Below are 57,671 nucleotides of genomic sequence, written 5' to 3'. Positions count from 1 at the left end.
GACGGGCGCAATGGCTTTAGGCCTTGCTCTACCGTCGTTGGCACAGCAACCTGCACAGGTGAAGTATGCCAACACAATCACCGCTGGAGACCTTAAAGAACGTCTTACCTACCTCGCTTCTGACGAAATGAAAGGCAGAGACACAGGTTCTGAAGAGCAAAAAGTTGCTGCTAATTACTTGGCAGATTTCTACAAAAAAATTGGTTTGAGTGGCCCAGTAGCTGGAAGTTACCTTCAGGCTGTTGAGTTAGTTAGCACATCTTTCGGGGAAGTTTCTTTGAAAGTTGGCAAAAACAAACTTGTTAACAATAAAGATTTTGTTTTCATCGGTGATGGAGATATGAAGAAAGCGTCTAAAACTGACCTTGTATTCCTAGGATTAGTTTCTGACGAAAACTTGGCTAAAGTTGACGTAAAAGGGAAGTTGGTTGGTATCTGGGCTGTAGGCGTAAGATCTAATGACCTTCTGACTAAAGTAATGGAAGCTGGAGCAGCGGGTATTGTAATCGTAAGCATGGAAGGTCAAGCAAACTTTGATCGAATTGCTGGCCGTTACCAAAGCTTAGCTGGAAAAGGTAGAGTTGGTTTCGCAAAGGAGATTGAGCAAAAACCAGTATTCATGGTTAGCTCTGATAAAATGGCTGAATTGTTCGGAACTCCTTTGGAGGCTTTGAAAGAAGCAGCGAAAACAAATCCTGAATCTATCAAGTCTCAAAAGGCGACTTACCAGATCGAAAAGAAAGTCGAAGACGTAGAAAGCTCAAATGTAATGGGCTACTTAGAAGGAACTGACAAGAAGGAGGAGCTAGTAGTAATCTCTTCTCACTACGATCACGTAGGTGTGAGCAGCACAGGCGAAGTTTTCAACGGAGCTGATGATGATGGATCAGGAACTGTTTCTGTTACGGAAATTGCTGAGGCATTTGCTGCAGCTGCAAAAGACGGTATCAAGCCAAGAAGATCAATTCTTTTTCTAAATGTAACAGGTGAAGAAAAAGGCCTTTTGGGTTCTGAGTACTACTCTGATCATCCTATCTTCCCATTGGAAAACACAGTAGTGAATTTCAATATTGACATGGTGGGTAGAATTGACTACGAATACCAAGATGCTGAAAACACTGACTTCGTGTATGTAATCGGTTCTGAAATGCTATCTACAGATTTGAAAAAAATCTTAGAATACAACAACATCACTTACTCTGATTTAATCTTGGATTACAGATATGATGCTGAGGACGATCCAAATAGATTCTATTACAGATCAGATCATTACAATTTTGCAAAGCATAATATCCCAGTTGCGTTTTTCTTCAACGGTGTACATGATGATTACCATCAAGTAACTGATACGGTGGACAAAATTGAATTTCCGCTAATGGAAAAGAGAGCAAGACTTATTTTCCACACAGTTTGGGATGTAGCCAACAGAGAAAACAAACCAAGAGTTGATGGGACAAACAATAGACCAGCTAGATAATTAAGCTGGATTCTAAGAATTCAAAAGGCTATTGGAGAAATCCAGTAGCCTTTTTTTGGTATGAGGTGCAAGGCTCAAAGGAATTGTAAATTCAAAAGTGCTGAGATTTACTCGTCTAGATGTCAAGCGGTCAGTATTACAGCTATTTATCGTGCAAGGCTGCAGACTTGAAACAGTTAAGGTGACATAGGCTCGCTGTGCCATCCTCTGTAGACTTTGCTGTAAAACTCTCTTTTCTAAGAATTGATTTCACTTTTCCAATCTTCAAATTTTATAAAAAGGTATCTTTGCCTTCCGAACGCAATCCAAATCTACGTGTACAAATCACTACTCAAACCCCTCTTTTTCCTTAAAAAACCAGAAGACGCTCATCACTTCACGGTGGATCTAACTCGGTTAACTTTCAATCTTCCAGTAATAGGGTCGATAGTTGAATCAACTTTTCATCTGGAAGACAAAAGCTTGGAACGAGAGGTTTTTGGGTTGAAATTCAAAAATCCTGTTGGATTGGCAGCTGGTTTTGACAAAGACGCCAAGGTGATCGACGAAATGGCGATGTTAGGTTTTGGCTTTATTGAGATAGGAACGTTGACTCCCAAACCTCAAGAAGGAAACCCACAACCTAGACTATTTAGATTGCCGCAAGACGAATCTCTGATCAATCGCATGGGGTTCAATAATGGTGGCGTGTTCGAAGCTGTGGAGCGATTGAAAAAGCGAAAGTCAAACGTACTGGTAGGAGGGAATATTGGTAAAAATAAAGTCACTCCAAACGAGAATGCGGTGGACGATTATTTGATTTGTCTGGAGGCGTTACATGATCACGTAGATTATTTCGTAGTAAATGTGAGTTCGCCGAATACACCCAATCTTCGCGACCTTCAGGAAAAGGAACCTCTTAAAGCTCTGCTCCAAGCGGTGAAAAATGCGAATGACCTCAAGCCAACTCCTAAGCCTATACTTCTGAAAATTGCTCCTGATTTGACAGATGGACAACTGGACGATATCATCGAAATCGTGCAGGAAACCAAAATTGATGGTGTAATAGCGACCAACACCACTATAGATCGTTCACAATTGAGCACTTCCAAGGAAGAAGTTGAGTCCATAGGAGCAGGTGGTGTGAGTGGGAAAATTTTAGGAAAAAGAAGTACAGAAGTTATCCGATATCTATCTGAAAAGTCTAACAAGGCTTTCCCAATCATTGGAGTAGGCGGAATCTTTTCTGCTGAAGACGCCATAGAAAAACTCGAAGCTGGAGCCAGCTTGGTTCAAGTCTACTCGGGCATGATTTATGAGGGACCTGGGCTGATCAAAAAGATTAAAAAAGGATTATTGGCTCATTTTTCGCAATAATTTGTCAATCTAAATTCATTAATCTTATCTTAAATCGGATTTGAATCGCATACATGGCCACCAATTCACCTAGGACCAATACTTTTAGAAAAAAAGCAGAACCCACCAAAAAGAAAGGAGTTGGCTTCAAAGCGCCGAGTTTTTCTTTTGGGAAGTTTAATACGACCAAGCTAGTCTTGACATTTGGCATTTTGTTGATGTCAATCGCTTTCTTTTTAATGATCGCTTTTATCAGCTACCTATTGAATGGTCCTGCAGATCAGAGTTTGGTCATGAACAATAGTAGTGAAGCGATTCGGGAAACGGCTCGTGAATCAACCAACTGGCTGGGTTATCTGGGAGCACAGGCTGGAAACTGGATGATCTATCGTTGGTTTGGAGTTGCGGCATTCTTATTTCCTCCATTTCTGTTTTTATTGGGATTCAAGTGGGCGTTCAAAATCTCGCTGGTTTCTCTCACACGTTATACTACTTTCGCGCTTTTCTTCACGTTCTGGCTCGGTTTATTGACTGGCTACATTGTGATTTTGATTCAGGGATATTCCTACTGGAGCTTCCTTTCAGGAGGATTTGGGTATGAATTGGCTAAGCTTTCAGCAGATTTTCTGAGTTGGGGAACATTCATATTATTGGGTGGATCCATGCTTATTTTCGTGATTTTCTTCTTTGATATTGACAAATTAGATTGGTTCAGTAGCAAATCTTCAGATTCAGACATGGACGATGATGAGTTGGAAGTAGACGCGGCCTCTCCAGTGAAAAACCCTTTCAAAGATGAGGATGAGTTGGATGAGGAAGAAGAAATCGATGACGATGGGAGCTCTTGGACGATTAAGGAAGATAATCTCAATGCTCCAATTGAACTCAAACCAGAGTCCAAACCAAAGCCTAAAAAAGAAGAAATTGCATTCGATGTTCCACAATTAAATATCCTCGATCCTGTAGTGGAGCGAGCGCATGAAAAAGTTGTGGAGAGTAATAATTTCTCTGTAGTTAAGCCAATCGGTGAAGAGAAAACTGCGGAAGAGGTTGAGAATTTGGATGCTTATGATCCTACACTCGACCTTCCACATTACAAATACCCTACGCTTGATTTGCTCAATGAATATGACGTTCAGAAAGTAACGGTAAGCCGTCAGGAACTTGAAGACAATAAAAACAAGATTGTAGAGACGCTTGAAAACTTCAAGATCGGAATTCAGGAGATCAAAGCGACCATTGGGCCGACAGTTACACTTTATGAAATCGTCCCTGAACCGGGTGTGAAAATCTCCAAAATCAAAAATTTGGAGGATGATATCGCCTTGAGCTTGGCAGCTTTGGGAATTAGGATTATTGCTCCGATACCAGGAAAAGGAACTATCGGTATAGAGGTTCCTAACAAAAATAGAGAGCTAGTGCCTGCCCGGGCAGTTTTGGGTACAGAGAAATTTATGCGTTCGGACAAGGATTTACCAATTGCATTGGGAAAGACTATTTCCAACGAAGTGTTTGTGGTGGACTTGGCAAAAATGCCTCACTTACTTATGGCAGGTGCTACTGGTCAAGGTAAGTCTGTAGGATTGAATATGATCTTGGCTTCTTTGATTTACAAGAAGCATCCATCTCAATTGAAGTTTGTCCTAATAGATCCAAAAAAGGTAGAATTAACACTTTTCAATAAGATCGAAAGACACTTTTTGGCTAAGCTTCCAGGCGCTGAAGAAGCTATTATTACCGATACCAAAAAGGTGATTTACACGCTGAATTCTCTTTGTATCGAGATGGATAATCGATATAATTTATTGAAAGACGCAGGTACAAGAAACCTGAAAGAATACAACGCGAAATTCGTCGCGCGCAAGCTTAATCCAGACAATGGCCATCGCTTCATGCCATACATTGTATTGGTAATTGACGAATTAGCAGATTTGATGATGACTGCTGGCAAGGAGATCGAAGGTCCAATCGCCCGTCTGGCACAGCTTGCCAGAGCAATTGGTATTCACTTGGTTGTCGCCACCCAAAGACCATCTGTAAATGTAATTACCGGTATTATCAAGGCGAACTTCCCCGCACGTCTTTCTTTCCGTGTGACTTCCAAAATCGATAGCCGAACTATCCTCGATACGGGCGGAGCAGATCAGCTTATTGGTATGGGAGATATGCTCTTATCCCACGGATCAGAGATAACGCGTATCCAATGTGCATTCTTAGATACGCCTGAAGTAGATGCTATTTGTGATTGGGTTGGAGAGCAAAAAGGTTATTCAGATGCTTATTTACTTCCTGAGTTTGAAGGAGAAGATTCTGATAATTCTATCGGAAGTGTTGATTTTTCGGATCTCGATCCACTTTTCAATGATGCAGCAAGACTTCTTGTAATGCATCAGCAAGGAAGTACTTCTTTGATTCAGCGAAAACTTAAGTTGGGCTACAATCGTGCGGGAAGAATCATCGATCAATTGGAAGCTGCTGGTATAGTGGGAGCATTCGAAGGATCAAAAGCTCGGGAAGTGCTCGTTCAAGATGAAGCTAGTTTGGAACGGTTATTGAATAGTTTGTAAAAGCTGTTCAAGTAGTTCAAGCAGCTCCTTTACATGAAAAAATTCGCCCTAGTTTATACTCTTTTTCTAGCCTTACTATTATCATTCGAAGCCAACGCTCAAAAAGATCCAAAAGCAAAAACTGTTTTGGATGCCATGAGCAAAAAGTTTCAAGCAATGAATGGTTTCACGGCTAATTTTGACTTCACTTTCCAAGATGCCTCTGGACCTGGTGATCGCCAAACAGGAGATATCGCGGTGAAAGGTGAGCAGTATAGACTCAAGCTGCCAGATCAGGAAATTTATAATGATGGCAAAACGGTTTGGACTTTTATCCAATCGGATAATTACAAGGAAGTTACCGTAAACGACGCCAATCAAATGGAAGGAGAGCTTACGCCTTCTAATATCTACCGACTTTATGAATCAGGCTATAGCTATAAATTGATAGGAGAAAAGCAATTTCAAGGCAAAATAGCTCATGTTGTCGAATTACTTGCTGAAAAGAACAATGCGCCTTTCGAGCAAGTAAAATTGATGATTGATAAAAGCAGCTCAAATCTTCTAGGCTGGGAAATGTTTGATGGTCAAGGAGGGGTTTTTTCTTACACCTTTAAAAATCTACAGCTTAATGCGAATCTTCCGTCATCCTATTTTGTATTTGATGCTAAGCAATATCCTGGAATTGAAATTATTGATTTAAGATAAGAGATAGATTTTATGAAGTGACCTTAATTTCACAATAAACATGAACCACCTTGAAAGAGGTGGTTTTTTTGGTTTAAGGCCTTAAAAGAATTTGATAACTTGAGCCTAACTAATAGAATTCAAGGGGTTTCTTATCTTTAGGCGATCCTTCAACCGGCCACAATTATGCGAACATTCTTACTTTATTTATCCATTTTTTCGATTGGCATTTTTTCATGTGCCACAAAAGAACAGTTAAAATCTACCAAACAATGGTATAAAGGCAATCTGCACACGCATTCTTACTGGAGCGATGGGGACGATTATCCTGAGATGATTATGGATTGGTATAAGTCACATGACTACGATTTTGTAGTGCTTTCTGATCATAATACATTGGCGGAAGGCGAGAAATGGAAGCTTCTGCCTAAATCTCCTTCGCATGAAGCTGGCTTCGAAAAATACCTAGCCAAATATGGGGAAAGTGGAGTTGAATACAGAAAAGACTCTGTAGGGAGAATTGAAGTAAAGCTGAAAACACTGGCTGAATATGCGCCGATGTTTGAAGAAGAGGGTGAGTTTTTGATTATAAAATCACAGGAGTTGACAGATTCATATGATAAGAAACCTCTTCATATGAACGTCACCAATATCCGAGAAAAAATAGAGCCTCAAGGTGGTAATTCAGTTTCAGAAGTAATGCAGCGGAGTCTTGATAAAGTAAAAGCACAGCGGGACTCTACCGGAGTGCCTATGTTTCTGCATATCAATCATCCGAACTTTATCTGGGCGATAACTCCTGAGGACATTATTGCTTTGGACGGAGAAAGATTCTTCGAAGTGTTTAATGGTCATCCACAGGTTCATAACTACGGGGATTCACTCCGACCAAGCATGGAAGTGTTATGGGACAAAGTTCAGTCGGCTTACCTTCAAGCAAACAAGCCACTGCTTTATGGTCTGGCTGTAGATGATGCTCATAATTACCATGTGTTTGATGAGAACAGTAGCAATCCAGGTAGAGGTTGGGTAATGGTTTTGTCCGAAAGTTTGGAGCCAGCATCTCTGGTGGAGGCTATGGAGCGTGGGGATTTCTATTCCAGCACCGGAGTGACTTTAGAGTCTGTAGATTTCGATGGGAAAACACTCAGTGTCGGGGTACAACCTGAACAAGGAGTTACCTATACAATTCAGTTTTTTGGAACAAAGAAATCAAATCCTGAAGCTAGTGGAGTATTACTGAAAGATGAGCAGGGTCAAAAAGCATCTTATACTTTAGATGCAGATGATATGTATGTACGTGCAAAAATAATTTCTTCCAAACTAAAAGAGAATCCTTATCAGTTGGGCGATACAGAAGTTGCATGGACGCAGCCTGTTTTGAGGGATTAATTTTGCCTAAAAATATTGAACTAACGTTTTTTAGAAGGCTTCTTAAAACCATTTAATTCTTTCAAAATGGACATTTCACTTTTTCTATTTTTTTTTCTCCTTCCTAATTTTCAACCAAAAATAAAAGATGGTGATCAAGAGTAAGGTTAGGAATATTAAGTAAACAATTAGTGGTACACCTTCGATTCTATGTAATCTCCCAGCCCATCCTTTTCCAGGGTTTAATGAATCCATCTCATTGGTTATCCTTCATCAATTTTTCAACGGAAAGGTCTTCATCGATTAACGGCCAGTGAATGCCATAACCAGAAGGAGAGATTTTATAAATTGATCGCTCCATGTCTGAAGCGGCCAAAAGTTTATCGGAAATATCTGCTAATTCAACTGTTATTTCGCGCTCATCTACAGAGAGAACCATCCTGTCTTCGATAAAACTTATATCAGATATGTGATAGCTAACTTTCATATAGTTACTTATTGAAATATGTGTTCCAGGAATCTATAATTAAGTCAAAATTCTTGAAAATTAATTTTCTGATTTCTTTTCTTCCTGTAGTACTCAGATTATACGAGAAGGCTTCCTTAATGTCCACCTTTTCAACAAATACCCAAAATTTACATTCCATGTCTCCTTTTTGAGCATGGATATGAATAGGTTCTGCTCCTTCATTCGAATAGAAGAATAGTCTCCATCCTGAAATGTAAAGAACAGTTGGCATAATCTTATTTAGCAATTCAAGTTTAAATTTCATCCGGCTGCAGATTATTATCTTTGTCAATTATAAACATTATCTCTCTTGCAATCCCGGCCATATTCTTACCTCTTTTCCATTTCGTATTTCGGTGCCCGTTATAAAGGCTGGGCGCCACAACCGAATCAGCAGACTGTCCAGCGGAGGTTGGAGCGAGTCCTTCGGCACGTAATGGGGCATGAGGACTTTTCTCTGATCGGAGCAAGCAGGACTGACGCTGGCGTTTCTTGTATCGGTGGATATGTGCAGGTTTTCCTTCGGGAAAAAGTAGATATGAGCACACTTCTGCCTCAATTCAATGCCCATCTGCCTCAGGATATTCGACTTAATTCCGTGCTGGAGGTTGCCACAGACTTTAATTTGATCCACTCTGTAACTGAAAAAACCTATCGGTACTACTTCACTAATTCTCAGTCTTTTCATCCTTTTGCTTCGGCTTTTATGGTCAATCTGCCTGGTGAATTGAATTGGGAAGCAATGAAGGAAGCTTGTAAACTGTTCACAGGAAGCCATGATTTTAAGGGTTTTTGCAAACCTTCAGAAAATAAGACGGACTATAAGCGTGAAGTTTTATCTGCTGATATTTTTACTTCAAAGGAGTTCTTGGGTCAATTTTTCCCAGAAGAAATCTTTTACTTCGAAATCACGGGAACAGGTTTTCTTCATCATCAAGTACGCATGATGATGTCAGTCGTTTGGCAAATTGGTAGCCAAGAAATGGAGTTAGCTGAGATTACTAGTCGATTTGATTTTCCGGAAAGATTCGAGAAACTACCTCCAGCACCGTCAAATGGGTTGGTGCTTTGGGAGACCTTGTTGACAAACCTTTGAGGGTTTTAAAAGGCTGAAGAACTAAAAAAGAACCTTCTAAATGGCCATTTGAGAGAAGCTGATAACTAAAGGTGAAGCATAAAACTTAAAATATTCTAACGTTGCATCGCTGCGACGTAGCGAGAAAAAAAATCAAAGTTTCAGTTCAAATACATAATCATCCATCACATAGCCATTTCCGATGTCGATGATTTCACTTTTAATGTTGACAAAACCTAGGTATTCGTAGAAGTCTATCGCTCCCTGATTGTACTTATTTACGTTTAGCAGGAGGCTAGATTGTTCATTTCTCAAAGCAATTTCCTTGATCGCGTTGATCAATTTCTTACCAACTCCTTTTCCTTGAGCTGTAGGAAGAATGTAGATTTTATGAATCTTCGTTCTCCCCGGTTCCTGATTGATTTCAATACCTGTAAAGCCCAACTTTTCTCCATCCTCATCTGCGAGAAGAAAAGTATGTCCCAGTTCAACTTGCTCTTTTAGATGAGCAATGTCGTAAAACCAGTTTAGCATGTAATCGATTTGCTCGGAACTAAGGATTGTTCCAAAAGTATCAGGCCAGGTGCGCTTTGCGATGGATTGGACTATTTTCAAGTCTTCTTTCGTTGCTGGGTTTATTTGAATCATAGGCAGTAAAAATAAAACGCCAATTTATCTCGATTGTAGTTAAAAATAGAAGCCGAGCCCCTTTTTATGAGACTCGGCTTCCATGTTTTTTATGAAGTAATTAGACTTTGGTTGGCTCAGGGTGAGTGTATCCCTTTCTATATGGTCTTCTTAATCGCCCTGTCGCCTCTTTGTCACCAATCACTGTCATTGTCTTTGGATCGTATTTCAGCGCTCTACCTCCCAAATCCATGGAGATATTTGCCAAGATGCAGGAGGCGGTAGAAATATGCCCTTCTTCTATGTCAGCAATTGGAAGTGTATCGTTTCCGATAGCTTTCAACCAGTCCTGCATGTGTAGTCGGGTAGCAGGTGCTGCATTAAGTTCTATATCTGGCTCAGTAACATCTTCCGGATATTTTTCACGCTCGAAAAGACAATCAAAATGAATTGGCTTTTCATCCTTATCTAAAGGAGTGTAATCTGCCTGCATGGTGCTCCCTGCCAGCATTCCCTTATCTCCAAAAATCTTAAATGCCCAAGGATAATTTGCATCGTCTGGATTACCCCATGTTCTATGTTGCCAAACAACGTTTAATTCAGGATACTCAAAAATTGCCGATTGGGTGTCTGAAATATTTGACTTGCCGTCTTTTTGCACGTAAATACCTCCTGTGGATGTGATCTGAGTAGGCCATCCCAAATCAAGCATCCAGCGAACGGTGTCAAGCATGTGCACACACATGTCTCCAGTGATGCCATTTCCATATTCTATAAATGTTCTCCACCATCGTCTGTGAGGGATTCCATCATATGGTCTCAAAGGGGCTGGGCCTGTCCACAGATCGTAATTGAAGAATTCAGGCACTGGTTCTACTGGAGGGTTTCCGTTGGCACGCATGTGGAAATAACAGCAAATTTCCACATGAGATATTTTCCCCAACTTTCCTGTATCAATGATCTGCTCTTTTGCATCGATCAGATGTGGGGTACTTTTACGTTGAGTTCCCACTTGTACTTTCTTATTATATTTCCTGGCAGCAGCAATCATGGCTTCTCCTTCAATGACGTCCACCGAAATAGGCTTTTGTACATAGACGTGAGCTCCTGCTTTCAGTGCATCGATGCACATTAGTGCATGCCAGTGATCAGGTGAGCCGATGATTACATACTCTGGCTTTTCTTTGGCCAAAAGTTCCTTGTAATCTTCATAGAGTGCGGGGACTTTTCCAGATTTTTGTCGAGTAGCCACCATATCTCCTGCGGCTTTCAGCATATTTTTATCTGGATCACAAAGACCGACTACTTCTACATCTGCTACTTGGATGAGTCGAAAAAGATCCGATTTTCCATACCAGCCTGCTCCGATTAGAGCCACCTGTAAGGGGCCTTCTCGATCTTTGAAGTCCATGCCTAAAAGGCCGAAACTTGCTAGTGTTGCTAACGCGGAAGAGCCTTTGAGAAAATCTCTTCTATTGAGTGTATTCATTTAGATTGGGTTTGAGGTTTATTGCATCTCTTAAGATACAAAAACAGAAATCCTTAGCAAATGAAATTAGATGAATGGAGCTTGTAGGTAGTCTTTTGAACTATTCAAAATAAATTTTTCAATACAATAGGCTATTGGCTTCGAACAATTTACAAAGAGACGAAATTCTCTTAAAATGAAGTTTGGTTTTTATTCCTTATTTTCAAGCTAACAATGACCATTAAACCTACCTTTTCATGAAATCCAGAAGAATTTTTCTCCAAAAAGCTGGGCTTTCAGCCTTAGCATTAAATATTTCAACATTTAACCCAATTTCTGCAATGCCTAATTTTCTCGATGCTAAAAAAATGGACGAAAAGCCATTACGAGTAGCTATCATGGGTTTAGGGAGCTATGGCACAAGAGTAGCCGAGGCTATTCAAGAAACTAAAAGAACCAAGTTGGTGGGAGTAATCAGTGGCACTCCTTCAAAAGTGGAAGCATGGAAAACCAAGTATGGTATTCCTGCTAAAAACTGCTACAATTATGAAAACTTCGATGCGATCAAGGATAATCCAGACATCGATGCTGTCTATGTAATCACACCAAATGGCTTACACAAGGATCAGGTGATTCGAGTAGCGAAAGCAGGTAAGCATGCGATCTGTGAAAAGCCTATGGCGGTCAATGCGGCAGATGGGCAAGCGATGATAGATGCTTGCAAAGCTGCGGGGGTCCATTTACTAATCGGGTATAGAATGCACTTCGAAGCAAATACATTGGAAGTGATTAAAATGCGAAAGGCTGGTGAGTTTGGAACTCCTTTGTTTTTTCAAGGACTAAGTGGATTTATTATTGGTGATCCTAGTCAATGGAGATTACAAAAGTCACTTTCGGGTGGTGGAGCGATGATGGATATAGGTATTTACTCCATCAATGGAGCTAGATATATGTTGGGAGAAGACCCAATCTGGGTGACTGCTCAAGAGACAAAGAATAATCCTGAGAAATTCAAAGAGGGAATCGATGAGACAATACAGTTTCAAATGGGATTTCCAAGTGGGGCTGTTGCATCCTGTCTTTCTACCTATAGTATGAATAATTTAGATCGTTTTTTCCTCAATGGAACAAAAGGCTGGGCAGAAATGCAGCCATCTACAGGTTATGGGCCTATCAAAGGAAAAACTAATCAAGGCCCATTAGATAAGCCCCACACTACCCATCAAGCTGTGCAGATGGATGAGATGGCAGCGATTATTTTTGACGGAAAAAAGCCCGAAGTTCCAGTGAATGGAGAAGAGGGAGTGAAGGATATGAAGATTATCGATGCTATTTTCAAAGCTGTAAAGACAGGGGAGAAAGTAACATTGAAACTTGCCTAATCCTTAAAGACATACTGGCCTATCTTGCAAATTCATTGATAATACCTCAATTCCTGCAGGATAGGCTATACCTAGCTACTTGATTATCAAGCTCAGGTAGTAATAAAAAAGATTCTATTTTTTGAAAAAAAAGCTGCTTAAAAACTCGCTTTTCTTAAGCGTAGAGATGGTGAGTAGCTTTCACCTGTGCCAGGAAACTGTCAAGGGCCTCATCCAAAATCTGATATATTTCCTCAAATCCTTCTTCTCCGCCATAATAGGGATCAGGAACGGGCATGCCCTGTGTTTCCGTCACAAAATCTCGCATCAAGTAGATTTCTTTGTCAGCGAAGCCGTATCTGGCTTTTAGGTTGTTTAAATTTCTAAGGTTATTGTCATCCATAGCCAGGATATACTCGAAATCTCTAAAATCCGTACGGTTAACTTGTCTGCCACGGTGCTTCAGAGGCAGGTTGTATTTAGCAGCACACTTTATAGTTCGCTCGTCTGGTAATTCTCCAATATGGAAATCAGATGTACCTGCACTGTCACTCTTAAATTGTGCCTGCATTCCTGCAGCCTGCACCTTATGAGTAAAAATAGCTTCAGCTAAAGGTGAACGGCAAATATTACCTAGACAAACAAATAAAACTCTAATCATATTATTTAAACTCTAACTGAACACGCTACTTAAAAAACGAAGGTTTTGAAAGTACTTATTTTTAGGGGAAAATGCACGGCTGAATTTGTCTTTTTTTTCATGAAAATCTCAAAATCAGTGTATTAACGATCTTCCCTAGGTGAATTTTTTGCGAATAAAACTATTTCCCGTCAAATGGCTACTTTTGACAAATGAAATGGATTTATAGAATCGGGATATTTTTTGCCAGGATACTTTTGCTCCTTGGCGGACTGTTCATTCCCAAAATTAGACATTTCTCTTCTAGTAGAAAAAATCTATTTCTGAGACTTGTAGAGTTTAGGTCTAACAATCCTGGTGCTTTGGCGTGGTTTCATGTGGCTTCATTAGGTGAGTATGAGCAAGCTAAGCCTGTGATTGTCGAATTAAAACGTGTGCAACCTAACCAACTAATCGTAGTAAGTTTTTTTAGTCCATCAGGTTTTGATAATGTGATCAAAAAGAGTCAACCCTTTGTGGACTTCATTACTTATTTGCCTCTGGATAGTAAAACTATGGCAGAGAAGTTTTTAAATGTATTGCAGCCAAGTATTGTATTTTTTGTGAAATACGATCTCTGGCATCATCATATAGATGCTATAAAATCAAGAGGAATTCCACTTTTCCTTTTTTCTGCATCCTTTAGACCTGATCAGATTTATTTTAAGCGAGATGGGTTCTTTAGAAAGATTCTTTTTCAATTCGATTATATTTTCACTCAAAATCAAAATACGCTCGACTTACTCCAGGCGATTGACTATTCTACTGCAAGTATAGCTGGGGATACGCGATTTGATAGAGTGGCAGAGACCGCCAGAAATCGTAAAGATTTCCCTGAGCTACTTGATTGGGTAGGTAACTTCCCGACTGTGGTTGCAGGTTCGGTTTGGCAGGAAGATATGGATTTGCTTATTCCGTTGATGAATGCTAATCCTGGGTATCGATGGATTATTGCTCCACATGATTTGAATCCGGAACCGATGAAGCGATGGGCAGACCAGCTATCTTTAACCACAGCTAGGTATTCGAAATGGGATAAGAAGGAGGCAGCTGACGTACTTTTCATAGATAATATTGGAATGCTAAGTTCATTGTATCAATTTGCCAAGGTCGCTTATGTAGGCGGAGCATTTGGCAAAGGGCTACATAATATTTTGGAACCGCTTGGGTTCGGCATACCTGTGATTTTTGGGAAGTTGAAAAACACCTCTAAATTTCCAGAATCGGCAGAAAGTCAGGCGAATGGTTGTGGGTTTGAGGTCAGTGATGTGGAGAGTTTAAAGTTAGTTTTTGAGAAAATGGAGCAGCCAGATTTCTATCTAGACAGTGCGGATTCAGCTCGAAAATGGGTGGAAATGAATATGGGAGCTGCGGCAAAAATCATTAACAAGGTAGAGAAACTAGTGTCAAGAGCATGAATTCGATCATGACGCAAGAGATACATATTAGGATAAGTATAAGCCTTGCTAGATTTCGCCAGATAGCTATCGGTATGATCGCTAAAAAACAATAATTAACAGATGAAAGGAAGAGTTATAAAATCTACCGGAAGTTGGTATTTGGTGCAATCCGACGACGAAGTCGTTGCTTGCCGATTGAAGGGGAAGTTTAAGCAAGATGACCTTAAGCTGACCAATCCTATTGCGGTGGGTGATTGGGTGGAGATGGATAGGGAAGAAAATCAGGAGACGGCAGTGATTTTTGATATTTTGCCTAGAGAAAACTATGTGATACGAAAGTCTACGCGAAAGCAACATTTTTCACATATCATTGCCAGCAATCTTGATCAAGCGATACTGGTTATTACCATGAAAAGCCCAAGAACATCCTTAGGCTTTATTGATAGATTTCTTGTCAGTACAGAGAGTTTTAGGATTCCTGCAATTTTGGTGGTGAACAAAATGGATCAGATGTCTGGTGAGAAGGCGGATGACTGGCTGTTGGATATTCATGAGATCTACGAGCCATTGGGGTATCAGGTGATTGAAGTTTCAGCCTTGAAAGAGGAGAATTTGAAAGATAAATTCAAATCAGTTCTGGCAGGTAAGTCCACGTTAATATCTGGACATTCTGGAGTTGGCAAGTCCACTTTGTTGAATGCTTTAGTTCCTGCTGCCACTCAGCATACCAAGGAGGTTTCGGGCTTTACAGCTAAAGGTGTTCACACGACTACTTTTGCAGAGCTTTTTGCCTTAGAATACGGAGGTGATTTGATAGATACTCCTGGGATTAAGGAGTTTGGGATACTTGATATTGAGGATAATGAGCTTTCACATTATTTTCCTGAAATGAGAAAATACCTAGGACAATGCAAATACAATAATTGTCAACATGTGAATGAGCCAGGCTGTGTCGTGCTGGAGAAAGTGGAGGCCGGATATATTCATCCTTACCGATATGAAAGCTATTTGAATATACTAAATGAGGAAGACGACTATAGATAAGCTGTTCTCTTAATTTTGAATCCAAGTAGAATTGGCCTAATTTTCATTTTTGAAAAACACCATGAGCGAAGTACTCAATCACCAGCAGATAAAGAAGAAAATCACGAGAATGGCCTATGAGATCTACGAAAGGAATCTCAATTCAAAAGCCGTTGTGTTAGCAGGGATTTCTGGAATGGGAGAAATTCTGGCTAATCTTTTAGCAACAGAACTGAAAGCGATTTCCCCTTTAGAAATAGAGCAAGTCAAAATTATTTTGGATAAAGCGCATGTTGCTTCTGAGGAAGTTCAGCTTTCTAATGAAATTGATCTACAAGGGAAAACATTGATCCTTGTGGACGATGTGCTCAATACTGGCAAAACGTTGGTATATGCCATGAAGCCATTTTTGGATGAGGAGCTTTATAAAATGGAAATAGCCGTGCTGGTAAACCGTAGTCATGGACTTTTTCCAATTCGTCCCGATTACACGGGCTTCGAACTTTCTACTACTCTTAATGAACATATCAAAGTAGATTTCTCAGGAGATAATTTCTGCGTTCATCTCCACTAATATTATGTCTGTACACTCATCTGCTAACGTCAAGCGAATTACCACGCACATTCTTCAGGAAATGAAAGATCGTGGTGAGAAGATCTCCATGCTCACAGCCTATGATTATTCTATGGCCAAAATCGTTGATGCGGCTGGGATCGATATCATCTTGGTAGGCGATTCGGCATCCAATGTCATGGCTGGTCATGAGACTACTCTGCCTATCACATTGGATCAAATGATCTACCATGCTTCAGCTGTAGTCCGTGCTGTAAGTAGGTCTTTTGTGGTCGTGGATATTCCTTTTGGGAGTTACCAAGGAAATAGCTCGGAGGCATTGCGCTCCACTATTCGGATCATGAAAGAATCTGGTGCACATGCTGTCAAAGTAGAGGGTGGATCTGAGATTAAAGAATCAGTTGCTAGAATATTAAGTGCGGGTGTTCCGGTAATGGGGCATTTGGGGTTGACTCCTCAGTCAATATATAAGTTTGGAACATATACTGTAAGAGCCAAAGAAGATACAGAAGCCAATAAGCTTTTGGAGGATGCAAAGCTTTTGGAAGAGCTAGGCTGTTTTGCGATAGTGGTGGAGAAAATCCCTGCTGATCTAGCCAAGAAAGTAGCTGAGTCTGTATCCATTCCCATTATAGGTATTGGAGCAGGAGGAGGAGTGGATGGTCAGGTATTAGTGATGCACGATATGCTGGGAATCACTCAAGAATTCAAACCAAGGTTCTTAAGGCAATACGCCGATCTACAAGGAATAATGATGGAGGCCTTCGGCCAATATATCAAAGATGTGAAGAGCAAGGATTTTCCGAATGAGGGAGAGAGTTATTGATCAAATGAATCCAGAGCCTTTCGAGGCTCTTTTTTTTGCCTAAGATATAGGGCAGATGGCGTATGGATTGAGTAGGAGCTACCTCATAGCTTTGAGTAAAATCTTTTTACTATGAAAAATTCCTACTCATTAAAATCAAAAATCTGCTTAAGCCTAGCCCTAATCCTAGCGGCAGTGACTTCAAGTTTTGCTCAAGAACCAGCCTGGAAAGTGACGCTGGACAAAGGTGTAGAATGGACCAGATACACACCAAATAAAATTCTACTCATTGGTAGTTCTGACTGGGGGTTGCATGGTGTAGATGCTACCAATGGAAAGTTATTGTGGTCAAATGAGGATCTCTACAATTCTGCTAAGGCAATAAAAGGTGCGGATGGGAAAAACCAGAAATATACCGAGGCATTGATTCAGGTATTGACCGATGATTCAGATCCTAAAGTGTCAGATTTTGCTGTTATAAAATATACTGACTGGGTATCTGTAAAAAACTTTGTTGTGCTGAATCTTCGTACGGGTGAAGTAGTGACATCTCCAGCCAAAGCAGGTTTTCCAACACAGAAGGTTCTTACTTCCCTTAAGGCAATGGGTTCTGAGACCGCTACTTTTAATTATGAAGGGAGTGCCTACATACCTGAATTGAAGGCTGTGATGGTGTCAGGCACATGGATTGATATCAAAGCTCAAGGAACCCCTTCTTATCAACTCACCAAATTGATTGACTTGGAGTCTGGAAAGGAGTTGTGGGCTAATGACCAGGTGAATGCTAATTTTGAACCTTTGATCACAGAGGATGGTAATCTCTTTTTGCTTGGGGATAATATTGCGTCAAAGGTAGATGCGAAAACAGGAAAGGTGTTATGGTCATATGCTGTAGCAGAAAAGAAAAATACATTCCAGTCATTTGGAGCTAATTTGAATGTGACAGACGGCTATATCTATCAGAAAAAAGGAAGTAATGGATTGCTTACCGCCTTGGATCTTAACTCAGGAAATGTGAAGTGGGAAAAGGAACTTTCCTCAAAAGATGCCCCCATGCTTAGTGCTGAGCATTATGGTGTGATCGCAGCAGATGAGAAGAATTTCACCTTATTTGATTCAGAGTCTGGAGAAGTGAAATGGACGGCTAAAAAGCTAGATGGAGTAGTCGTGGATATGGGAGGAGAACACGGTATAGCTGTTGGTGAGAAGGGGAAATACCTGACCGTATTGGATAAGCACACGGGTGAGGAAAAGTGGTCTGAGAAAATCAAAGGGATTGAAATTGACCAGTTAACAGGTGCGGGGATTATGTATAGAAATGAGGATGGCTCAATTGGATTGTTTGATTTTGATGGGAAACCGATTTGGGACGGTAAAAACATGATTAAAGGCGAGACTGTTTTAAGAGCAAAACCTTCTATGATTGAAGAGATTTTCTATGCAAATGGTAAGATATATAATGTGGATTTGATTACAGGGGAGAAGCGCGTGATCATAGATGATATCAAATTCAAGGAAAAGGAGACTCCAGATCAATTGGAATATACTGGAACTAATTTCGTGTTATCCTCAAGCCAAAATATGTTGGGTTTCGATGATTCAGGCAGAGTGTTGTATCAAGGTCACTGGCCTTCTCCTAAGATATCGCTTGCCGGTAGGATTGCATTGCGTACAGTACAAGTAGCAGCTTTGGCCATGACGGTGGCCTCTTCTGCGGCAGCTGGAGCAAACCACAATACCTACTCTAATGTGAGTTACAACAAGTATGGCGAAGATTATAAGCGTCAAGCGGACTTCTACTCAGGTATCGCAGATGGTATGGCGGCAGCAGCAGGAAAGAGGTTCAAGGCAACAATATCAAGAGGGACAAACTCTTTTATTTTAACCGATGTAGGAGATGGGAATGGATTGGTGAGAGTTGATAAAGTTAGTGGGAAATCAACTGGCGAAATCAAGTTGAATGACAAAGAACCTACTTTTGATTCTGACCCAGAAAACGGAATGATATTCTACAAACCTTCCAAAAAAGAGGTCCATGGATATGTGTTCTAGGTTAGAATAATTTGAGCCATATAAAAGCAAAAAGACCGATCGTGATCGGTCTTTTTGCTTTTATAGATAATAACTAGTTCAATTGGCTAGCTTTATTTTCGCTAATCTTTTCTTTCACTCTTATCATGAAGTCACTTAGCACATTCATGTAATTGATAAAAGCTTCGTAAGGTGATTCATAAGGACTGAAATACGCGTGAATATCTCCGTCAGAGAAGAACTTGGTACACATGTAGTAGAAGTGATCACTGGTCTGTAAGTAGGTCCAATCTCGCTGAATATCATCGTCATCAATACTTTTGACCAATTCTTCCATTTCAAACAACCTGTCAAAGGCTTCATCCTGAAGATCATTTCCTAGCCACGCTGTTAAATCTCGCTCTTCATCTGCCCAAGAAATAGGGATAGGAACATGGATTTTTCCAACTGGCGGGATCTTAGCCGCCACCTCAGATGGAGTGGAAAAAGTGAAGTTAGTCTTGCTGAATACAGCTTCAGGAAGAGCCTTCATGAATTCAAAAATCCCCGTCTCTGCCCACTGATGCTCGCCGAAGGTCTCATAATCCATAAATAGATTAATTGTCTCTTCATCTTCAGGAACATCATTTATCCATTTAACAAACTTGTCTGTAGTAAGCGGATAATCTTCCCAGCCTTTATTTCCAAATCTAAATGCGATATCATCAGAGAGCTGGAAGTTTTTGAGTAATACTTTTAGTTTAGGATCTATGCTATTGCAGTACACATAATTAGGGCTTTTCCATCCCAGAATGTGCTTTGCGCCTTCTGTTAGAATGGCATCAAATCCCATTTCCGCAACCATAGCTCCAATCTGATCTGAATAGATTAGCTCTGTGTTTCTAAATACTTTTGGCTGATACCCATTGAAAAGTTTCTTGATTTTTTCCTGATGTTTTTTCACCATGCTTTGAAACTCATCTTTGCTTTTCAAAGCTGCTAAAGTGTGTGCATAGGTCTCGTTGAGCAATTCGCAATGACCTGTGGCAACAAGTTTCTGAAAGCTTTCCAGAACATCTGGAGCATAAGCTTCAAGTTGGTCCAGATATACACCCGACATGGAGAAACTTACTTTAAAGGCACCATCATACTTGTGTATCATCTCCAACAGCAAAGCATTCATAGGTAGGTAGCATTTTTGAGCTACTTTTCTCATGATACTGCGATTGGAAAAATCGTCCCAATAATGATGATCGTCTCCGATGTCAAAAAAACGATAAGGCTTCAGACGGTATGGCTGATGAACCTGGAAGTAAAAGCATATGGTTCTCATGGTTTCTGCGATAATGTTTTTTGGTACACATTGACAAGTTTTTCAGCCACATGCTCCCATTTTAATTTTTTCAATTCTTCAGTTCCCAGTTCTTTGAACATTTTGGCAATACCATCATAATGTAGCAGTGCGAAAATGGCATCTGCAGTAGAGTCTATGTCCCAAAAGTCAACCTTGATAGCGTTATTTAGGACCTCAGCTACGCCAGACTGCTTAGAGATAATCACTGGTGTGTTGTGTCTTACAGCTTCTAAAGGAGAAATCCCAAAGGGCTCAGATACGGAAGGCATCACGTATACATCTGAGATAGCATACATGTGATCTACATCATCACCTTTTAGAAAGCCGGTGAAATGGAATTTGGTACCCATTCGAAGCTCGGCTACGCGGTCGATCATTCGATTCAATAAATCTCCGTTACCAGCCATTACAAAGCGCACATTAGGATCTCGCTCGATAACTTTTTTGGCTGCTTCCACAAAATATTCAGGGCCTTTCTGAAAGGTGATTCTTCCTAAGAAGGTTACTATTTTTTCTGGAACCTTCTTTTTGTAGCTAGACTTAATTATGCTTGCGTCCAATACTGCATTGTGAAGCACCGTTACCTTGCTAGCAGGTATTCCATATTTCTTGATGATAATATTCTTGGTCAGTTGACTTACTGCGACTATATGGTCTGCAGCATGCATTCCAGCTCTTTCAATGTCATAAACTACCTGATTAACAGATTCGCCTGAGCGATCAAATTCAGTTGCGTGCACGTGAGCAACCAGTGGCTTGCCACTGATTTCTTTTGCTGCTATTCCGGCAGGGAAAGAAAGCCAATCGTGTGCGTGAATGATGTCGTGTTCTTTGGATTTGGCAATGTGTGCTGCTACTAGTGCATAGCGAGAAACTTCCATCATCAAGTCTTTGCCATACTTGCCACTGAATTCAAATTTATTTGAAAATACACTTTCATCTACATCAGTCCTGTCGTGGATAGCGTAGTCTGTGTATTTTTTAAATTCATCTGGACCCAGATATGGGACTAGAAAGCTACTTACTTCTAGGTAAGTGAGGTTTTTCCAGAATTTTTTAAACCGTTTTTCACGGTAATCAATGGTGACGTCACTCGCATTGACAAAATCTGCCAGCGGTTCCTCGTCTCCCCAGAGTTTAGGTACTACAAATATTATGTCTTGATTGTGATGGGCCATTCCTTTGACCAAACCATAGCACGCTGTCCCAAGACCTCCTGAAATATGTGGTGGGAATTCCCACCCAAACATTAGCACCTTCATAAAAAGTCTTTTATATCTTTTTGACCAAATCCATCATTCTAAGCAATTCTGATACGCTCCACGCCTGTGAAATCGCGCCTTTCGGGCGATGCGGTGGATCCCCATCATATATCTCTGCTACTGCTCCCACGCCATATTGCGTCATCACGCCGTCAAAACCTTTTACGATTTTTTGTATAAAATTCGCTCCTGATTTACCATGAAGCCTAATATATCCCTCTACAAAATGCCCAAGCGGCCAAACCCACACTGTACCATTATGGTAAGCTTGATCTCTACTTATTTGATCTCCGAAATAATAGCCTTTGTATGCCGGGTCATCAGGTGATAGCGAACGCATTCCCCTAGTAGTAAGAAGTTTTGCTTTTGCTGTTTCTAGCACCTGATCACATTTATCATCGCTGAGCATCACATAGGGTAGTGATGTGGCAAAAATCATATTTGGACGTATAGACCAATCCTTTTCCTCACCATTTATAAAATCTGCCAAATAGCCATGTTCTTCTGACCAGAATTCCTTTTCGAACGTTGAGCTGATTTTTGCCGCGTGACTTGCGATTTCTTCATCGCCCGTCAATTCATGATAGAAGCATAGGGCATTATACCAAAGTGCCTGAATTTCTACAGGACATCCAGTTCTCGGAGTTACAGGCCCATCTGGGGTGACTGCATCCATCCAAGTAAGTGCTTTGCCTTCTTCGCCGCCGTATACTAGACCATTTTCCTGAACATGGATATTGAAATCGGTGCCTTTTAGGTAGCCATCAATAATCCCTTTCATTTTGCCTAGGTAGCGGTCTTTGATGGTCTTACTGTCTCCTGTGTATTTAATGTATTGCTGCAATGCCCAGAAATACCAGAGGGGTGCATCAATAGAATTCATATTGGTCGTCACACCGCTGCCTACATTAGGGAAAAGTGGGCCTTTAAGATCACGAGACATAGTGTCCATAATGTCTAAAAAGGTCTTAGGATTCCCTGTAGAAAGTGTTAGCCCAGGAGCTGCTACAAACGTATCTCTTCCCCACCACCCAAACCAAGGGTATCCGGCTATAACTCTAGTATCTCCGTCTCGCTGCCGGATAAATTGTCCGGCCGAGTTTTTAAGACAGTTTTCAAAATTATTTCTTGGAGTTCTTCTGGCGATTTCTTTGTCAAAGGCATTTTGACGTGTTTTTGGATCAGCCTCTGTCAGCCCTGCAGAAAAAATGACAGATTCGCCTTTTTCTATATCAAATTCGAAATATCCAGGAACGTACAAGTCTTCCTGATAATCATATCCTCGCTCTCGTTCGATGATATACTCAATATTATAATACCAGTCAGGAGCTGGAACGAAGTCTACTTTCTTGGAAACTTGCAGAAAAAGCGGATCGTAAGCATCGTAAAGGTGGAATACCGCCCCGTTTGATGCTTTCTTATATTTTTTGTTGATGTAAGTATTTGCTTTGGAGAGGTCATGAAATCCTCTAAAAGCTAGGAATGGTGCTATCCTGATTTTTGTAGGAGAATGCGCATCTAAGAGCGTGTAGCGAATCATCAAACGATCACGGTTGGTGTCCAAGATCAATTCCTTCTGCAAGAGCACTCCACCCACCCGATATGTCAATTTTGGAATAGGCTCAGAATCAAAGTCTTCCAGGTATTTGTGGCCTCTTGGAGAGTAATTTCCTGGGAATTTACTAATACCCAAATTGAAGCTCGCCCCGTGCTGAATGACCGTCTCATGGACAGTAGAAAGCATAACGTGGCTTTGAGAGTCGATTTGAGGCTGAGGGACTACTAGCAGTCCATGGTACTTTCTAGTATTACAACCAATAATCGAAGTGCTGGTATAAGCACCAGAGCGGTTAGATCTGATAGTCTCTCTTTCGAGTGAGTAATTCAGATTGATTAGTTGTGTTTTATCGAAATGGATATAACTCATGGGGGAAAAATTCTATGTTGCTAAAAATAGAGTTTTGCACCGACAAGAAAAATGAAATGGAAAAAAATTAAGGTTATGTTTCCATAACCTTTTGTTTTTGTAGAGAAAATCAGGAATGAATCGCTTCTTTTTGGATTTCTTCGAAATTTCTTAGCGATTCTTCAAATTTCATCAAATAGCTTTTTGCCATCCTGATATTGATGGGTTTCACTTGAGGGAATTTTGGCGAAGTTTTGAACAAAGTAAACATCTGAAGTTGGTTTAGTTCTGGCACGATTTATCAAATGCTATGCCAACAGAGGCCTAATAACAGTAAAGCCCCTCGATTGAGGGGCTTTACTTAGGGTGAAAGACCGGGTTCGAACCGGCGACCTCTGGATCCACAAACCAGCGCTCTAACCAACTGAGCTACAATCACCATTTATACGTTTGAACTGGTTTCTTCCAAACGGTCTGCAAAAGTAATAATTTACCTATATCAGCGCAAGATGATTTCTAAAATTTTCTTGAAAATTTAAGTCGCTCACCTTTCTTTTCTTCGTGGAATGCTCCGTTTTCGAACGCTAAATGTCCAGAAACGACTGTGTGTGTGACTTTTGACTGAAAAGTATGACCTTCAAAAGGTGACCATCCACACTTAGATAAAATATTTTCTTTTTCTACTTTCCATGGATTATTTAAGTCTACGAGTACCAAATCAGCATAATATCCTTCTTTTATAAATCCTCGATCCTTGATATGGAACAAAGTTGCTACGTTATGACTCATTTTTAGTGCGATTTTCTCTAAGCTGATTTTGCCTTGATGATAGAAGTCAAGCATGGCAACTAAGCTGTGTTGATTCAGTGGTCCGCCAGAAGGGGCTTTAGTATAAACTTGGGCTTTTTCCTCCAGCGTATGCGGAGCATGATCTGTGGCAACCACGTCAATGGTGCCGTCCAGCATAGCATTGAAAATAGCTTCTCGGTCTTTGGCTGTTTTTACAGCTGGATTCCATTTGATCAGATTTCCTTTGGTGTCATAATCTTCCTCAGAGAACCACATATGGTGGATGCAGGCTTCTGCTGTCACTTTTTTCTCTTCTAGCGGAATAGTATTGGTGAAAAGCTCCAATTCCTTCGCTGTACTGATATGGAGAATGTGGAGGCGCGTTCCATGTTTTTTGGCCATAGCTACAGCACGACTCGAAGCATCATAACAAGCTTCTTCTGACCTGATCTTTGGGTGAAACTTCACAGGGATGTCATCACCATAGATAGCTTTATATTCATCGAAATTTGCTTTGATGATGCTGTCATTTTCGCTGTGTATTGCTATGATTGCTTTACATTCTTTGAAAATTCCTTCCAAAGACTCAATATTATCCACCACCATATTTCCGGTGGAAGAACCTTGGAAAATCTTCAATCCGCACACTTCTTCGAAATTGACCTTCATGATCTCATCCAGATTGCTATTAGTCGCTCCCATGAAAAAGGAATAATTAGCCATCGAAACTTCAGCTGCTCGGGAATATTTCTGCTCGAGTAATTCTAGAGTTGTTGCTTGAGGGATTGTATTCGGCATTTCCATATAGGAAGTAGTACCGCCGGCTACGCCAGCTTTTGCCTCGGTATAGATCTCTGCTTTATGCGTAAGCCCAGGCTCTCTGAAGTGTACTTGATCATCAATTAGGCCAGGGAAAAGATGTTTTCCAGTTCCGTCAATGTGGATATCTGCCTGCTCAGTACTGAGATCTTCCCCCAGTTTTGAAATTCTTCCATTTTCTACTAACACATCGCCAAGACTTATCCGGCCTTCATTGACTATATTTGCACCGGTGATCAGAATACTTTTCATCTTTTCTCCTTTTAGGATTTTACTATTTCAATCAAAATTAACGAATCATGAGCAATGAGGCCTCAACTTTTGAAGCATTTAAGCTAAATCGACAGCTATTAAATGCCGTGGCGGATGCTGGATATGTTCATCCTACGCCTATTCAGGAAAAAGCAATTCCACTTGCGCTTGCTGGCCATGACGTATTAGGGATAGCTCAGACAGGAACAGGAAAGACCGCAGCCTATGTGTTGCCTCTACTTATGAAGGTGAAATACGCGCAAGGCGATCACGCGAGAGCGGTGATTATGGCGCCTACGCGTGAGTTGGTGATGCAGATCGAAGAAGTGGTTGTTCAAATGTCAAAGCATACCGATCTCAGAATGGTGGCTCTTTATGGAGGTTTGGGTCCAAAGACTCAGATTGAAATCCTAGAAAAAGGAGTTGATATCATTGTAACTACTCCAGGGAGATTTCTGGATATCTATAGAAAAGGAAAAATCCTGACTAAAGAAATTAAAACCTTGGTTTTAGATGAAGCTGACAAAATGATGGATATGGGTTTTATGCCTCAGATCCGGTCGATTTTGGAAATCATTCCTATTAAAAGGCAAAACTTATTGTTCTCTGCAACTTTTGGAGAGCGAATCGATCGTTTTGCTGCGGAGTTTCTGGAGTTTCCAGAGCGCGTGGAGGTGACTCCTCAGGCGACTACTGCGGAGACAATTGGTCAGTTGAAATACTTGGTGCCAAATATTAGAACAAAACTAAATCTCCTCGCTCAGTTATTTAAAAATGAGGAGGTTAATAGAGCTATTATTTTTACCAGATCAAGAAGAAATGCAGAAGAGGTTTTTGCGTTTTTGAATAATCGAAACTTCGGTGATGTAAGGGTAATCCATGCGAATAAGGGACAGAATACAAGAATCAATTCCATTGAAGATTTCAAAGGAGGTGATGTTCGAATTCTTGTTGCAACGGATGTTGCTTCCAGAGGCTTGGATGTGACCATGGTGTCGCACGTGATCAACTTCGATGTGCCATTGATCTATGAGGATTATGTGCATAGAATAGGTAGAACTGGTAGAGCTGAGAAAGAAGGAAAGGCGATCAGTTTCGTCAACCCAGCAGAAACTTACCACTTCGATAAGATCGAAGAGATCATCCGAATGAAAGTGGAGGAAGCAGAAATCCCTGCTGAGGTGGATGTGACTGCTACGCCTTTTGAGGAAAAACAAGCTTATGCACGTGAATTGGATCGCTTGCTACAACGGGATAATCCTGATTACAAAGGAGCATTCCATGAGAAGAAAGAATATAAAAAGCCAAATGCACACTTAGAGGCACAGGAAAAAGAGAAGAAGCGTGGAAATAAGAACTCCAAAGCCAAAACCAACAGAAATCAGCTGAAGACTAAGCATCAGAAAAATAAGGGGAAGTAGGTTTAAAGTTTATACTTATCCTTATAAAGCACAAAACCCGATTCATTTCGAATCGGGTTTTTTTATGTCTTGATATTTGAGACTAAATACTCTCTACTTATTCTGTCCCATGTAGTCAACTACAAAGTAACTCAACACGCGCATTCCTAATACAAATCCACCTTCGTCGATGTAGAATCCTGGTGTGTGATGCGATGGAGTTGTCAAGGGATCCCCGCCTTTTTTCATGCCTCCAAGAAAGATAAACACGCCTGGCTTTTCTCTTTGGAAAAAACTGAAATCTTCAGCACCTGTTACTGGATTGAGATAGATTAAATTTTCAGCACCGGCTGCGGCTTCCAATGATGGTAACATTTCCTTTGTCAAATCAGGGTTATTTACGGTGGAAGGATATAGTTTCTCAAGCTTCAAGTCTACGGTAGCTCCTGCGCTTTCAGCAATATTGATCACAATCTCATTGATTCGCTTATGTACAAGCTTTTGTTGCTCATCGCCGAAAGTTCTAACTGTTCCTATCAATTTGACTTCTTCTGGGATAATATTGTGACGGATTCCTCCATGAATGGCTCCTATGGTGACTACGGCTGGGTTTTGGGTGACATTCACACTTCTGGAGAGAATAGTCTGAAGTCCCATGATAATCTGCGAACTGGTTACGATTGGATCTACACTTGACCAAGGATAAGCTCCATGGGCTTGTACACCTTTGACGGTGATTTCCAGATTGTCCACTGCTGCCATGATTGGCCCAGATCTATAGCCAATCTTCCCAACTTCTGTCTGCGAATTGATATGTAATCCGAAAACCGCATCCACATCTTCCATCACACCTTCTTTTACCATAAGCTCAGCTCCGGCCATGTCTGCATCAAAAACACCTTCCTCCGCCGGCTGGAATATGAACTTTACTGTTCCTTCCAGATCATCCTTCATGCTGGCGAGGACTTCGGCTACTCCCATGAGGATTGCGACGTGAGAATCGTGACCACAGGCATGCATCACGCCAGTTTCCTGACCGTTGTAAGTCGCGGTATTCACTGATTTGAAGGGTAATTCATTCCGCTCGGTCACTGGCAATCCGTCCATATCAGCTCGAAGAGCGACAGTTGGACCAGGCTTTCCGCCTTTTAACACACCAACTACACCAGTAACGGCTACATTTTCGGTGACTTCTATTCCAAGTGAGCGAAGGTGATCAGCGATTTTTTTTGCCGTCCGCGTTTCCTGATTTCCTAGCTCAGGATACATGTGAATATCTCGGCGCCACTCAATCACTTTTGATTCGATTGAATTGGCTTTGGTGTCGATAGCTGGACGGAGCTCAGTTTGTGCGACTAGAGTGCCTGTTCCGATCAACAACGGAAAAAGAAGTAAGGGACCTAAAAGTTTTTTCATGGTTCTGGTTTGTCTTGCTGTTATTCAAATTTAGAAAAATGTGCTAATGCTCAAGCTTTTTGGAGGGAATAGAGAGGAAACTCTTAGTGTAAAAGAACTATTTCACCTGAAATACTTTTGTAGTATAAATCATTTGAACAAGAATCTATGCAACTCAATAATCAGATCGCTGTAGTAACTGGCGTGAGTAAAGGAATAGGACTGGAAGTAGTCAAATTGTTAATTGAAAAAGGAACTGTCGTTGTGGGGTGGGGTAGAAATGATCCGGGTTTTCAGCATGAGAACTTTCATTTTTTCACCTGTGATGTTTCAAAAGAGGAGTCAGTAGAAAAAGCTTTTCAAGAGACGACAAGTAAGCTGGGTTCTGATATCAGAATACTAGTAAATAATGCGGGGTTTGGTGTTTCTGGAAAATTCGAAGAAATGTCCTCTGAGGATTGGAAAGCCATGTTTGACACCAATGTCCACGGGATTTTCTACGTGAGCAAGAGATTGGTTCCAGCGATGAAAGCTGCTGATGAAGGACATATTTTAAACATTGCCTCTATCGCTGGACTGAATGGCGTAGCAAATTTTGCAGGATATGTAGGGACAAAACATGCGGTGCGCGGAATATCACATTCCATGTATATGGAGCTTCGGGATTTTGGGATCAAAGTTTCTACCATCTATCCGGGATCTACGCAAACCAATTTCTTCGATGAGATAGAGGGCGCCAATGCCAATGAAAATATGATGCGTCCTCAGGATGTCGCGTTGACCATCGTGCAAACACTGGAAACGCATCCGAATTACTTCGTGGCAGATGTGGAATGTAGGCCGTTGAGACCTAAAGGAAAGAAGTAAGTCTATTATTTCAATGTTAGACTCCTTCGAGCTAGTCGCGTCTTGAAGGAGTTTTCTATTTACTAGTGTCACTTCATTCTAAAGCAGGCGTCAGTGTTTTCGCATGCTTTAGAATTGTTTTGGCTGTGTTAAGTGTTTAATTTGCGCAAGATTTCTCAACAGACCGAAGCAATGAAAAAGACAAATTTAATTATCCTTCTTGTCATCCTTATAGGTGGCGGAACATATCTAGGGTATCTATCGCAGCTGGGCACTACCGCAGAAGCTTCGACTTTGACAGCGCCAAGTGTCCTTCCAGATTTCACATTGAACGATATAAACGGAGAGCCTAAGTCAATTCATCAGTTGGCTGGAAGCAAACCTACACTCTATGTCTATTTCAACTCCACTTGTCATTTGTGCCAAGAAGAACTTGGGTTGATTTCTAAAAGAATAGATGAGTTTAAGGACTATAATCTAATCTTTACGACTGTCGAGCCTGTGGGCGAAATGATTGGCTTTGTAACCGGCTTAGGGATAAAAGACAAAGGCTTTGTTAACTTCCTTTTAGACGCAGAGATGAAAGTTGCTAGTTACTACCAAATAAAAAGTGTCCCATCTATTTTTGTTTATGATGCTAAAAAGCAGTTGGTGGCTGAATACGTAGGGATTACCGACATTGATCTATTGCTAGAGAAATTGGCTTCAGGCAAATAGTTTTTATCAAATTTTATCTGACTTGAACAGCATTTTCAAGTCAGATAAAACTTCCTTGCTCACAATCTCTGGCAAATCTTAGGTAACTAAAGGGAACTGCATTTTTTCCTTACTTTTGATCTGACTAAAAAAGCTACATGTCACTCGAAGTATCCAAACTCACCAAACTGTACGGAAATCAAAAAGCGCTTGATGAAGTATCTTTTTCGGCAACGCCGGGAAGAATTCTTGGTTTTTTGGGGCCAAATGGTGCGGGGAAATCTACCACGATGAAAATCATAACCGGTTTTTTGTCTGCCGATTCGGGCGATGTGAAAGTGATGGGTATGGATGCTCTAAATTCACCCAAGGAAGTTAGCCGCCTGATCGGCTACTTGCCTGAGCACAATCCACTTTACCTCGATATGTATGTACGGGAATTCCTTGAATTCTCTGGTGGATTATACGGGATGTCAGGGCAATTATTGAAATCCAGAACGAAGGAGATGCTGAATCGCACAGGGCTTGAACCTGAGCAGCACAAGAAAATCGGACAGCTTTCCAAAGGTTATCGACAGCGAGTAGGTTTGGCTCGAGCATTGATCCATGATCCCCAAGTGATTATTTTGGATGAGCCTACGACTGGTCTCGACCCAAATCAATTGGTAGAAATCAGAAACCTGATTCAGGAAGTAGCTCGAGACAAAACCCTTATTCTTTCCACGCACATTATGCAGGAAGTAGAGGCTATTTGCCATGATGTAGTCATCATCAACAAAGGGAAAATCCTAGCTTCTGATTCACTTTCAAATTTGAAATCCAACTCTAACGAGACGATACTAATTCTGGAGACCGAAGAGGAGCTGGAGCTAGAGTGGTTTGCTAATTTGGATAAGATAGACTTTGGCGCAAAGGGAGAACGTGAATTACTTGTTTCTACCACTGATCCAGCATCGGCCAGAAAAGTAATAATGCAAGTCATTCATGAGCGTTCATTAAATTTGATCAGCCTCAATCAAAGTAAAAAGAATCTGGAATTAATCTTTCGGGAAATCACCAACGCCTAAACTATGCAAAGCCTTTTTCTGAAAGAAATCAATGCCTTTTTCGGAAGCCTTTTGGGCTATCTGGTGTTAGCATTGTTTCTGGTAGCGCTTGGTTTGATCGTCTGGGTATTTCCAGAAAGCAGCGTGCTCGAATATGGTTTTGCAGATCTAGAAGCATTATTCACTTATACACCTTATGTATTCACCTTCCTTGTGCCAGCGCTTTCTATGCGAGCTATTGCGGATGAGCGCAAGACGGGGACTTGGGAGCTTTTAAGAACGTCCCCGCTTTCTTTGGTTCAGATCATTCTGGCCAAATACTTAGCCTTGCTTTGCCTTGTTCTCGTGGCGCTTTTGCCTACACTACTTTATTTTTATAGCATTATCCAATTGGGAGACCCGATTGGAAATTTAGATCAAGCAGGCTTTTTTGGCTCCTGGATAGGATTAATTATGATCGGAGCGGTATTCGCTGCAGTGGGTTTGTTTGCAAGTGCTCTTACTTCCCAGCAGGTTGTTGCTTTCGTGCTGGGTGTGTTTTTATGCTTCGTTTTGTATTTCGGATTCTCAGCTTTGGGAGATATGCAGCTTGGGAATCTTTCCTATTGGGCATCGGATCTGAGTTTGAGTTTTCATTACATTAATCTGAGCAGAGGAGTGATTGATTCAGCAGATATATTCTTTTTGTTCGGTATGATTTGGTTGTTTTTGGGTGGGGCAGTTTTGGTTTTGAGAAACAAATGAAAAAGTCGGTTCTATATATCGCTAAGCCTTGGTTGCTCCTTTTTGGAGGGATTCTAGTGTTCGTTTTACTAGCGTTATTTTTGAATTTTAGGATTGACCTAACAGAGGAGAATCGCTATTCCTTGCATCCTGCTACGGAAGCAGTGCTCACTGGAATTACTGAACCACTTCATGTGGAGATTCTTTTGATGGGGGAGAATCTTCCAGGCGAAATGCGACGTCTGCAGAAATCAATCGAAGAGACAGTTAGAACCTTCAATTCATACAGTCCTGAAAAGATCACCTATTCTTATTTTGATCCGTTGAGTTTGCCAGAAAGCGAACGAGTAGATTTTATTTTGACCTTATCGGATTATGGGATCAATCCGACAAACTTAGCTGTGCTGAGAAATTCTGGTCAACAAGAGCAGCTGATTTTCCCAGGGATTTTGGTTAGTAATGCCGAATATGAAACAGGTGCTTTAGTACTAAGCGGCGATCGGGGAATGGGGCAGGATCAAATCCTTAATCAATCCATTGAAAACCTGGAATTCGAGTTGAGCAATGCTATTCGTAAGTTGATTTCTCCTGAGTCCTCATCCATCGCGATGATTATGGGCCACGGGGAAATGAGTTCAGATGAAGGCTTTGGGTTGGTAGAAGCATTGGATGGGGATTTTGAATTGTTTAAGGTCCCACTTGAGCAAGCTGAGAAACCAGCAGATTTGGCTGGTTTTAAGATGATTTTTATCCAAGGTCCAAAAGAAAGCTATACTGAGCGCGAGGTTTACTTACTTGATCAGTATGTCATGGGCGGAGGAAACCTAGTGGTGCTACTAGATGGAGTCGCTGTGGAAATAGAGAATGCAGGCGGTCAAGGAACCTTGGCTATGCCGATTGATTTGGGCTTGGATAATCTGCTTTTCCGCTATGGAATCCGTGTCAACAAGGATTTAATTCAGGATTTGAACTTCGGCTATTTCCCTGTGATGGGAGGAAATTTCGGCGATCAGCAACAATTGGTGCCTTTGCCTTGGCCTTTTTATGTACTAGCTGGAAGAGTACAGGATCATGCAATTACCAAAGGCCTTGATGTAATTCAATTTCGTTTTGTGAGCAGTTTGGATACTGTGAAGGCTGATGGTGTCACCAAAACGCCATTAATCTTTAGCTCAGATTTGTCTCGGATTTTGCCAGCTCCAGCTCGAGTAGCTTTTGCAGATATGGATCAGCAGCCTGATGTGAAGCAGTTTGGATTGAAGAACTTACCTCTTGCCTATTTGCTGGAAGGAGAATTTACTTCCTTATATAAAAATAGATTTTTGCCAGATGGCTTTGCCAAAGCTGATTTTAAGGAAAGTGGACAAGGGAAGGTGGTTGTAATAGGAGATGGAGATGTTTTTCAGGCACAAACTAATTTGGAAGATGGAGCTCCTTTAGCTTTGGGAGAGGATCCGTTTAGCCAAACGACCTTTGCGAATAAGCTTTTCCTAAAAAATCTAGTCCAGTATCTTGGAGATCCAGAAGGGATAATTGCTTCCCGTACTCGAACTTTCAAGATTCGTCCATTGAATAAGATGAAAGTAGCACAGCAAAAGACCTTTTGGCAAGGACTGAACGTGTTGGCACCAGTGGTTGTGCTATTGTTTTTAGGTGGTATTGTCTGGTGGATTCGCAGAAATAAATACAGCAAGCCATTGAACTAGCTGATTATTGTACTTCTATTTCATTAATTTTTGAGAGAATCATTTATACGGCGGTTCGAATTAGAATTTATTTATAAATTTACCCCCATTCAAAAGTAAAAATAAATTAAGCCCTACGATATGAAATTTATTGTTTCCTCTTCTGCCTTATTAAAGCAGCTTTCGGCTATCAACGGTGTGGTGACAACCAATCCCGTTGTGCCAATTTTGGAAAATTTTCTTTTTGAGATCAAAGAGAGTCTATTGACCATTACTGCATCTGATTTGCAGACTTCTATGATCACCGAAATCAGCGTGGAGGCCAAAGAAGATGGGAATATCGCGGTGCCTGCAAAGATTTTGATTGAGACATTGAAAAATCTTCCTGAGCAGCCAGTTACTTTCAGCATTGATCATGATACCTATGCAGTAGAAATCAGCTCTGACAACGGTCGCTATAGACTGGCAGGTGAGAATGCTACTGACTTCCCTAAAATACCAACTGTAAGTAATGCTACTTCTGTGGATATGTCCACCGAGGTTCTTGCTTCTGCAGTTTCCAATACAATCTTTGCAACTAGTTCTGATGAGCTTCGTCCAGCTATGACGGGTGTTTACATCAATTTAAGCCCTACCAGCACTACTTTCGTAGCTACAGACGGACATAGATTGGTTCGATACAGAAGAGTTGATATTGCTTCTCAAGAAGCAGCTACTTTGATCATTCCGCGTAAGGCTCTGAACTTGTTGAAGTCAACATTGCCTTCGGAAAATCTTCCGGTGACAGTAGAATTCAATCAGTCAAACGCTTATTTCAACTTCAATAACATAAAGATGATTTGTCGTTTGATCGACGAGCGTTTCCCAGACTACGAAAACGTAATCCCAGCGGAGAATCCTAATATCATGACAATTGATCGTTCAGAATTATTGAGCTCACTTCGTCGTATTGCGATTTATGCGAATAAAACTACGCATCAGGTAAGATTGAAATTGACTGGTAGCGAATTGATGATTTCTGCTGAAGATCTTGATTTCTCTAATGAGGCGAATGAGAGACTTTCATGTGAGCACGATGGAGAGGATATCGAAATCGGATTCAACGCGAAATTCTTGGTAGAAATGCTGAATAACCTTTCTTGCAAGCAAGTAAGCTTGAAGTTCTCTGCTCCTAACCGTGCAGGTTTGATCCTTCCAGCTGAGCAAGACGAAAATGAAGACATCCTGATGCTAGTAATGCCGGTGATGTTGAATAACTACGTATAACAACCACAGACCATAAAACTAAAAGCCCGGAGATTCCTTCGGGTTTTTTTTATTGTCTTTTTTTTAACCGCAGAAGGTTTTTCTGGCGCAAAGTATTCAGGCTTGTGTCCTGTGAATGAAGCCTTGTGATTGCCTTTTCATTAGCCTTATTTAATAGAAGTCTGATGACTTCATTATGGTAGGTCCAAGTCATGAGACTTGAACCAAATAGGGTTTGAAGGAGAAGAGCCTTTGCGGAGCCACTCCGATAGGAGCTAATCTATTCAATCAAAACCTTCGAGGTCTCGAAGACCTCAAAGGTTATAATTAACCTTTTTTGGCATCACGCAAAGACTTCAAATACAATCCTTCTACTCGCTCTCTAGCCCAAGGAGTTTTTCTAAGAAATTTCAAGCTTGAATTGACCGAAGGGTCATGCGTAAAGCAGCGGATAGTTATTCGTTCGCCGAGTTCTTCCCATCCATAGCATTCTACTAGATGCGCAACGATGTCTGCGAGTTTGATTCCGTGAAGAGGGTTATTGGGTTGGGTTTCCAATGGGGAATTTAAAATGGGTGAATTTAAAATTATGAATTGTTTTGAATAACTCGGTCATGAGGTATGAAAGTGAAAGATGAACTTCTTAGAAGTTGCTTAAAATTTACGAAAAAGCTACATCGGTCAACTGACATCGATCATCCTACAATTCCTTATTTCCTTTCAATAAAATCCCAAAGATTACCATACAAATCCTTAAAAACGGATACTGTACCAAAAGCTTCTTCAGAAGGTTCTCTGATGAATTCAACGCCTTTGGCTGTATAGTTATGATAATCTCTGTAGAAGTCGTCAGTATACAAAAACAGAAATACTCTGCCACCAGCTTGAAAGCCTACTTGGTTTCGCTGGAGCTCGTCGGCTGCTTTTGCAAGGAGCAATTGGCAGGAGGAACCTGGAGGAGAAACGCGCACCCAGCGTTTTACATCACTGATATGTGTGTCTTCTATCAGTTCAAAACCTAACTTCTGTGTGTAGTATTCAATAGCCTCGTCGTAGTCTCTAACTAAAATCGCGATTTGTCCAAGTTGTTGTTTCATTGTTGCAAGTAGGAAAATGCTGAAGTAATTTGAAAACCTATTTGCTATTACATGAAGTTTTTTCTGCTGAGGATGATATGTCTTCTTCTATGAAAATGGCCTTCTTCTGTTCAGGATTTGTAATTCGTAGGATTAGGAAGAAAGGTGTATGTTGAAGTTTACAATTCTTTTGATTGAATGTCAAGATTACATCCGGGCTAAATAAAGGGTTTCGAAGAGCAGGGTCTTTTAAAGGGGAATTTATTGTATAGGAATTATATACAAAGAATCCTTTTTCACCTCATAGATCATTGCACCGGTGGTTACTATCCCAAAATCCAACGCTTTCATTTGTTTGTCTAGCAAAAAATTTGGTTTGTCCCTGAAAGAGGATAAATCACTATGAAACCTAGAGACGTAAATATGCAGGATTTCTGGATCATCAATATGAGTAGTGATATAAGCCTTACCCTCTCGAATGCAGGAACCACACCCGTCATTTGGAACGAAAACTAATTGATTATAATCTTCCAAAGGCAGGTCATAAAACTCTGCGAACTTCATGATAGATTCTTCTCGCTTGGTACTGGTGCAAGCGATCAACAGACTAATCAGAAAAATCAAAGGTATGGATAACGAGCTGATCTTCTTTGGAGTCCGGGTGATCGGGATGGTTTCCAAACAGGTGAAGACCTGCTTCCGAAACGAAGTACTGATGCGGGATATACTCATATTCTGGGAGTTCGAATTCATATTTCAAATCAAAATTTTCATCATACACGCTGAGAATAAAATGGGAGGGAGTCGCAACGAACTTCATGGAAGAAACACCTTCAGGAACTCCTGTTCCTGGCCAGGTCATTCGATAAAGCAAATTTTTGAAGGGATCTACTAAAATTCCTAGGTTTTGAGGCTCGGATAAGTATTCTGACATATTTTCCTCCAAAGATTGATTTACCCTTTCCTCATGCAAGAAAAATTTATTGGTAAAATCCGGAATTAAATTAGTCTGTAATTGATAAGACTTGGTGTTACTATTATTTAAATCGAATACATCCAATTGATTGGAGTAAAAAGGTAAGATATAGGAATACTTTCCTTTATGATCTAATAATATCTTAGGTGTATTAAAGTTTTCTCCAAAATTGGATTTGGAAAGTCTATAGGGGCTCTCTTCCACTTTAGAATTATCCAAATTCAGTATTAAGAAAGGATTTTTATTCTTGAGAAAATCCTCATTAATTTCATGGGTATATCTGAAATATACAGTTTGTGGCAAGACTAATTTATTATTCCAAAAATGAAATGTGGAGGTATAACGTGTCCTAGATCTGGTGTCTGTATAATCTGGGCTAAAGTCACTCAGTTTAATACGGTCCACTTTATCTGTATCCATATAATAAATAGATACCCGTCTTCCAGAAGTAGGAAAGGCTATTTTGTTTTGATTGAACACATAAAAGCCCACAATATTACCAACTCCCATTGGCCCCTCTTCTTGATAATGATAATACTCCGAAACCTGTTTAGTTTTTAGGTCGATTTTTGAGATTGTACTTCGGTTTTTATTATGCCATAACAATTCACCATCAACATATTGGAGCGCCATGGTATAGGGATCAATTTCAGGTCCGATGGGGATAGTTACCTCTTCGACATGAAAATCCATAAGCGACTTTTTGGCACTTTCAGGAGTAGTAGTGCATGCATAAAAGAGGGACAAGAGCACTGTTATGGTAATGATTTGAAACGCTGATTTCATAGTAGACAATTCGGAATGCTGTTAATACATGCCGGAAACTTTGGTTTAAGGATTTATAGGCCCATCGTAATCTCTTACCAAAATCGCGATTTGTCCTAGTTGTTGTTTCATTGTTGCAAGTAGGGAAAAGCAAAAGGGATTTGAAACCCTAGAGTCCAAATCAGGAAGTTATTTCTGCCGAGGTTTCTATGTCTTCTACTATGAAAATGGAATTGTTGTTCAAATCATATAAACCAAACTCATGAGTGCCCCAAGGGGTATTTTTGATTAGCTTATCACATTTCACAACCCCTTTTACTACTAAAGATTCAAAATAAGGCTCAATATTTTTGACAAAAATCCTCACTACCGAACCTCCCAAAATAGGATCTGCAGCAGTGTCTGCATGCCACTGTAGATGGATCACAATATCTTCTAATCGCATGCCAGCATACATATGATCTCCAAAGGTTTTGACGAACCCAAAGTTGTGTGAATACCAATCTATGTCTCGAGCTATGTTTTGAGACGGGAGCACTGGCACTGTGCAGAGGAATTCAGTTTTCATTTTGAAATAATTTAAGCTTCAAGAGTTCTTCTTACTGCTTCCAGCTCTTGTCTGATTTCTTTGATGCTTTCCCATTCTCTTCCTGCTTCACCGTGCTCAATTCCTACGTATTCATGGAAATCATGCGCTAAAACAAGCTTCATCATCTTAGGATAATCAAGAGGATGTTCATTACCCTGGTCGTCCCAAACTGTTGGTTTTAGACTGACACCTTTTGCTCTAGGCATCAATTCATCTATCCCACGATAGGAATCATAAGAAATAGCTTTTCCATCTTCATTGGCGATTCTGAAATTCCCAAAATCAGGCAAAGTCCCAGCTCGGCGATGATCGGCTTTATTGATCATCTCAGCAAGCCATTTCCCATTACTGGAGAATCCACCATGATTCTCGATCAAGACATTGATATCAAAGTCATCTGCAAATTCACAAAGCTCATGTAAGCCTGCACTAGCAAGATCACTGGATGTTTTATAATCCTGTTCAGAAGTGCTCCACGGAATAGCCGAGTAGGCATTTACACGGATGGAATGACAGCCTAAGAACTTGGCTGCTTCTACCCATTTTTTGTGATTCTCCACTGTTTGCGTACGCTCCTCTTGAGAAGCTGCACCGAGCATCCCTTCACCGTCGCACATGATTAGAACAGATCTTACTCCTTCACCATCAGCTCGGGTTTTCATTTCCTTCAGATAGGCCATGTCTTTGGCTTTGTCTTTGAAAAATTGGTTTACATATTCTACTGCCTCTATCCCAGCTTTTTTAGTAAGCATAGGGAAGTCCAAGTGATCCATTTTCCCCGCAAACAGTTGCTTATTCAAGGACCATTCGGCAAGCGAGATTTTGAAAAGTGGCGCAGCTTTCTTCATTGAAAAAGCCATTTGAGGCATTCCTAGTCCGATTGCTGCTGTAGCTAATCCAGCTGATTTCAGGAAATTTCTTCTTTTGTTCATGTTGATAATGTAAAAGGAGTTTCTTCTGTTATTTCAGAAACCTTGGGTTTAGTCTTATTTTGAAGACTAAGATTCATTGTTAGTATATGACTTTTTAAGTTACCAAAGCTGAACTTGATTCCAAAGAAACTTACCGAATCCAAACAGCAGAAAATTGGTTAACACCTCTAGGTCAGGGTGATATTTACACACATTTATCTTTTATTGTAAAATCAATAACTTGATTTGCTCAAACTCATCTACCTATGAAGTGTATTCTTTTCATTTGCCTTGGTTCATTTTTGTTTTTTTCCTGTCAAAAGGAGTCTAGTTCGCCCTCGGAAATAGAATATCCAGAGCGACCTAATATTATCTGGATAGTAAATGAGGATATGTCACCGGAGCATTTGGGTGCATATGGAGGTACTGGAGGGAAAACCCCGGTGTTGGACTCTTTGGCAAAAACTGGAGTGCTTTTTACAAATGCCTTTTCTACAGCGGGTGTTTGTGCACCAAGTAGAGCAGCATTGATCACAGGTGCCTATCAGACTTCTATCGGGGCGATGCATATGAGAACAGTCGGCATGTCAAAAGGGAATGAGTCTGCTTATCCGCCAAATCATAAGTCTTATTCAGCGATGATTCCTGAAGGGATGCACGGCTATCCTGAATACCTGCGTATGGCGGGCTATTATACCAGTAACAATGTAAAAGAGGATTTTCAATTTGTCGCACCCGGAACAATGTGGGATGAGAGTAGCAATACAGCTCATTGGAGAAATCGTAAAGATCCGAACCAGCCATTTTTCTCCATTTTCAATTACACGACTACACACGAATCTCAGGTGTGGGCAAGGGAAAATGAGGATTTATTGGTGGATCCAGCAGATGTGACGGTGCCGCCTGTTTATCCTGATGACTCGATTACGCGCAGGACCTTGGCTCGATTTATTACAAATGTGATGCGTTTTGATGCGCAGGTGGGTGAACTCCTACAGCAGTTGAAAGATGATGGGTTGTATGAGAATACAATTATTTTCTATTACTCAGATCATGGGGATGGAATGCCTTATTATAAGCGCGAGTTGTATGATAGAGGTTTGCGAGTTCCTCTTTTCATCAAAGCACCTTTTATAAAACCAGGGACTATAGATGATCAGTTGGTGAGCTTTGTGGACTTTGGACCGACGGTTCTTTCTCTAGCGGGAGTGAAAATTCCCAATAATATGCAGGGGCAGGCATTTATGGGAAATCAAAAATCTGAACCTAGAAAGTACATCTATGCTGCGCGAGATCGCATGGATTCAGAAGTGGATAGAGTGCGGGCAGTAAGTGATGGGCGATACAAATACATCAAGAACTACATGACGGATAAAGCTAACTATCAGAATATCCGTTTTAGATTAAGTAATCCACTGATGGTACATCTACTGGAGCTACACGAAGAAGGGAAGTTGGATGTGAATCAAGAGCGATGGTTTGATGAATCCAAGCCAGAAGAGGAGCTTTATGATACTAAGGCTGATCCATACGAGTTCAATAACCTAGCTGGAAATCCTGACTATGCGGATAAACTGGCTGAGCTTCGAGCGGCGCATCTGAAATGGATAGAGGATTTTGGTGATCTAGGCGCAATTCCAGAAATGGAAATGATAAATCAATGGTGGAAAGGAGCGGATCACGCGCCTATCACTGAGCCTGTAAAAGTTCGCTATGAAGATGGGAAGGTGTTTTTATCTTCAGCTACAAAGGGTGCATCGGTTGGGTTTAGGAAAAATGCTTCAGACGTTTGGTCAGTTTATCAGTTTCCTTTTGAAATGAATGCTGGAGATTCACTTGATGTGATGGCGCATCGAATAGGATTTGAGCCTTCTACGGAATCGATAGTAGTGAAATAGATTTCGAGCACTATCATAATATTTTTTTAAAGCCTTATACAACTTCAGGTTTGCCTCAGCAGAAATGCTACTGGGAAATTTATGTCTAAGCTTGGACACTTTTAATATGCATTAGTCCAATACCTTATTCGCCTCCATTAGAAAATGGATAGCTTATTATTCTCCTGAGCCACAAGTGAATACTTTTCAACTCTCGGGATTAGATAAGCTATGACAGAATCTGCTTTTCAAGAGTTTAAGCCACTCAAGCAATCCGACAGAATTTTATCACTTGATGTAATGCGAGGTATTGTCCTTTGCGGGATTTTACTGATGAATATCAATGGCTATGGACTTTACGAGTCCTATAGTGATCCTACTGTGACAGGGGGCTCGACTGGGCTCAATCTCTATACATGGATGACCACCAATATGCTTTTTGAAGGTACTATGAGGGCCCTATTCTCCCTTCTTTTTGGAGTCGGGATGTTTATGTTTTTAGATCGCTTGCTCAAAAAAGGAGCAGGGATCAAAGCGGCCGATATTTACTTTAGAAGAATTACTTGGCTATTAGTCTTTGGGTTGATCCATGGCTACTTGCTCTTATGGACTGGAGAGATTTTGTATCAATATGCTTTGATGGGTTTCTTGGTCTACTCCTTTAGATCCATGGCTCCCAAATTCTTGATTGCAACTGCTATCGTCTTGTTTTCAATAGGCACATTTTGGCTATATGTAAACTATACCGACACTAAAAAATGGATAGCGGAATTGGAAGAAGTGCAGGTGGTTGAATCCAAAGGAGAAGAACTGACCAAGGAGCTCAAATCTGCTAAAACAAGATGGGAGAAGTATGAGGAAAAAAGGAGTCCTGAGGCTATCCAAGAATACAATGACGAGATGCACAAAGGGTATTTCAAAGTTGTCGCTCATTTAGCTCCTGAAAATTTTGATTCTGATACGCTTTGGCCTTACAAATACGATGTCTGGGACGTGCTGAGTATGATGCTGATAGGGATGGCGCTATTCAAATTGGGAGTATTGACGGGTGAAAAGGCAAATTCGTTCTATCTCGCTATGGCAGGGATTGGTTACACCATTGGGTTGCTCATCAATTACTACGAGTTGAATCTGATCTCGGAAGATAACTTTTCGCTCCTTTCCAAGAGCAAATCAATGATTACCTATTACTGGGGACGGCTTTTTGTCGCCATGGGCCATGTAGGTCTGATTATGCTTTTTTGCAAAGCTCCAATTCTAGGCTGGCTGAAGTCCAGCATAGCGGCTGTCGGCAAGATGGCGCTGACCAATTATTTGATGCATTCGGTCATCTGTATGATCATATTTACCGGAGTAGGTTTTGGAATGTTTGGCAAGCTTCAGCGCTATGAACTACTCTATGTGGTGTTTGGTATTTGGATTTTTCAGCTCATCCTTAGCCCAATCTGGCTTCGCTATTTTCATTACGGTCCAGCCGAATGGCTTTGGAGAAACCTGAGCTATGGCAAAGTCCATGGCTTCCGAAAACTCCCCGTGCAGACACTTTAGATTCAGCTTTACATTTCAACTGATTATCATAAAAATATAACCAGCACATACTTCCCATTGTCTCAGTGAATGAGGAACTAGCTCATTTAGGATCAGGGAAAGCACAATTTCGAATCATTTCTAAAAATTAATAGGATCATGTATCCTCACATTATTACCAATTAAAACTAACGCTGTTTTACATTGATAATGCTCGGAACTTAACGGTTTCGAGCAGTTATCACCTAGTTATTCACGCCTGTGGACATACTCGGAATGCATGGATCAGGCTTCAAGATTGTATTTATCGAGGAGCCTATTTTTTATTTAAAAAGGAAGCGCGAAAAGTAGCTAGAATAATGAGAAGGTATTTTTTTATAAATGTCTTCGTGCAGCCTATTCAAGCGAAGCTATTATTTAACCAAAATCCCACCATCAATCGTATAGGCAGAACCTGTAATCCATGATGCTTCATCGGAAACGAGAAACAAGGCCAGTGAAGCAATATCTTCGGGATTCCCAAGTCGCTTCATCATCGTATTGTTGGCCGTTTGCTGCACGATGGTGTCAGGATGATCAAAGGCTTTGGCTGAATCCCAAATCATAGGTGTATCGACCGGACCGGGGCAAATTGTGTTCACACGGATCGTGGGGCCGTAATCCAATGCCATTTCTTTCACCAAGGCAACCAAGGCTGCTTTGCTAGCGCAATAGGCTGCATGTTTGGGAAAACTTTTAAATGCTGCAATCGAACTGTTTGCGAGAATGACTCCCTTGCCATTTTTCTGCATTTCAGGAATCGCAAACCTACTTAGGTAAAACACGGAGGTCAGATTAGCACTTATGGTTTCATTCCATTCTTCAAAGGAAATGTCCGTCACCGATCCCAATCCTAATTTTCCAGCATTTGTGACGACAATATCCAGCTTTCCGAAATTTTGAACAGCCTCCCTAACCAACGTTTCATTTACTGCTATTTGAGAAATGTCGCCTGCAATGAAAACTGCCTTTCCGCCCTTTTGAATCAGTTTTTTTTCTAACTCCCTACCTCGAAGCTCGTCACGCCCGCTCAAAATTACGGAAGCTCCTTCGCTGACAAAACGTTCGGCCATGGCTTTTCCCATGCCACTGGTAGCACCAGTTATGATGGCTGTTTTTTGGTGCAATCTCATTGTATTGGTTTTAATAGAAATGCGTAAAAGACTCGAGCTGAGGATTTGAATTTAGTCTAAACCTTGTGCAAGTTCTTAATTAAGGTATTATGTCGAGGCAGGGAATTCCTTCTTTTGCATATTTTCCAAAAGGAGGCTTAATCTTGTAATCTTCTATGCCTTTCTTGTAATCGAAATCTTTCATTTGATAATTGGGAGTGTACCGGACTTCATCCCAATACAAGGAACGGGGATCGCTGGCTCTCAAGTCTCCGGTTTCTGTCATCCAGCTTTGCAGGTTTTTCCTCATTTGGTCTTTGACAGTTGCATAGGTTTTGTCTCCAGCCAAATTATGCAGTTGGTAGGGGTCTTTAATTACATCGTAGAGCTCCTCTTGTGGTCTTTTGTCAAATGCTAATTTGAAGTAATCAGGTGACCCTACTTTGGACTTTCCTTCCAAACTCATGATCAGGTACTTGGTGATGGAATTGTCGATATCTCCATATTGACCCACGGATTGGTGAACAGTGGGGTCTCCGGCAGGATTTCGTTCAGGCATCATATTTCTGATATATAGGTATTGATGATCTCTGACAGCTCGCATAGGATAAGAGAGGTCGCCTTTTCTCACATTTGCATGGCGCTCCCGCTCCAAATAAACCTGTTCCCGGTTTTGTTTTTCACCCGCCAACAGAGGCCATAGTGATTGTCCAGACATTCCTTCTGGACTTAATCCTGCCGCTTCTACAAAGCTCGGAGCAAAGTCTACAAAATTCACAAAGTCATCGATGACGGTTCCTTCTTTTACTTTTTGCGGCCATCTGATCACAAGCGGCATCCTAGTGCCGTAGTCGTATAAATTAGCTTTTGCTCGTGGAAAAGGCATACCGTTATCGCTTGTCATGACGATGATTGTATTGTCAAGTTCGCCAGCTTCCTCTAGCATTTTGATCAGTTGACCACTTTCTCTATCGAATCTTTCTATCTCAAAATAGTAGTCTAGAATATCATTTCTGACACATTCCACATCAGGGAAAAAGCCTGGAACTACCACATCGTCCAAGTCCATCCCGGTTTGTATGCCTGTATTAGGGACATATTCACGATGAGGGTCTGTGCTCCCAAACCAGAAGGTGAATGCCTGATCTTTGGGTTTTTCGGCTAGAAAAGATTTGAAATCCTCATAGGTTTTGCCGGATGGATTATGTTCCATTCCCCTAACTTTAAAATCCCCTGGTCCCCAGCCTTTTCGAGTTGATCCTGTGAAGTACCCATCTTTTTCTAACAGGCTGACATACGTAGGGTATTGAGCTGGGAATTCTGACCAGAGATTGCCTCCATCTTCATTCTGGTGAGGATACCTGCCTAATAGAACAGCAGCACGGGAAGGTGAGCAGGAAGGTGAAGCGGTATATGCATTGGTGAATAATGCCCCTTCGGCAGCCAAGCGATCGAATGTTGGGGTGCGCACCACCGGATCTCCATAGACTCCTGCATGTGGGAATGACCAATCATCAGCTATTAAAAAAAGAATATTGGGTTGTTTTACTTGAGATGCTTTAGGTTTTTGAGGACTTGAAAAAAGTGTAAGCAGTAACACTAGAATTGAAAAAGCAGGCATGGCTATAGGGTTTAAGGAAATAAGATAGGCCTCTTCACCAAGTGATGCAAATTCAGCCGGAAAAGGCTTTTATTCAACTGTTGGACTAGTTAATTTTCTGGCAAATAAATATCAAAGGTAGCGCCTTGGTTAGGTGTGCCTTGAGCTGTGATATATCCGTTGTGATTGTCCACGATTTTTTTTACGATAGCCAAACCTATTCCTGTGCCCTGAAATTGATCCTTACCGTGAAGTCTTTGGAATAATTCAAAAATCCTTTCACTATAGATAGACTCAAAACCGATTCCATTATCAGAAATACGAATATGGCAATAGTTTATACTTGGAGATAGTCTTTCTAAATCGAAATCCCTTCCAAGGCCTTTTTCGCTGCTGATACTGATATGTGGCTCCCTGTCTTTGACAGAGAACTTCAGAGAATTGCTGATTAGATTTTGCAATAACTGTCGAAATTGAAAAGGAATAATATTGATTATGCAGAGCTCGTCTGTATTAATTACTGCTTGATGGAAGGCTAGCTCTTCCTTCAAATCCATTTTCACCTCTGTAATTAATTTATTTAGATCAGTTGGTTCGAATTTACGCTCAGCTATAGAAGTTCGGGAGTAGGAGAGGAGGTCAGCAATAAGTGTCTGCATACGCTTCGCAGCATTTTGCATTCTTTTAAAATGCTCCTTGCCATCATCTGTGAGGTTCTCGTATTCATTTTCTAAAAGCAGAGTAGAAAAAGTCTGAATTTTTCGCAGCGGCTCCTGTAAATCATGGCTGGAGATATAAGCAAAAGATTGAAGTTCCTTATTCATATTTGCTAGGTCTTTCACGTGTTGAGCCAGTTCATTCGTTCGCTCTACCACTAGGCGCTCCAGTTCATTGGTGAACTCCTTCTGATCATGAATGTCAGTACTAGAACCTACCCACATCTGGATTTCTCCGTCTTCGTTGAGCTGTGGCTTAGCACGGCTTAGTTGCCATCTGTAGGTGCCGTCATATTTTCTAAACCTATGCTCAAATAAGAAATCTTTTCCGGTGGAAATAGAGCTGATCCAAGCGTTGATATTACCTTCCTTGTCATCAGGATGGACGATAGCAAGCCATCCTTCTTGATGTAGTCTTTCAGGGCTAAATCCTGAGAATTCAAAAACAGATTTGTTGAAATAATTAAGATTTCCTTCAGGATCTGCGGTCCATATATGTTGAGGAAGAGAATCTGCCAATAGTCTGAATTTCTGCTCGCTTTCTTCTAGTTTTTGCCTATTTAAGGTGTCTGAAGTAATGTCTCGAACAGTGCCAAGAACTTTGTGAGGGTTGTTTTCCTCGTCAAAGTGTACCTTGCCTTTCACTTCTATCCAACGGAAACTAGTATCAGGTAGAATTAATCTACTCGTGTACTCTAAGATTCCATTTTCATAGGATCTTTCAAAAGCAGCTTTCCTAATCTCCAGGTCTTTAGGATGAATAGAGCTTACAAAGTGTGTGTGGTCGATATCTTCATTGATAGATAATCCGAAAATCTCATGGAGTTTTTTCGAACCATCCAATTTCTTGGTTTTGATGTTGAATTCATAGGTGCCGAGCTCTGAAGCATCAATGACCATGGTGAGCTTCTCCTCATTTGCTTCGATTTTTTTGTGAGCCATCACTTGGTCCGTGACATCGTGTCCTATGCCTATGATCCCATCTATTATGCCCTCAGTATTGTAAAGGGCTTCATAGCTAAAGTTGATGTAGACGGTTTCAAGTTTGCCATCGCGATAGAGCTTTACCGGTAGTTCAGAAGCTGCAAATCGATTGCCCGTTTTATATACATCGTCTAAAAGTTCCTTAATTCCCTGTTTGGCTAGTTCAGGGATAGCTTCAAGTATTGGTTTTTTCAATACGTCGGCTGCTTCTCTTCCCCAGAGCTGCAATGCATTTGCATTCGCTATATCGGTTACATAGTTTGGCCCTTTAAAAGTTGCAATTGAAGCAGGGGCTTGCTGAATGATGAGTCTCAGCTTTCGCTCGCTTCTTTCTAGTTTTCTTTTTAAAAGTACTTCTTGAGTAGTTTCTGCACAGGTGACTAATACTCCTGCGATGTTGTCGTCGTCATCTCGGGCTGGACTGTAGCTGAACGTCCAATACACATCTTCAATTTTTCCATTGCGATAAATAGGTACAAGAAGATCTTCAAACCAGAGCGATTCTCCATTTTCCAGAACCTTATCCATCAATGGCTTGATAATGTGCCATATCTCAGGCCAAGCTACTTCACCCGACATGCCCAAAATTGTAGGGTGCTTTCCATCTACGCCTAAACTCGGTCTGTAGGAATCGTTGTAAAAACAAGTTAATTCAGGGCCCCACCAAAGGAATTTTGGGAATTTGGATGCGAGCAAAATGTTCAGTGTGGTTCTCAAGCTTTGAGGCCATTTTGCGGGATCTCCCAAAGGTGTATTATTCCAATCTTTTTCCCGAATCAATTGACCCATTTCACCGCCGCCAATAGGGAGTCCGGGAGATGTTGAACGTAAATCTTTCATAGCGTTTCTTACTGCGATTGGATTACAAAATTGTCCTTAGTAGGTTTTGCGGCTTTATTAGCTAATGAACATAGTCCTTTGAAAATCACATCTTTTAATTTAGAATATTCTCCTGGCTTGCGGATATAGTGAAATGCTCCTTGCTCATAGAGAGAGTTTACCACTGGTTCCTCCATGGAGGTAGAGTAAATAATGATAGGTAAATTTCGGAATTTGTCATGGGCCATGATTTCTGAAAGGCATTCGAAACCTGACTTCATCGGCATGTTAAGATCTAAAAATATTACATCCGGTAAATCGGCTTTGGATGTCAAAAGTAGGTTCATTAACTCTACACCGTTTGTGACGGTAGTCAGGTTAGTTTCAATAGATAATTTTGAAAGGGAATCTCTAAAAAAGAATCGATCATCTACATCATCGTCAGCCAACAAGAGTTTTATGGGTCCTACTTTCATTGTTTTTTGGGTAGTATAGTTTGGGGTTTTAGCTGCTCTATATTCAAATATAGTATAAATGAAACTTTTTGTTACTGGTTTTTGAAAGGCGGTAAAAGATGATTTTCTGAAGGGATTTTTAAGATTTTACAGAAAATTAAGGCATAAAATAGATCACTTTACAGAGAGAGAATTCCCTGATGGTAGATGAAATACCGGCATTCCTGATACATTTTCCTTAATCCATTCAGCCATATATTCAGATCCGCCTTCCTCACTTGCCGAGTGACCTATCACTATAAGGCCTAGCTTTTCGCCCATTTCATTTGCATTCCGCACGTATTCGGGAGTTTCCCATTCTGGGCTTTCACCGCAGATTAGCACGTCTGGTTTTTCCTTCATGATCATTTCCATCTGCCTTCTTCCACCAGCCGCTCCTGGCATCAGGAGGATTTTGCTAGTCTTTTGAGAAAGATCACCTACATAGCGAAGGGCTGGTACATTCATCTTTGTTTTTATATGTGTGATCAGATCGCCGAGGGTAGTTTCTGGAAGGTTCAAGACCGCATTTTGCTTGTAATAGCTCTCCCAACCTAATTCCTTCACTACGCCTGCCTGAACTCCATCGATCGCTAGGCTGTGCACATAATCGTGATTTCGCCAGACTGCGATTCCGTGCTCATCAAGAAGCTTCCGCTTGAATTGGTAAACTTTATCATTTTCGAGCCATTCAGTTTCGTCCAAATGGCTATAAAATGTAGGTTCATGGGCAATGATGAAGTTGGCTTTCAGTTCAATGGCTTTTCGGATCACCGTTAAGGTTGCAAACATACTTGTCACAATTCCTGTCACCGTTTGATCTTTAGAACCAGTTTTTAGTGTGTCTACTGTTTTTGGAAAAGGCGCATTAGGAACCTGGGCGATGAATAAGTCCATGATTTCGCCTACAGTGTAATTTTTAGAGGAAGATGGGTACGCTATAAATGGATTGCCTATCAGTCCAGTCCCTATTAGGAGGCTGGATTTTTTGATGAAAGTTCTTCTGGTTGACTTCATTTTAGAATAGGTTTGATTGGGTTCGTTGTGTTTCAAGATAGTGAAAAGCAACAAAAAAAGCCGCTTGCTTGAGGCAAACGGCTAGTTATTATAGGATTAAAATCTATTAGTTCACAGAAATATTGGAGAACCAAATAAGCCTCTGACCAGCTTGATTAGCGTGAGTGGTGGCCAATTTGATTGGGCCAAATTGCTCTACATTTTCCCAGGTAGTAGGTCTGCCTTCTGGACCATTTCCTCTTCGGAATACCCATTCAAGAATCATGTTACTTTCATCCAAATACAGATCATATGCATCGCCAGGAGTGTAGCCATCTGCTGCATTATATAGTATTGTCAGTTTAGTGGAGTTGGTGCCTGCGATAGGAGTCGCAACATTTTCTTCCGTCTCATACTCATAGCCGCTGTCCCAAGCCAGTTGGAATGGGAACATCATCCAATATTTATCATTAATAAAACCTTTGTCAGCTGGAGGAAGTGAGTCTGTAGGCATGTCCAAACTGTAAGTATAGCTAGTGTCTGGAGTAGCATAGTAAACGGTACGATCCTTTATGTTCCATTTCCAATCTCTCGTCATCACATTTACAGAGTCGCGCTGTACATTCCAAGTGTAAGCGATGGAATTGACTTCGTCAAATTTATCATACCCGTAAGCCATCGCTACCTTCATAGGCAAGGTGTCTGGCATGGTTTCTTTAGGTTGGCAAGCCTGCAAAGCGCAGACAACGAATAGTATAAAAGTTAAATTTTTCATGGCTTTTGGTTTTTTATAAAGTTAACAGACTTAGGATTCAGATTATTTTTTCAACCATTTTTTATATTACAGGGCCTTTAATAGTTTGATTAAAGTTCCTTATACATCGATTCAGCCTTACTATACTCTCTTTCTAGTTTTGATCTATATCTAGGCAAATTCTGCTCATTGTCCCTATGCTGGAAGTGGGATTAATTGCACTTTTTTTACCAAAATAACAAACTTATAAAGCATATTCTGCTTCTGGAAAGTTGATCCTAAAAGGCTCTATTTTAACTGCGAAGAGGGGTTTTTGAGAACTTAAGTCAGGGAAATAAGCGGAATCAATTTTTAAGTTTTTTACGCTAGCCAGTTTGCCCCATCCATTGCCTGAGGGTTTGGTGAAATAATCTACCCCATCCCACAACTGATGTAGATCAATGGGTAATAAGCTGGTTGAGATTGGAAATGAAATGCCTCCTGCTTTTACGTCACAGGCGAAAACGATTTTATCTCCATCTGTTACCTGAATGGATTCTTTATCCTCACTTTTATCCCATGATATAGGTAAGGTTTCTTTGGGGATTCCCCAGTTAGCATGTCCATTTTGGGTGCTTACTTCCGTGCTCACGTAGATTTTGGTAATGGTCTGCTTGTTGTAGCGGGTAAATTTCCCTGGTATGAAAAGTAGCTCTTTATAAGGCCCAACGGGAGAGGTATGGTAATTTACCAGCATGAGGTAACCAAGTCCTCCTTTGAATTCTCCTTTTAGATGTTCTGGTAAATTCCCGTGAGCTTGCACCCAATTCTTTGAGAATTTATAAATCACAAGTATTCCCTCCCCCTGCAATTCCCATGGAGCGGGTGCCTGTTTGTACAGTTTCAGGTCAGAGCGAACGATTTGATGATTTTCAGGCATAAGGTGAAGGGCTTACGCTGGTCCAGCCCCCATCGATAATCAACGTTTGTCCGGTAATATGTTTGGCTTCGTCGGAAACCAAAAATGCAGCAGCATTTGCAATATCCTGAACTGCTGCAGGTCTTCCCAGAGGAGTGATTTTCGACCAAGTAGCTTCGTAGTCTGGGTCCATCACTGTTCTATTTGTCACCGTAGCTCCTGGAGCGATAGTGTTTACTCTGATCTTGTAAGGGGCAAGTTCCAGAACCAAGTTTTTGGCTAGCATTTCTAGTGCTGCTTTGCTCATAGCATAGGCAGCAAGGTTTTCATGACTTTGGTGCGCAGTAACTGAGGAAGTGAAAAGCAAAGCGCCTCCGTTTGGTTGATCTTTCATCACTCTGGAAGCTGCTTGGGCTAAGAAAAATGTCCCAGCTTGATTGACACGGGTCACTTCCAGGAAGTCGGCTCTGGAGTATTCTAGAAAAGCGCCGAAAAGAGTAATGCCTGAGTTCGCAACTACAATATCTACTGTGCCGAAATTAGATATAGCCGTTTCTATCAGCTCGTCTATAACTTCCTCAGAACTTGAATCTCCAGGTATAGCAAGTGCGGAAACGCCATGAACATGGCTGATCCGCTTGCATGCTTCTGTGACAAGGCTTTCTTCAAGGTCATTAAGAATTAGATTGACACTTTGCGCAGCGAGTTTCTCAGCGATTGCCAATCCAATTCCTTGTCCTGCTCCTGTGATGATGGCGGTTTTTTGAAGTTTCAAGGGTGTGATTTTTTATTTTCATTAATGTATAAATAAATGAAATAAGTGAGGTGGAATTTGAGATTGAATTAGGTTGAAAGATGTAAAAAGTTTTTTCAGGTCATTCTCAAATAGGCCTCGTCCAATCGGGACGTCTGGTCTGTAGAAAAATGATCAGATTGCCTTTCGCATCCTGTAGGGATGCATAGTGATGTGAGGATTATTCACGATTCATTCCTATGGAATGATAAATCTAATCGGCGTGCTTTTTACAGACGAGTTGCTCCGCTGGAGCAATTAGCGGCAGTATTATGGGTAAACCAGTAAATGAATGGAATTGAAATAATCCGATGAAGATCAAAATTGAATGAGGAGGCTTGAAACTGATCACGTCCCATCGGGACCGTCTGGTCTGTAGAAAGATGATCTATTAGTTCGCATCCTGTAGGGATGCATGGTGCATTAGACTATTCACGATTCATTCCTATGGAATGATAAATCTAATCGGCGTGCTTGCTACAGACGAGTTGCTCCGCTGGAGCAATTGATGGATGGAATTGAAGGGTGTGAGTGTTACAGGGAGATTTTTATGTGAAATCGAAATAAGCAGAGCTTGGCAGAAATGATGTCTAGTTCAAACAGTAGCTAGAAATGGAACTCGTCCCAATCGGGACGACTCGTCTGTAGAAAGTGCGATATGAGATGGGATACACCCTGTAAGGGTGCATCGTGAACAACGTTTCAACGTGTATTTCAATTCATCAGGTTTAAGATTAAATTGATATGCTTATGTAAAATCTAAACATACTTTCTATGGCTAATACCTACACCCAACTCTATGTGCATCTTGTTTTTGCGGTCAAATTCCGAAATGCATCGATACAAAAAAACTGGAATGAAAGACTCCATAAATACCTTACTGGAATTTTTCAAAATAACAAACACAAGATGATCCAAATTAATAGTATGCCTGATCATATTCACATATTTATAGGACTCAATCCTGATCAATCTATCTCATCAATCGTCAGAAACGTAAAGTCCGAATCAACAAAATGGATTAAAAACGAAGGCTTCTGTCCATTTCCTTTTGCTTGGCAAGATGGGTATGGCGCCTTCTCGCATTCTAGAAGTCAACTTTCTAAAGTTATTTCTTACATAGAAAATCAAGAGGCTCATCATGCTAAGAAAGATTTCTTAACGGAATATCGAGACTTGCTTAAAGCCTTTGATATCGATTACAGTGAAGCCTATATTTTTAAGGAGTTAAGGTAATGCAATAAAAAAATCTCCAATTCTGGAGGTTTTTTTATTAATGTGAATCTCGCTTTACTTCTGATCCTGAGCTTCCTTGAAGGAAGTCAAAATCAACTCCATCGTGTGCTTGATTAACTTTGTCAAGGAAAAGATTGACGTACCCACGCTCATAAGGCAAATTAAGTGGCTTGAATAGCGCTCTTCTCTTCTCAAATTCTTCCTCAGAAATCATCAGATTCAACGTTCTTGCTGGCACATTTAGCTCAATCATATCTCCACTTTGCACAAAAGCCAATGGGCCTCCGATAGCTGATTCTGGAGAAACGTGAAGTACGACTGTACCATATCCTGTTCCGCTCATTCTACCGTCAGAAATACGAACCATGTCTTTGATACCTTTCTTAAGGAGTTTTTCGGGTAAACCCATGTTGCCTACTTCCGGCATGCCTGGATATCCTTTTGGCCCTACATTCTTCATTACCATCACGCAGGTTTCGTCGATGTCCAATTCCGGAGTATCAATTCTAGCTTTGTAATCGTCAATATTTTCAAACACAACCGCACGTCCCGTATGCGTCAATAGACTTGGAGTGGCGGCAGATGGTTTGATGACAGCACCATTTGGACAAAGATTCCCTTTCAGGACTGCTATACCAGATTCAGGTTTGATTGGTTTTTCAAATGTCCCAATCAGATTTCTATCGTAGCATTCAGCTTTTTCTATGTTTTCACCAATTGTTTTTCCATTCGCAGTAATCGAATCCCGGTGTAAGTATTTTTCTATTTCCTTCATTACTGCAGGAAGTCCTCCAGCATAGAATAAGTCTTCCACCCAATGCTCGCCAGATGGTTGCACATTGGCAATCAGCGGGATCATTGACGAGAACTTATCAAAATCTGTCAAGTCTATATCTACTCCGATTCTTTTAGCAATAGCCGTTAAATGAAGGATGAAATTGGTAGATCCTCCCAAGGCTGCATTGACCATAATGGAATTTTCAAATGCCTTACGAGTAAGGATTTTACTCATTTTCAGGTCTTCATTCACCATTTCTACGATGCGCATTCCCGTCATATGTGCAAGTACTTTTCTTCTGGAATCAGCGGCAGGAATAGTTGCATTGTCCGGAAGGGAAAGTCCAAGTGACTCGACCATCGCAGCCATCGTAGAGGCAGTTCCCATCGGAGCGCAAGAGCCCACTGAACGAGACATGGCTGCTTCAGCTTCTATCATTTCCTCTTGGGAGATTTTGCCTAGTTTGAAGTCTTCCGCAAAGCGCCAAATGTCAGAAGTACCGATTTTTTTTCCTTTGAATCGACCGACCAACATAGGACCGCCAGAAAGGACCATCGCTGGTAAATCTACGGAAGCAGCTCCCATCACTAAAGAAGGGGTTGTTTTGTCACATCCACACATCAACACTACCCCGTCCATAGGATTAGCGCGGATACTTTCCTCCACATCCATGCTAGCAAGGTTTCGGAAAAGCATAGCTGTGGGTTTCATCGAGCATTCACCTAAAGACATCACGGGGAATTCCAATGGGAAGCCGCCTGCCTCCCAGATTCCACGCTTCAGTGCATCAGCTAGATCTCTAAAGTGAGCATTGCAAGGTGTGAGTTCTGACCAAGTGTTGCAGATTCCAATTACGGGTTTATCTCCTTCAAAAAGATGATGAGGGAATCCCTGGTTTTTCATCCAGGAGCGATATATGAATCCGTCTTTTCCAGTGCGCCCGTACCAATCTTGGCTACGGAGTTTTTTCTTTGTCATATAGGTTGTTTTGGCTAATCGAGCTAGAATTTACCAAAAAATATGAGAAGGAATGGAATGAGAGAATATTGCTGAGGTATTTATTTTGATTACAGTTAAAATCGCCTGTAGTGTAGTATTGTCTATCTACCTGATTAGGTGTGGACTAGGTCAAAAGGGGTGCTGCTTGGGTATTTTAATCTTTAGTCCGGTTTTTTTTGATGAAAAAAGTGCAATTCAAATCAGATATTACTTGAAAAAAAGAGGGCTTTGAATCCAAAGCCCTCTTTATAAATTGATTTCCTGATTCTATGAAATTCTTTCGATCTCTGCACCAAGTGCTCTCAGTCTATCATCAATGTTTTGATAGCCACGATCAATCTGCTCGATATTATCGATGATAGAAGTGCCACTGGCCGAAAGTGCTGCTATTAGCAGTGCCACACCAGCACGAATATCAGGAGATGTCATTCTGATTCCTCTTAGATCTGTTTTTCTATCCAAACCAATTACGGTAGCTCTATGCGGATCACAAAGAATGATCTGAGCGCCCATTTCGATTAGCTTATCCACAAAGAATAAACGGGATTCAAACATTTTCTGGTGAACAAGGATAGTGCCTTTTGCCTGAGTAGCTGTGACCAGAATAATACTAAGTAAATCCGGAGTGAACCCTGGCCAGATCGCATCTGCAACCGTCAGGATAGAGCCGTCAATGAAAGTTTCGATTTCGTAATGCTTCTGTGCAGGAACGAAAATATCATCTCCTCTAAACTCAAGTTGGATTCCCATTCTTCGGAACGTATCAGGAATGATTCCAAGTCTAGGGATTTGACAGTCTTTAATAAGGATTTCGGATTGAGTCATGGCCGCTAGGCCGATGAAAGATCCGATTTCAATCATATCAGGAAGCATCTTGTGTGTGGTGCCTCCAAGTTTTTTCACGCCTTCGATAGTCAGAAGATTTGAGCCTACGCCAGAGATTTTTGCACCCATACGGTTTAGCATGTCGCAAAGCTGCTGAAGGTAAGGTTCGCAAGCTGCGTTGTACACAGTGGTGGTACCTTCGGCCATCACTGCGGCCATCACGATATTTGCCGTTCCAGTTACTGATGCTTCATCTAGCAGCATGTAGCAACCTTTTAGATTTTTTCCATCGATGTGGAAAATCTCATTTTTAGCGTCGTAGTTGAATTTGGCGCCAAGTTTTTGGAAACCAGTAAAGTGGGTATCCATTCTTCGGCGACCAATTTTATCTCCTCCTGGCTTAGAAAGCTTACCTGTGCCGAAACGTGCTAGTAAAGGACCAAGAAGCATAACTGAGCCTCTTAGGGCTGATGCTTTTTTCAAATATTCTTCCGTTGCCATGAAGTCCAAATTGACTTCATCGGCTTGGAAAGTATAAGTCTCTGGACCTTCTTTAGTGACTTTCACGCCCATATCGCTCAATAGCTCGATAAGCTTATTGACGTCTACGATGTTAGGGATTTTGGAAATGGTGATTTTCTCCGATGTAAGGAGAACTGCGCAAAGAATCTGAAGTGCTTCGTTTTTTGCTCCCTGGGGAATTATCTCGCCTTTGAGTTTAATTCCACCATTGACCCGAAATGAACCCATTAATTTCTTCGTTTTTTGTTATGACCACCAGTGTTAGGACGACGCTTATTGCTGTGATTTTGTCGCTTATTTTTATTGTTACTACGCTCTTCCTGAAGAGGCGGTTTGAAATCACGGTGTGTGTTGGATTCAAACAAACCATTTTCTTTTACCTTCTCAAGGTCGATATGCAGTTTGCCTTTGGATAACGTCTTAATGTCGTCCAAGATTATGGCATCGTCAAAGTTTTCTCTGTTCCAGGTGGAATGAAAGCTACGCATCAGCTGACCGATGAAAATAATAGCGGCTTCCTGCTCTTCGTCATCATCCAGTAGGGTAGCTCCTTCGATCAGTTTTTCAATGTTTCTACCGTAGTGCTTGAATCTTACCTCACCTTTTGGATAGCCGATTGGAAGTGGTTTTTTCCCTAATAATTCCTTCTCTGGCATGGGAAAAGGCGCATCGACGTCCAGTTTGAAGTCTGACATGAAGTACAAGTCGTCCCAAATCTTTTGGTCGGTTTCCTGCTTCACAGTAGGATTCAGCTGCTTAATGATCTCTATCACAGTATATGCGCTCTGCGTACGCTTATCACGATCTTCAATCGCCGTGATATGATCAACGAGACGTTGAATGTTTTTGCCGTATTCTTTCAAAATGAGTTTTTGTTTGTCTTGTTCAAAGTGCTCCATAATGCATCCCTATTTTGCGCTAATTAAGGTAATGAAAAAATTACCAAAAGGCAGGGGAGCAGGTGATTAGTCTATAATTCTGAGCTTCGCAAAGCTAAGTAATAATGTTTTCTCACCAAAATGCTCGAATTGAATCGTCGCTTTTCGGTTAATTCCTTCTGTTTCAATCTTTTGAACTTTTCCAAAGCCGAACTTCGGATGCTCTATTAATTGCTCGGCTTTCAGATTGTTCGTATTGGATGGCTTGAAATCAGGACTTGGTGTATGAATTTTCATTGCGGTAGGCATCCTGGATTCCGGCTTCTTTTTGATTCCAATATAACCAGATGATTCCGAGGTTCCCGGTAATCCTTCTCTTCGGAACGCACCGGACATTTCCTTAGAAGATACTTTTTTGCTCACCTTGATGCAGTCAGGAGATACTTCTTCTAAGAACCTGCTAGGCTCACAATTTAGCAATCTTCCGTAACGATATCTAGTAAGTGCATACGTGAAGTAAAGTTTATCCATCGCTCTAGTCGCGGCGACGTAGAACAATCTACGTTCCTCTTCCAGGTCTTCCCGGCTCTGCATCATCATCTGCGAAGGAAAAAGATCCTCTTCCAAACCTACTACAAAAACCTGCTTAAATTCCAGTCCTTTTGAGGAGTGGATAGTCATCAACGTAATGGAGTCAGTCGTGTCTTTGTCCCGATCATTATCAGTAAGCAGCGCAATTTCCTGAAGGAAGGAACCTAAGCTTTTGTCCTCATTTTCTTCATTATCCACATATTCTTTGATCCCGTTGAGCAATTCCTGAACGTTCTCATAGCGGTTCAGTCCTTCTATGGTTTTGTCTTCATAGAGCTCGCGCAAAAGACCACTTTGCTTCGCAATGCTACTTGCTGCTTCGAAAGCATCCTTTCGTTCCACTTCTATCTTGAATGCTTTGATCATCGTCGCAAAATCATCCAACTGACTGGCTGCTCTGCCTCCGATGAAGCTGTGCGCATTCTGCACGACTTCCCATAGCTGCATGTCATGGTCAAAAGCTGCAACCAGAATCTTGTCGACAGAAGTATCGCCGATTCCTCGCTTAGGATAATTGACTATACGTTTAAAAGCTTCTTCGTCCACAGGATT

Annotated in this window: 50 protein-coding genes and 1 tRNA gene (2 of these 51 only partly in view); 22 read left to right on the top strand and 29 right to left on the bottom strand. The window is 41.0% G+C overall.

Features of this window, described 5'->3' with window-relative positions; all coding sequences use genetic code 11:
• From BM291_RS03175 to BM291_RS03155, 5 genes are all read left to right on the top strand, one after another.
• Positions 1-1,477: the 3' portion of a M28 family peptidase gene (locus BM291_RS03175; protein ID WP_092894719.1), read on the top strand. 20 nt of this gene lie to the left of the window's left edge; only the last 1,477 of its 1,497 coding nucleotides appear in the window; its start codon lies off the left edge, out of view; its stop codon occupies positions 1,475-1,477.
• A gap of 315 nt (positions 1,478-1,792) precedes the next feature.
• Positions 1,793-2,833 carry a quinone-dependent dihydroorotate dehydrogenase gene (locus BM291_RS03170; protein ID WP_092894718.1) on the top strand — a complete coding sequence of 347 codons (1,041 nt, stop codon included), beginning with the start codon at positions 1,793-1,795 and terminating at the stop codon, positions 2,831-2,833.
• Between the two features lie 53 nt (positions 2,834-2,886).
• On the top strand, positions 2,887-5,379 hold the full coding sequence (locus BM291_RS03165) for an FtsK/SpoIIIE family DNA translocase (RefSeq protein ID WP_092894717.1): 2,493 nt from the start codon (positions 2,887-2,889) through the stop codon (positions 5,377-5,379).
• Between the two features lie 33 nt (positions 5,380-5,412).
• Positions 5,413-6,066, top strand: a complete 654-nt coding sequence (locus BM291_RS03160) for an outer membrane lipoprotein periplasmic chaperone LolA1 (RefSeq protein ID WP_092894716.1) — start codon at positions 5,413-5,415, stop codon at positions 6,064-6,066.
• 165 nt (positions 6,067-6,231) lie between these two features.
• Positions 6,232-7,437, top strand: coding sequence for a CehA/McbA family metallohydrolase domain-containing protein (locus BM291_RS03155; protein WP_092894715.1), 1,206 nt, complete (start codon positions 6,232-6,234; stop codon positions 7,435-7,437).
• Positions 7,438-7,672: 235 nt separating this feature from the next.
• On the opposite strand, the gene BM291_RS03150 is transcribed toward BM291_RS03155, so the two are convergent.
• Positions 7,673-7,903, bottom strand: coding sequence for a DUF2442 domain-containing protein (locus BM291_RS03150; RefSeq protein ID WP_092894714.1), 231 nt, complete (start codon positions 7,901-7,903; stop codon positions 7,673-7,675).
• 4 nt (positions 7,904-7,907) lie between these two features.
• On the bottom strand, positions 7,908-8,189 hold the full coding sequence (locus BM291_RS03145; protein ID WP_217647289.1) for a DUF4160 domain-containing protein: 282 nt from the start codon (positions 8,187-8,189) through the stop codon (positions 7,908-7,910).
• Between the two features lie 45 nt (positions 8,190-8,234).
• On the opposite strand from BM291_RS03145, the gene truA reads away from it, so the two are divergent.
• A complete protein-coding gene (truA, locus tag BM291_RS03140; protein ID WP_092894713.1) occupies positions 8,235-9,020 on the top strand; it encodes a tRNA pseudouridine(38-40) synthase TruA in 786 nt (261 codons plus the stop codon).
• 132 nt (positions 9,021-9,152) lie between these two features.
• Here the strand turns inward: truA and BM291_RS03135 are convergent, their stop codons facing one another.
• Both BM291_RS03135 and BM291_RS03130 read right to left on the bottom strand, forming a co-directional pair.
• Positions 9,153-9,647: a GNAT family N-acetyltransferase gene (locus tag BM291_RS03135; protein WP_092894712.1), complete on the bottom strand. Its 495-nt coding sequence runs from the start codon at positions 9,645-9,647 to the stop codon at positions 9,153-9,155.
• A 100-nt stretch (positions 9,648-9,747) separates the two neighbouring features.
• The gene (locus BM291_RS03130; RefSeq protein WP_092894711.1) at positions 9,748-11,115 is read right to left on the bottom strand and encodes a Gfo/Idh/MocA family oxidoreductase; all 1,368 of its coding nucleotides are present in this window, start codon (positions 11,113-11,115) and stop codon (positions 9,748-9,750) included.
• A gap of 236 nt (positions 11,116-11,351) precedes the next feature.
• On the opposite strand from BM291_RS03130, the gene BM291_RS03125 reads away from it, so the two are divergent.
• Positions 11,352-12,476, top strand: coding sequence for a Gfo/Idh/MocA family protein (locus BM291_RS03125; RefSeq protein ID WP_092894710.1), 1,125 nt, complete (start codon positions 11,352-11,354; stop codon positions 12,474-12,476).
• 154 nt (positions 12,477-12,630) lie between these two features.
• Here the strand turns inward: BM291_RS03125 and BM291_RS03120 are convergent, their stop codons facing one another.
• Positions 12,631-13,116: a low molecular weight protein-tyrosine-phosphatase gene (locus BM291_RS03120; protein WP_092894709.1), complete on the bottom strand. Its 486-nt coding sequence runs from the start codon at positions 13,114-13,116 to the stop codon at positions 12,631-12,633.
• Between the two features lie 191 nt (positions 13,117-13,307).
• On the opposite strand from BM291_RS03120, the gene BM291_RS03115 reads away from it, so the two are divergent.
• The 5 genes from BM291_RS03115 to BM291_RS03095 all read left to right on the top strand — a co-directional run bounded on the left by BM291_RS03115 (position 13,308) and on the right by BM291_RS03095 (position 18,988).
• The gene (locus tag BM291_RS03115) at positions 13,308-14,552 is read left to right on the top strand and encodes a 3-deoxy-D-manno-octulosonic acid transferase (protein ID WP_092894708.1); all 1,245 of its coding nucleotides are present in this window, start codon (positions 13,308-13,310) and stop codon (positions 14,550-14,552) included.
• A 102-nt stretch (positions 14,553-14,654) separates the two neighbouring features.
• Positions 14,655-15,578, top strand: a complete 924-nt coding sequence (gene rsgA, locus BM291_RS03110; protein ID WP_092894707.1) for a ribosome small subunit-dependent GTPase A — start codon at positions 14,655-14,657, stop codon at positions 15,576-15,578.
• 61 nt (positions 15,579-15,639) lie between these two features.
• A complete protein-coding gene (locus tag BM291_RS03105) occupies positions 15,640-16,131 on the top strand; it encodes a phosphoribosyltransferase family protein (RefSeq protein WP_175499637.1) in 492 nt (163 codons plus the stop codon).
• Between the two features lie 4 nt (positions 16,132-16,135).
• Positions 16,136-16,957, top strand: a complete 822-nt coding sequence (gene panB / locus BM291_RS03100; protein ID WP_092894705.1) for a 3-methyl-2-oxobutanoate hydroxymethyltransferase — start codon at positions 16,136-16,138, stop codon at positions 16,955-16,957.
• 111 nt (positions 16,958-17,068) lie between these two features.
• Positions 17,069-18,988: an outer membrane protein assembly factor BamB family protein gene (locus BM291_RS03095; protein WP_092894704.1), complete on the top strand. Its 1,920-nt coding sequence runs from the start codon at positions 17,069-17,071 to the stop codon at positions 18,986-18,988.
• 73 nt (positions 18,989-19,061) lie between these two features.
• Here BM291_RS03095 and BM291_RS03090 read toward each other — a convergent pair whose 3' ends face one another.
• From BM291_RS03090 to BM291_RS03070, 5 genes are all read right to left on the bottom strand, one after another.
• Positions 19,062-20,279, bottom strand: coding sequence for a glycoside hydrolase family 57 protein (locus tag BM291_RS03090; protein ID WP_092894703.1), 1,218 nt, complete (start codon positions 20,277-20,279; stop codon positions 19,062-19,064).
• Positions 20,276-21,562, bottom strand: a complete 1,287-nt coding sequence (locus tag BM291_RS03085; protein WP_092894702.1) for a glycosyltransferase family 4 protein — start codon at positions 21,560-21,562, stop codon at positions 20,276-20,278. The genes BM291_RS03090 and BM291_RS03085 overlap by 4 nt, the downstream gene beginning before the upstream one ends.
• A gap of 10 nt (positions 21,563-21,572) precedes the next feature.
• Positions 21,573-23,489, bottom strand: coding sequence for an amylo-alpha-1,6-glucosidase (locus BM291_RS03080; protein WP_092894701.1), 1,917 nt, complete (start codon positions 23,487-23,489; stop codon positions 21,573-21,575).
• A gap of 343 nt (positions 23,490-23,832) precedes the next feature.
• Positions 23,833-23,908 (bottom strand) — tRNA-His (locus tag BM291_RS03075).
• Between the two features lie 76 nt (positions 23,909-23,984).
• Positions 23,985-25,328 carry a dihydroorotase gene (locus BM291_RS03070; RefSeq protein WP_092894700.1) on the bottom strand — a complete coding sequence of 448 codons (1,344 nt, stop codon included), beginning with the start codon at positions 25,326-25,328 and terminating at the stop codon, positions 23,985-23,987.
• Positions 25,329-25,375: 47 nt separating this feature from the next.
• On the opposite strand from BM291_RS03070, the gene BM291_RS03065 reads away from it, so the two are divergent.
• Positions 25,376-26,749: a DEAD/DEAH box helicase gene (locus BM291_RS03065; RefSeq protein WP_092894699.1), complete on the top strand. Its 1,374-nt coding sequence runs from the start codon at positions 25,376-25,378 to the stop codon at positions 26,747-26,749.
• A gap of 93 nt (positions 26,750-26,842) precedes the next feature.
• Here BM291_RS03065 and BM291_RS03060 read toward each other — a convergent pair whose 3' ends face one another.
• Complete coding sequence (locus tag BM291_RS03060; RefSeq protein ID WP_092894698.1) at positions 26,843-28,144, bottom strand: amidohydrolase; 1,302 nt, start codon at positions 28,142-28,144, stop codon at positions 26,843-26,845.
• Between the two features lie 147 nt (positions 28,145-28,291).
• Between BM291_RS03060 and BM291_RS03055 the strand changes: the two genes are divergently transcribed.
• The 6 genes from BM291_RS03055 to dnaN all read left to right on the top strand — a co-directional run bounded on the left by BM291_RS03055 (position 28,292) and on the right by dnaN (position 34,385).
• Positions 28,292-28,990: an SDR family oxidoreductase gene (locus tag BM291_RS03055; protein ID WP_092894697.1), complete on the top strand. Its 699-nt coding sequence runs from the start codon at positions 28,292-28,294 to the stop codon at positions 28,988-28,990.
• Positions 28,991-29,161: 171 nt separating this feature from the next.
• Positions 29,162-29,686: a TlpA family protein disulfide reductase gene (locus tag BM291_RS03050; RefSeq protein ID WP_092894696.1), complete on the top strand. Its 525-nt coding sequence runs from the start codon at positions 29,162-29,164 to the stop codon at positions 29,684-29,686.
• A gap of 137 nt (positions 29,687-29,823) precedes the next feature.
• Positions 29,824-30,732 carry a gliding motility-associated ABC transporter ATP-binding subunit GldA gene (gene gldA, locus BM291_RS03045; protein WP_092894695.1) on the top strand — a complete coding sequence of 303 codons (909 nt, stop codon included), beginning with the start codon at positions 29,824-29,826 and terminating at the stop codon, positions 30,730-30,732.
• Positions 30,733-30,735: 3 nt separating this feature from the next.
• A complete protein-coding gene (gene gldF / locus BM291_RS03040; RefSeq protein ID WP_092894694.1) occupies positions 30,736-31,455 on the top strand; it encodes a gliding motility-associated ABC transporter permease subunit GldF in 720 nt (239 codons plus the stop codon).
• Positions 31,452-33,140, top strand: coding sequence for a gliding motility-associated ABC transporter substrate-binding protein GldG (gldG, locus tag BM291_RS03035; RefSeq protein ID WP_092894693.1), 1,689 nt, complete (start codon positions 31,452-31,454; stop codon positions 33,138-33,140). Before gldF ends, gldG begins: the two co-directional genes overlap by 4 nt.
• Before the next feature lie 120 nt (positions 33,141-33,260).
• On the top strand, positions 33,261-34,385 hold the full coding sequence (gene dnaN / locus BM291_RS03030; RefSeq protein ID WP_092894692.1) for a DNA polymerase III subunit beta: 1,125 nt from the start codon (positions 33,261-33,263) through the stop codon (positions 34,383-34,385).
• A 306-nt stretch (positions 34,386-34,691) separates the two neighbouring features.
• On the opposite strand, the gene BM291_RS03025 is transcribed toward dnaN, so the two are convergent.
• The 6 genes from BM291_RS03025 to BM291_RS03000 all read right to left on the bottom strand — a co-directional run bounded on the left by BM291_RS03025 (position 34,692) and on the right by BM291_RS03000 (position 38,702).
• Complete coding sequence (locus tag BM291_RS03025; RefSeq protein WP_092894691.1) at positions 34,692-34,922, bottom strand: VF530 family protein; 231 nt, start codon at positions 34,920-34,922, stop codon at positions 34,692-34,694.
• 152 nt (positions 34,923-35,074) lie between these two features.
• On the bottom strand, positions 35,075-35,461 hold the full coding sequence (locus BM291_RS03020; RefSeq protein WP_092894690.1) for a VOC family protein: 387 nt from the start codon (positions 35,459-35,461) through the stop codon (positions 35,075-35,077).
• A gap of 240 nt (positions 35,462-35,701) precedes the next feature.
• Positions 35,702-36,004: a hypothetical protein gene (locus BM291_RS03015; RefSeq protein WP_139229027.1), complete on the bottom strand. Its 303-nt coding sequence runs from the start codon at positions 36,002-36,004 to the stop codon at positions 35,702-35,704.
• A gap of 43 nt (positions 36,005-36,047) precedes the next feature.
• On the bottom strand, positions 36,048-37,202 hold the full coding sequence (locus BM291_RS03010; RefSeq protein ID WP_092894688.1) for a DUF4221 family protein: 1,155 nt from the start codon (positions 37,200-37,202) through the stop codon (positions 36,048-36,050).
• A gap of 160 nt (positions 37,203-37,362) precedes the next feature.
• On the bottom strand, positions 37,363-37,749 hold the full coding sequence (locus BM291_RS03005) for a VOC family protein (protein ID WP_092894687.1): 387 nt from the start codon (positions 37,747-37,749) through the stop codon (positions 37,363-37,365).
• Positions 37,750-37,760: 11 nt separating this feature from the next.
• Entirely contained in the window at positions 37,761-38,702 is a 942-nt protein-coding gene (locus BM291_RS03000) for a TIM barrel protein (RefSeq protein WP_092894686.1), read from the bottom strand.
• A gap of 245 nt (positions 38,703-38,947) precedes the next feature.
• Here BM291_RS03000 and BM291_RS02995 point away from each other — a divergent pair, with 245 nt between their 5' ends.
• Positions 38,948-40,579 (top strand): sulfatase family protein, encoded by a 1,632-nt coding sequence (locus BM291_RS02995; RefSeq protein ID WP_092894685.1) that lies wholly within the window; start codon positions 38,948-38,950, stop codon positions 40,577-40,579.
• Between the two features lie 210 nt (positions 40,580-40,789).
• Positions 40,790-42,106 (top strand): DUF418 domain-containing protein, encoded by a 1,317-nt coding sequence (locus BM291_RS02990; protein ID WP_092894684.1) that lies wholly within the window; start codon positions 40,790-40,792, stop codon positions 42,104-42,106.
• Positions 42,107-42,498: 392 nt separating this feature from the next.
• Here BM291_RS02990 and BM291_RS02985 read toward each other — a convergent pair whose 3' ends face one another.
• The 8 genes from BM291_RS02985 to BM291_RS02950 form a co-directional block, all read right to left on the bottom strand.
• The gene (locus tag BM291_RS02985; RefSeq protein ID WP_092894683.1) at positions 42,499-43,257 is read right to left on the bottom strand and encodes an SDR family NAD(P)-dependent oxidoreductase; all 759 of its coding nucleotides are present in this window, start codon (positions 43,255-43,257) and stop codon (positions 42,499-42,501) included.
• Positions 43,258-43,336: 79 nt separating this feature from the next.
• The gene (locus BM291_RS02980; RefSeq protein ID WP_092894682.1) at positions 43,337-44,857 is read right to left on the bottom strand and encodes a sulfatase family protein; all 1,521 of its coding nucleotides are present in this window, start codon (positions 44,855-44,857) and stop codon (positions 43,337-43,339) included.
• An 89-nt stretch (positions 44,858-44,946) separates the two neighbouring features.
• Positions 44,947-47,376: a PAS domain S-box protein gene (locus tag BM291_RS02975; protein WP_092894681.1), complete on the bottom strand. Its 2,430-nt coding sequence runs from the start codon at positions 47,374-47,376 to the stop codon at positions 44,947-44,949.
• An 8-nt stretch (positions 47,377-47,384) separates the two neighbouring features.
• Positions 47,385-47,831: a response regulator gene (locus BM291_RS02970; protein ID WP_092894680.1), complete on the bottom strand. Its 447-nt coding sequence runs from the start codon at positions 47,829-47,831 to the stop codon at positions 47,385-47,387.
• A 153-nt stretch (positions 47,832-47,984) separates the two neighbouring features.
• On the bottom strand, positions 47,985-48,866 hold the full coding sequence (locus BM291_RS02965; RefSeq protein ID WP_245786759.1) for a Nif3-like dinuclear metal center hexameric protein: 882 nt from the start codon (positions 48,864-48,866) through the stop codon (positions 47,985-47,987).
• A gap of 106 nt (positions 48,867-48,972) precedes the next feature.
• On the bottom strand, positions 48,973-49,620 hold the full coding sequence (locus BM291_RS02960; protein WP_092894679.1) for a hypothetical protein: 648 nt from the start codon (positions 49,618-49,620) through the stop codon (positions 48,973-48,975).
• Between the two features lie 223 nt (positions 49,621-49,843).
• Positions 49,844-50,518: a hypothetical protein gene (locus BM291_RS02955; RefSeq protein WP_245786758.1), complete on the bottom strand. Its 675-nt coding sequence runs from the start codon at positions 50,516-50,518 to the stop codon at positions 49,844-49,846.
• The gene (locus tag BM291_RS02950) at positions 50,511-51,272 is read right to left on the bottom strand and encodes an SDR family NAD(P)-dependent oxidoreductase (RefSeq protein WP_092894678.1); all 762 of its coding nucleotides are present in this window, start codon (positions 51,270-51,272) and stop codon (positions 50,511-50,513) included. Before BM291_RS02950 ends, BM291_RS02955 begins: the two co-directional genes overlap by 8 nt.
• A 792-nt stretch (positions 51,273-52,064) precedes the next feature.
• Between BM291_RS02950 and tnpA the strand changes: the two genes are divergently transcribed.
• Positions 52,065-52,526, top strand: coding sequence for an IS200/IS605 family transposase (gene tnpA / locus BM291_RS02945; RefSeq protein WP_092894677.1), 462 nt, complete (start codon positions 52,065-52,067; stop codon positions 52,524-52,526).
• A gap of 37 nt (positions 52,527-52,563) precedes the next feature.
• On the opposite strand, the gene BM291_RS02940 is transcribed toward tnpA, so the two are convergent.
• The 4 genes from BM291_RS02940 to BM291_RS02925 form a co-directional block, all read right to left on the bottom strand.
• Positions 52,564-54,282: an IlvD/Edd family dehydratase gene (locus BM291_RS02940; RefSeq protein ID WP_092894676.1), complete on the bottom strand. Its 1,719-nt coding sequence runs from the start codon at positions 54,280-54,282 to the stop codon at positions 52,564-52,566.
• A 288-nt stretch (positions 54,283-54,570) separates the two neighbouring features.
• A complete protein-coding gene (gene murA, locus BM291_RS02935; RefSeq protein WP_092894675.1) occupies positions 54,571-55,878 on the bottom strand; it encodes a UDP-N-acetylglucosamine 1-carboxyvinyltransferase in 1,308 nt (435 codons plus the stop codon).
• Positions 55,878-56,549, bottom strand: coding sequence for a DUF4290 domain-containing protein (locus tag BM291_RS02930; RefSeq protein WP_092894674.1), 672 nt, complete (start codon positions 56,547-56,549; stop codon positions 55,878-55,880). The genes murA and BM291_RS02930 overlap by 1 nt, the downstream gene beginning before the upstream one ends.
• 66 nt (positions 56,550-56,615) lie before the next feature.
• Positions 56,616-57,671, bottom strand: partial view of an ATP-dependent helicase gene (locus BM291_RS02925; RefSeq protein WP_092894673.1) — the end only. Its footprint extends 1,212 nt past the window's final position; 1,056 of the gene's 2,268 nt are visible here — the last part of the coding sequence; its start codon lies beyond the right edge, outside the window — the gene reads right to left on this strand; its stop codon occupies positions 56,616-56,618.

Origin of the sequence: Algoriphagus aquimarinus (assembly GCF_900112005.1) — a bacterium.
Lineage (GTDB): Bacteria > Bacteroidota > Bacteroidia > Cytophagales > Cyclobacteriaceae > Algoriphagus > Algoriphagus aquimarinus.
This window is presented reverse-complemented; position numbering and strand designations above follow the sequence as displayed.

Excerpts from the sequence above, each read along its gene's own strand:
- BM291_RS02975 (WP_092894681.1), bottom strand. The coding sequence starts at position 47,376 with ATGAAAGATTTACGTTCAACATCTCCCGGACTCCCTATTGGCGGCGGT.
- BM291_RS03070 (WP_092894700.1), bottom strand. The coding sequence starts at position 25,328 with ATGAAAAGTATTCTGATCACCGGTGCAAATATAGTCAATGAAGGCCGG.
- murA (WP_092894675.1), bottom strand. The coding sequence starts at position 55,878 with ATGGGTTCATTTCGGGTCAATGGTGGAATTAAACTCAAAGGCGAGATA.
- dnaN (WP_092894692.1), top strand. The coding sequence starts at position 33,261 with ATGAAATTTATTGTTTCCTCTTCTGCCTTATTAAAGCAGCTTTCGGCT.
- tnpA (WP_092894677.1), top strand. The coding sequence starts at position 52,065 with ATGGCTAATACCTACACCCAACTCTATGTGCATCTTGTTTTTGCGGTC.
- BM291_RS02960 (WP_092894679.1), bottom strand. The coding sequence starts at position 49,620 with ATGAAAAATTTAACTTTTATACTATTCGTTGTCTGCGCTTTGCAGGCT.
- gldG (WP_092894693.1), top strand. The coding sequence starts at position 31,452 with ATGAAAAAGTCGGTTCTATATATCGCTAAGCCTTGGTTGCTCCTTTTT.
- BM291_RS03060 (WP_092894698.1), bottom strand. The coding sequence starts at position 28,144 with ATGAAAAAACTTTTAGGTCCCTTACTTCTTTTTCCGTTGTTGATCGGA.
- BM291_RS02995 (WP_092894685.1), top strand. The coding sequence starts at position 38,948 with ATGAAGTGTATTCTTTTCATTTGCCTTGGTTCATTTTTGTTTTTTTCC.
- gldF (WP_092894694.1), top strand. The coding sequence starts at position 30,736 with ATGCAAAGCCTTTTTCTGAAAGAAATCAATGCCTTTTTCGGAAGCCTT.
- BM291_RS02970 (WP_092894680.1), bottom strand. The coding sequence starts at position 47,831 with ATGAAAGTAGGACCCATAAAACTCTTGTTGGCTGACGATGATGTAGAT.
- BM291_RS03000 (WP_092894686.1), bottom strand. The coding sequence starts at position 38,702 with ATGAACAAAAGAAGAAATTTCCTGAAATCAGCTGGATTAGCTACAGCA.
- BM291_RS02990 (WP_092894684.1), top strand. The coding sequence starts at position 40,790 with ATGACAGAATCTGCTTTTCAAGAGTTTAAGCCACTCAAGCAATCCGAC.
- BM291_RS02955 (WP_245786758.1), bottom strand. The coding sequence starts at position 50,518 with ATGCCTGAAAATCATCAAATCGTTCGCTCTGACCTGAAACTGTACAAA.
- gldA (WP_092894695.1), top strand. The coding sequence starts at position 29,824 with ATGTCACTCGAAGTATCCAAACTCACCAAACTGTACGGAAATCAAAAA.
- BM291_RS03165 (WP_092894717.1), top strand. The coding sequence starts at position 2,887 with ATGGCCACCAATTCACCTAGGACCAATACTTTTAGAAAAAAAGCAGAA.
- BM291_RS03080 (WP_092894701.1), bottom strand. The coding sequence starts at position 23,489 with ATGAGTTATATCCATTTCGATAAAACACAACTAATCAATCTGAATTAC.
- BM291_RS02985 (WP_092894683.1), bottom strand. The coding sequence starts at position 43,257 with ATGAGATTGCACCAAAAAACAGCCATCATAACTGGTGCTACCAGTGGC.
- BM291_RS03055 (WP_092894697.1), top strand. The coding sequence starts at position 28,292 with ATGCAACTCAATAATCAGATCGCTGTAGTAACTGGCGTGAGTAAAGGA.
- BM291_RS03150 (WP_092894714.1), bottom strand. The coding sequence starts at position 7,903 with ATGAAAGTTAGCTATCACATATCTGATATAAGTTTTATCGAAGACAGG.
- BM291_RS03160 (WP_092894716.1), top strand. The coding sequence starts at position 5,413 with ATGAAAAAATTCGCCCTAGTTTATACTCTTTTTCTAGCCTTACTATTA.
- BM291_RS03090 (WP_092894703.1), bottom strand. The coding sequence starts at position 20,279 with ATGAGAACCATATGCTTTTACTTCCAGGTTCATCAGCCATACCGTCTG.
- BM291_RS03015 (WP_139229027.1), bottom strand. The coding sequence starts at position 36,004 with ATGAAGTTCGCAGAGTTTTATGACCTGCCTTTGGAAGATTATAATCAA.
- BM291_RS03065 (WP_092894699.1), top strand. The coding sequence starts at position 25,376 with ATGAGCAATGAGGCCTCAACTTTTGAAGCATTTAAGCTAAATCGACAG.
- BM291_RS03115 (WP_092894708.1), top strand. The coding sequence starts at position 13,308 with ATGAAATGGATTTATAGAATCGGGATATTTTTTGCCAGGATACTTTTG.
- BM291_RS03005 (WP_092894687.1), bottom strand. The coding sequence starts at position 37,749 with ATGAAAACTGAATTCCTCTGCACAGTGCCAGTGCTCCCGTCTCAAAAC.
- rsgA (WP_092894707.1), top strand. The coding sequence starts at position 14,655 with ATGAAAGGAAGAGTTATAAAATCTACCGGAAGTTGGTATTTGGTGCAA.
- BM291_RS02930 (WP_092894674.1), bottom strand. The coding sequence starts at position 56,549 with ATGGAGCACTTTGAACAAGACAAACAAAAACTCATTTTGAAAGAATAC.
- BM291_RS03145 (WP_217647289.1), bottom strand. The coding sequence starts at position 8,189 with ATGAAATTTAAACTTGAATTGCTAAATAAGATTATGCCAACTGTTCTT.
- BM291_RS03010 (WP_092894688.1), bottom strand. The coding sequence starts at position 37,202 with ATGAAATCAGCGTTTCAAATCATTACCATAACAGTGCTCTTGTCCCTC.
- BM291_RS03155 (WP_092894715.1), top strand. The coding sequence starts at position 6,232 with ATGCGAACATTCTTACTTTATTTATCCATTTTTTCGATTGGCATTTTT.
- BM291_RS03050 (WP_092894696.1), top strand. The coding sequence starts at position 29,162 with ATGAAAAAGACAAATTTAATTATCCTTCTTGTCATCCTTATAGGTGGC.
- BM291_RS03085 (WP_092894702.1), bottom strand. The coding sequence starts at position 21,562 with ATGAAGGTGCTAATGTTTGGGTGGGAATTCCCACCACATATTTCAGGA.
- BM291_RS02965 (WP_245786759.1), bottom strand. The coding sequence starts at position 48,866 with ATGAAGTCAACCAGAAGAACTTTCATCAAAAAATCCAGCCTCCTAATA.
- BM291_RS03020 (WP_092894690.1), bottom strand. The coding sequence starts at position 35,461 with ATGAAACAACAACTTGGACAAATCGCGATTTTAGTTAGAGACTACGAC.
- BM291_RS02980 (WP_092894682.1), bottom strand. The coding sequence starts at position 44,857 with ATGCCTGCTTTTTCAATTCTAGTGTTACTGCTTACACTTTTTTCAAGT.
- BM291_RS03130 (WP_092894711.1), bottom strand. The coding sequence starts at position 11,115 with ATGAATACACTCAATAGAAGAGATTTTCTCAAAGGCTCTTCCGCGTTA.
- BM291_RS03135 (WP_092894712.1), bottom strand. The coding sequence starts at position 9,647 with ATGATTCAAATAAACCCAGCAACGAAAGAAGACTTGAAAATAGTCCAA.
- BM291_RS03095 (WP_092894704.1), top strand. The coding sequence starts at position 17,069 with ATGAAAAATTCCTACTCATTAAAATCAAAAATCTGCTTAAGCCTAGCC.
- BM291_RS03125 (WP_092894710.1), top strand. The coding sequence starts at position 11,352 with ATGAAATCCAGAAGAATTTTTCTCCAAAAAGCTGGGCTTTCAGCCTTA.
- BM291_RS02940 (WP_092894676.1), bottom strand. The coding sequence starts at position 54,282 with ATGACAAAGAAAAAACTCCGTAGCCAAGATTGGTACGGGCGCACTGGA.
- panB (WP_092894705.1), top strand. The coding sequence starts at position 16,136 with ATGTCTGTACACTCATCTGCTAACGTCAAGCGAATTACCACGCACATT.
- BM291_RS03105 (WP_175499637.1), top strand. The coding sequence starts at position 15,640 with ATGAGCGAAGTACTCAATCACCAGCAGATAAAGAAGAAAATCACGAGA.
- BM291_RS03120 (WP_092894709.1), bottom strand. The coding sequence starts at position 13,116 with ATGATTAGAGTTTTATTTGTTTGTCTAGGTAATATTTGCCGTTCACCT.